Here is a 57,502-nt window from a genome sequence, read left to right on the forward strand (position 1 = left end):
ATCGGCTCGGATCCGCGCATCGGCTACCACTTCATCTATCCCGGCCTCGGCTATGGCGGCTCCTGCTTCCCGAAGGACGTGCGCGCGCTGATCAAGACCGCCGAGGGCGTCAAGTTCGACGCCAAGCTGCTGCGCGCCGTCGAAGAGCGCAACAATGCGCAAAAGTCGGTCCTGTTCGACAAGGTCAGCCACTATTTCAAGGGTGCGCTCAGGGGCAAGACCTTCGCCGTCTGGGGGCTGGCCTTCAAGCCCAATACCGACGACATGCGCGAGGCGCCGTCGCGCATGCTGATGGAAGCGCTGTGGGCGGCCGGCGCCAAGGTGCAGGCCTACGATCCCGAGGCGATGCAGGAGTGTCAGGCGATCTACGGCCTGCGCGAGGATCTGCTTTTGTGCGGCACCAAGGAGGCGGCGGTGCGCGGCGCCGACGCGCTGTTGATCTGCACCGAGTGGAAGAGCTTTCGCGCGCCCTCCTTCGACGCGCTCAAGGATGCGCTGACGACGCCGGTCATCTTCGACGGCCGCAATCTCTACGATCCCAAGGTGATCGCCCGCTACGGCATCGAGTATTTCTCCATCGGCAGGATGGCGGCATGACTGCTGATTGCCTCAAGGACAATGGCCGTCGCCATGGCTGTGGACTCATGCCGGCGAACGGGGCATCGGCAACAGTATGAGGTCATCGATGGCTACGCAGCGCAAACCGACGGTCACCGTCATCGTCCCCACCTTCAACCGGCAAAAATTCCTGCCCGAATCAATCGGAAGCCTGCTGCGGCAGACCGTGGTGCCGGATCAGATCCTGATCGTGGACGACGGCTCGACGGACGATACCGGCGCGCTGGCGGCCTCTTTCCCGGCGCCGGTGGAGTATTACCGCAAGGAGAATGGCGGGAAATCGACGGCGCTGAATTTTGCCCTGAAGCGCTGCACAGGAGATTTCGTCTGGATATTCGATGACGACGACGTCGCGCACCCGACGGCGCTTGAGCGGTTTCTCGCCGCCTTCGAGCGGGAGCCGGCCGCCGATTTCGCATTCGGCGAATATGCGCGTTTCCAGCGTTCGGCCCAGATCGAGGAGCAGGATTACGAGATCGTCGCCTTCGGCCATGTCAGCCAGGACAATTTCTTCCCGTCGCATCTCGAATATTGCCACGTCCACCAGCCGGGTCTCCTGGTGCGCCGCAAATGCTACGACGAGGTGGGTGGCTTCAACGAGACCCTGGTCCGGTCGCAGGATTATGAGATGATGCTAAGGCTTGCGCGCCGGTTCAAGGGCGTCAGGGTCGACGGCTTGATGTTCTTCCAGCGCCAGCACGACATGGTCCGCGGCAGCACCAAGGTGGTCATTTCCTACACCGACCGGATCAAGGCCTGGGGCGCGTACGACCGGGCGATCATGGAAGAGGTCTACAAGTCGGTCGATCTGCATGAGTATCTGGATCGCTCGGAGCAGGCCCTGCCGAGGACGGCCGATCTCGAGATGCAGGCGCTGCTGCAGCGATCGAGCATCATGGCCAGGAAGGGTTTGTGGCATCACGCGGCCGAGGACATCCGCCGCTACGCCCTGCTTGCCGAGCGAGCCGGAAAGACGTCGCTCAGCGACAAGGAACGCGCCATCGTGCGGCGCACCTTCGAAGCCTATGACACGGGCCTGGCGTCCGCCCCTGCCGACGCATTCATCTCGGCGGTGAAGGCATGGAAGTCGGGGCCTCTCAAGGCCGACATCGTCAGGGAATACATGCATTCCTTCCCGCACTACCTGGCGCGGGACTTGAAGGCAGGAAAAGTGATCCCCGCGTCGAAGCTGTTGCGGGAGTATTCGGCGCTGTCGCTTTCCGCTTCGCTCGGCCGGCTGTGTCGGGCGATGACCTCGAAGCTTCCCTTGGCGCGCGGCGCAAGCTGATGAGCCGTGGCTTGCGGATACTCGCCCGGGCCGAATTAGGAGCAGAATGATGAAAGTGCTTTTTGCAAGCGGCAACGGGTACATTCCCGAGTTCACCGGCGGCGTGCAATCCAACACGCATCACCTGGTCGAACAGCTGATCGAGCACGGCCATCAGGCGTCGGTCCTCGCCTCGCTGTTCGGCGACGGCATGTTCGGCCTCAAGGCACGCGCCAAGATGAAGCTGTTGCGGCAGCCCGCGGTTGTCGACAATTTCCCCGGCTACCCGGTGATGCGCGCCTGGTTCCCCTGGGAGGCGGCCGGCTTCGCCGTCGAGAAGACCACACCGGACGTCGCCGTCGTGCAGTGCCACAAGTCGGTTCTGCTCGGAAAGGCGCTTCTTGCCGAAGGCGTGCCGCTGGTCGTCTACCTGCACAATGTCGAATTTCACGAGCTTGCCGGCGATCCGCGCGAACTCAATTCGGCTTTGTACATCGCCAATTCGGAATTCACGGCACGCACCTACAAGGAAAAGTTCGGCATCGAGTCGATCGTGCTTCCGCCGACCATCAACGACGCGCTCTACTGCACACATACGACCGGCGAATTCGTCACCATGATCAATCCCTATGAGGAGAAGGGTTTCGATCTGGCGGTGAAGATTGCGGCCGCCTGCCCGGAGATTCCCTTCCTGTTCGTGGAGAGCTGGAAACTGGAGGACGAGCATCGTGCCCGCATCGAAAAGACCATCGCGCCGCTCTCGAATGTCACGCTGGAAAACCGCACCGACGATATGAAGACGGTCTATGGGCGCACCAGGATCTTGCTTGCCCCGAGCAAATGGGAGGAAGCCTGGGGCCGCGTCGCGTCCGAGGCGCATTGCAGCGGTATCCCCGTCGTCGGATCGAGGCGCGGCGGCCTGCCCGAAGCCATCGGTCCCGGCGGCGTGGTGCTCGACTACGACGCCCCGTTCGCCGACTGGGCCGCGGCGGTGAGGCGCCTGTGGAACGATCGCCAGGAATACGAACGTCTTTCGGCCGCGGCTCTCGCCTTCTCCAAACGCCCGGAGCTCGACCCCGCGCGGCAGTTGGTGGTGTTTCTCGATCTGCTCGAAAGAGCGGCCCGGCAGGGCGTTCGCCGCGCGGCGTAGACTGGTATCTGCACCCGCATAAGCCGGATGCAGAATGCGTCCGGCTTATGCGCTGCCTCACGAGTTGAGGTCGGTGCGCTTATAGCCGTGAATGGTCGTGACCAGTTTGTCATTGGGCGCCATCGGTTCCCATTGGCCAGCCCAGCGCGGGTCCATTACGGTTCCGGCTGCGACCCACAGGCAGCGGCATCGCCATTGAAACACCGCGCGACGCCAGGATTTCTCTGCGTGATGTCCGCAGCCGATCTCCGATTGCACCGTTTCGCGATCCCTTACGTATAGATCCTGCCGGCCAGGAAGCTGTCGAGATCGGTCATCGGGATGTTCGCCGTCAGGCTGACCATCGCGTCGGCGAGGATACAGCTCCTCGGCACGCCGACGACCAAGTCGATGTCGCCCGGCAACCGGTGCAGCTTGCGCACGGTCGTCTCGTTCATGGCTGAGAAATCGATCGGCATTTCATGTGTTTATCCCTGTCCTGAGATTAGCGTCGGGAGCCGGGCGGGTTCATTTCGCCTCGCTTGGGGCTGCGATGAACCCCCGTGCCGGGATCAACTGCAATGCCTCGCGAAGTGTCTGGCGGCCGGCACGGAAGGCGAGCGCGACGACAACGGTGGCGACATAGGAGAGCGCGGCGCCGCCGGCGAGCGCGACCACGGGCGGCGCATGCAGCAACGGTTTAGCGAGCCAGACCAGGCCGAACGCCAGATGCGCGCCTAGCACGAAAGGCATTGCCGCGTGAAGCACATGGCTGGCCCTGAGCGGTCCGCTCTTGCCGACATAGAGCCACAGGAATGGCGTACGCAGATATTCGCTGATCGCGTAGGCGACCGCGACGCCGAGCGCTCCGTAAGGAAGGCCTATTGCGAAGGCCAAGACCGAGGTCACGGCGGAGATGATGCCCCAGCGCATGAAGTCGCTGGAACGGCCCTGGCTGACGAACAGCCATCCCGAAGGGTTGTTGAGCGGCTGCAGCAGTCCGGCAAAGCCCAGCGCCAGGAAGATCGGCGCGCTTCCCCTCCACTGCTCGCCGAGCACGAAGGGAATTAGCGTGTCCGACATGGCGGTGGCGAAGGCGACACCCGGAAGCGCCACCAGAAGGATCAGCGGCATGACCCGCAGATAGGCGCTGCGGTAGCGGTCCGGCTCGTCCTTCAGCCGCGACAGCGCCGGCACCATCACCTTCGCCAGCGGGTTGGTGATCTGGCTGAGCGGGAAAAGCAGAAGCTTGTAGGCGCGGTCATAGAGGCCGAGCTGCGCTTCGCCCCAGTATTTGCCGATCAGCACATTGTCGAGGTTGCGGGCAAAGAAATTGGCGAAATTGAAGCCGGTGATGCCGGCGCCGAAATTGATCAGCGTGCCGATGCCGTCGACCTTGCGCGGCAGGCCCGGGCGCCAGCGCGAGGAGTACCAGTAGCACAGCGTCGGCAGCACGGCGCTTGCCAGCGTGCCGGCGAAAAGCGCCCAATAGGAGCGATCGATGAAGGTCCAGAGGATCGAGACCGCAACGCCGAGGACGGCGCTGGCGATGTCGATGATGGCCAGCCGCGTGAACTCCATGCGGCGCGTCAACAGCGCCACATGCTGCGCTCCCAGGCCATAGGCGATGATCTGCAGGCCGAAGGCGGCGACGAGGCCCGTCACGCGCGGCTCGCCATAGAAAGCGGCGACCAGCGGCGCCGAAGTCGCGAGCACGCAGGCGAGCAGGGTGCTTACGGCCACGTTGATCCAGAACAGGTAATTGACCTCTTCGTGGCGGATGCCGGTCTTCTGGATCGTCGCCTGGGTCAGGCCGAAATCCTGGAACAGTGCGATGAAGGCAAGCACCGGCGCGCACATGGCGACGACGCCGAAATCCTGCGGCGACAGGAGCCGCGACAGCACAATGACGGAGATGATCTGAGTCGCCACCCGCACGCCTTGCGCCATCGCGGTGACGACCGCGCCGCGTCTGACCGATTTGCGCAGGGAGCCTTCTGGCGGATCGAATGCACTGGCTTGCAAATTCAGGATTCCTGACTTTCGCCCGGCCTGGATCCATGACCCGACCGTCCGTTGAGTACCGAAACGCCCCGTCCACCATCAAGCTTGCAGCAACGATATGGCAATTTTTGCGACGCCGCATCAAAATTGTTGCAATGCAGCAAAATTTTACGACAGAAAGGCTTGCGGGAGCCCGTTCGAGTGTCTTGCGGCAAAGCAGAGGCCACTGCTCAAACGTATTGATTTGTTGAAGAAATGGCACCCGGAAGGGATTGAACCCTCGATTTTCGGCTTACAAAACTGATGCTGGCGCGTCGAGCCGTCGACGATTTGTAATAGATTCAACGAACGATAATACGGTCAGCGCCACGGCGCGGGCAGGAGCAATCGCCGGGGCGGCTAGTGCGCCATGAGCGAGCTGAGACCGTCGCGGCCGGTTAGGCCGGGAATATACGGGCTGAGAAGGAATTGAATGCACGGACCGGGCGGCTACCGACGCTCACCGTCTTGTGAGCTGCCCTGGGACAACAAAAGGCGGCTTTCACTGGGTGTGAGGATGCCCTTGGAAGCGATTTCCTTCGGAATGCTGACGATCATATCATCAGGGCTAAAGGTAACCGCTTCTTCTGGCGGCAGCCCTTTTGATGTGGGCGCGCCAAAGTGGCTTGTGATTTTCTTGATCTGGATGTCGTTCCGGCCGGCCCCGACATTGGTTAAGTACAGCCCCGACGCTTGTGACCCTTTCCACGGAAACTCCGTCCACCTAGTTGATGTTTTCACGTACTTGCTCCCAGCTCGTCGTCCCATCCAGAACAGCCAGATATCGTCACCTTGGGGACTGAGCTTAATGAACAGTTCCTCATCTACGGTTTCTGGCGACAACGATTTAGGGCCGTACAGCACTCCACCGACACCCGTTGGGAAAAGCATTCCCGTCGTTTCCGAAACGTCGAATAACCATTTGTCGTAAGGCTGCATTCGCCCCGCATCATCGAAGGTGACCTGGTGAGCCCGATGGCAAACGATGGTTTTTTCACCCGCCAGTTGAACAAGTTGCTCCAGCCAACGCGACGAATAATAAACATCGTCATCCGCCGTAACGATGTAGGCCTTTGGAAATGCCAAGAGGGCCGGCACGATCTTTTTGTACGAACGAATGTCTGCACAAAAACGGATTTCAAGACCTTGGGCCTTGAGGTTTGTGACCGAGGCAGGCAGTTGCGTCGCATCCTCAGCCGTGACCCAAAGGATAACCCGGTCGGGCACAACCGTCTGCGACAGGAGACAGCGCAGCGTCAAATGCAGGGTGGCGAACCGTTTCGGATAGGAAGTCAAGGATACGATCAAGTCATCAGGCAAACCATGCGGCCTTCCCTGGCCTCTAAGTGGCCATCGAAGAGCGATCATGAGTTGCGCAATGTATGGCTTAGCAAAATGAAGGATCGTTGCTCGATACTTCGCCACCCGCCAACCAATACCGTGGTTCAGCCAAGAAATTCCGCGACTTGGCGCGCCAACACCTGTTCCCAGGAACCACGGGGAGAGCGAATCCGATCGCTTCAGCCAAAGGTAGATCGCAAAAGGCCCCAAAACTGCGCCCACCAAGATGACCGCCTCATTGTCGACCCCGAAATCCCGGAGGGAAAAATGGAAGAATTGGTGCAGGAACATAATGACCAACGACGCTTCACCTAGCTTCGCTAAAGGCAACCCTATTCCCGCAACTGTGGCTGCTCGTCGTATCAGGATGAGAAACGTCAGGGACAGGGCCAGCGCAATGAGAAGCCCGAGGATGGGAGGTCCGAAAATGGAATATTTCATATTGAACTGAATGTCAGCGCCGCCAGCTGCTCCGGCTGAAGCAAGGGCACCCACGGTCAAAATGAAAATCCAAAGGGTCCTCGAACGAAATTGGATGGTCCGAATTAAATGCCCAAACCAATAGCAGCACAATGCAATTGGCACTGTGGCGACCGCCCAAGGCGAACGGTTCATTGGCCACTGGGATTGAATAGCATAGCCTAAGACCACACACAGAGCGACAAAACCCAGCATGCGAGGGCTGCTAGGGCTTTTCGTCCAATTCGCAATTTCGTTATAGATGATTTGGGTGAAGAAGAGGCAGGTTATAAACCAGAAGACGCCAAAATCACGCGAGAGGCGCATCCCACCCAGCATATCGTTAACGGCCATCTCGCGTATCTGCCAACGGGCCGGAAAATCGCCGAGCAGAACTCTCCTGGATATGACTGCCAGTGTCAAAACCAACAAAAAAGCTACATATGGCACCGCTAGGCCAGCCACCCTCTTCCAGAACAGTCGGTTGCGTTCCGTGGGCTTGTAAAGGTAGCCAGACATCACAAAGAAAAGCGGCATATGAAACAGCAATACCGCGTTAGCGAAAACCGAGTCCCAAGGTTGAGTCCCAGCGCCGGCAATATGGGCCGCCACAACAAGTAGAATGCCAACGCCTTTGGCGGCATCAAGCCAAATCTCGCGATTCGTCATCGATCGCTCCAGCCGCCCCCGCAGAAGAAAATTAGATTAGTCGCTTCGCGAGCGCAACACGAAATTGTGCATCGCACAATCAATCTCCACTAAGGAGGCAGGGGTGCAACGGTCCTAGCGGTCAGCAAACTGCGTCCCGCCTCGCTGGTGTCATAGAATGTTGACCTTTGCGGTTGCCGGCTCTCAAGCGGCCGAAGCGACTGGCCCGTGTGAGGGCTGCGTCGCGGCGCCGAGCGAGCCGGAGAAGGCCGGCGGGGAGGACGTGGCGAGCGCCGGATCGAGGCACGCGGGTCCTTGGCGCGTTCCGTTGCCACACGCTCGTAAAGCGAATCGAGAAATTCACCCGCCGGCCCCGATCCCAACATGGCCTCTGCGGTCCGGCGGGCCTCGCGCCGGAGTGGCGCCATCAGTCCCGGCTGCCTATATAAGGCTGCCTCATATAAGCAGCCAGCGGCTCGATCGCCTCGGTGGCGAGGCGCTCGACCTCATCGCGGAAATACTCGGCATAGTCGGTACCGCCACGGAAGTCGTATCCCGGACCCCACCAGTCGCCGACTTCATTCAGCCTCATCGGCAGTGAAATGCCGCTGACGCCGTCCTCCAGGAATTCCGGCAAGGTGCAGACCCTCGTTCCAAGGACCGGTGTGTGCTCGGACATCGAGATCGCCGGGCTTCGCTCGACCCCGCCGCCACGTCCAAGGCTCGGTCGCTCACGCGGGCCGTTGCGGCGGCGGTCCAATTGTGAGCCTGCCGAAAATTGTGCAGTGCGGTAAGAATTGCCGCTCTTTGCTTCGTTGCACCAAAATTGTTGCGATGCAGCAAAAGCTGTACTAGCATCCCGATGGGTGGGCCCAACAGCGGTCGAGTTACATGCTGCATGTCTTGTACCTTGTGCATGACGTATCCGACCCGGCGGTGCGCCGGAGGGTTCAGATGCTCAAGGCAGGCGGCGCCGGGGTCACCCTGGCGGGCTTCCGCCGTACCACCAGCCCGGTCGCCGAGATCGAAGGCATCGAACCTGTCGACCTCGGCGCGACGCGCGACGGCCGATTCGCGCAGCGCCTCGGCGCGGTCGCCAAGGCCGCCATGTCGATCGGCTCGAAGCTTGGCGCCATGCCCACACCCGATCTCATCATCGCGCGCAACCTCGAAATGTTGGCGCTGGCCCGCCGCGCCAATGGCGCGCTCGGGGCAAATGTGCCGATCGTCTATGAATGCCTCGACATCCATCGCCTGGTACTGCGCGACGATTTCGTCGGCAGAACGCTGCGTGGCGCCGAACGCCACCTCGCCCGCGACGTGAAGCTTCTGGTGACGAGCTCGCCGGCCTTCATCGCCAACTATTTCGAGCCTTTCGGGCAGATCGCCGCGCCCGTCGAGCTCATCGAGAACAAATATTTCGAGACCGCGCCGGTTGCGGTGGTGCATTCTTTCGAGGACGATAGCCCGGCATCTCCGCCCTGGCGCATCGGCTGGTTCGGCGCGCTGCGCTGCCGCCGCTCGCTGGAGCTGCTGGCCGATTTCACCCGGCGGCAGGCGGGACGCTTCGAGGTGGTGCTGAGGGGCCGTCCGGCGCTGTCTGAATTCCCGGACTTTCACGGTTTCGTCGAGGCCGAGCCGTGGCTTTCGTTCGGCGGCCCTTACCGCAATCCGGAGGACATGGCGGCAATCTACGGGCAGGTGCATTTCTCCTGGGCGATCGATTTCTTCGAAGCTGGCCAGAATTCCGAATGGCTGCTTCCCAACCGTCTCTATGAAGGCTGCCGATTTGGCGCCGTGCCGATCTCGATGGCGGGCACCGAAACCGGCCGGTTCCTGAAGCGCCACGATATCGGCGTGCTCCTGTCCGAGGCGACGGCCGAAGGCATCGAAGCGATGCTCGGACGGATGGATCAGGACCGATATCGCGGCCTGAAGTCGCGGGTGCTGGCGCGCAACCCTCGAACGTGGAGCTACGACCGTAGCGACTGCGCGGCTTTCGTCGAAAAGCTGAGCGGCCTCGCCGCCATGCCTTCAAATTTTGCGGCAACGGAGGCCGCGGCGTGATGGCAGGGGACGCGCAGCAATCAATGACGCGGGCTATACCGTCGATCCTGATCGTCATTCCCTGCCTCAACGAGGCTGCCCATATCGGCGGCCTGCTCGACCAGTTGCGGCCGGCGGCAGCGCGGCTCGGCGGCCGCATCGTCGTCGCCGACGGCGGCAGTGCCGACGGCACGCAAGCCATCGTCGAAAACATCGTGGCGAAGGACCCCCGCGTCATCCTGCTCGCCAATCCGAAGCGCCTCCAGAGCGCCGCCATCAATCTGGTGGTGGCGAGTCTCGGCGAAGGCGTCGACTACCTCATCCGCATCGACGCGCATGGCGGCTATCCGGACGATTACTGCGACCGGCTGGTCGGGGAAGCGCTTGCCACCGGCGCCGATTCGGTCGTCGTTTCGATGCTGACCGCCGGCACCGGCGCCGTGCAGAAGGCGGTCGCGGCGGCGCAGAACTCCAAGCTCGGCACCGGCGGCTCGAAGCACCGGCACATGTCCGAGGGCGAATGGGTCGACCACGGCCACCACGCGCTGATGCGCGTCGCCGCCTTCCGGCATGTCGGTGGCTATGACGAGAGCTTCAGCCACAACGAGGACGCCGAGCTCGACCATCGCCTCCGCCAGGCCGGCTATCGCATCTGGATGAGCGGCAGGACGCAGATGGTCTATTATCCGCGCTCGACGCTGAAGAGCCTCTATTTCCAGTATCTCGGCTATGGCCGCGGCCGCGCCAGGAACGTCCTGAAGCACCGTATGGTGCCGAAGGTCCGGCAGATGATTCCGCTGCTGGTTGCGCCCGTGGTGCTGCTCGCTCTGTTTTCCTTCGTCCACTGGCTGGCGGCGGTGCCTTTCCTTTTGTGGGCTGCGGTATGCCTCGGTTACGGCCTGGTGACGGCGCTACGCCAGCGCAACGCCGGCATGGCGCTCGCCGGCGTCTCGGCGATGGTTATGCATTTCGGCTGGTCCGTCGGCTTCTGGCAGCTGCTTTTGACGTCCCGCTTGCAGCGCAAGGTGGCATGATGGCCGGCCGCTCGATCGACATCTGCATCTGCACCTTCCGCCGGCCGGAGCTGGCCGACACGCTGCGTTCCGTCGCAGCGCTGGAGAAGCCGGCGGGACTGGAGATCGGCATCGTCATTGCCGACAATGACGACGAGCCCAGCGCGCAGAAGCTGGTCAAGGCGCTTGCCGAGGAGTTGAAGCTGCCGATCCGCTATCGCCACGCGCCGGCGCGCAACATCTCGGTCGCCCGCAACGCCTGCCTTGACGCCAGCGTGTCGGACTTCGTCGCCTTCATCGACGACGATGAGACGGCGTCCCCCTCCTGGCTGGTCGAGTTGATGGCGACGGCCGACGCCACAGGCGCCGCGGCGGTGCTCGGTCCAGTGCGGGCGCATTATCGCCAGGACGCGCCGGACTGGATGCAGAAGGGTGATTTCCATTCCACCTTGCCGGTCTGGGTGCGCGGCGAGATCCGCACCGGCTACACCTGCAACGTCCTGCTCAGAACAGCCGATGCGAGCCTGCGCGGCCGGCGCTTCAGCCTGGCTCGCGGCCAGACCGGCGGCGAGGACACCGAGTTCTTCGATGCCATGGTCAAGGCCGGCGGCCGCATTGCCTTTGCGCCTGACGCCTTCGTCGACGAGGTAGTGCCGCGCGCCAGGGCCGCGTTCGACTGGCTGCGCCGTCGCCGCTTCCGCTTCGGCCAGACGCATGGCCATTTGATCGGGCGCGGCGCTGGCGGCATACGCCGCGCCGGCCAAGTCGGGCTGGCTTCGGCCAAGGCCGCCTACTGCTTCGGCATGGCGATTTTGACCGCGATCAGCCCGGTGCGACGGAACCGCAGCGTGCTGCGCGGCATTATGCACGTTGGCGTCGTCAGCGGTTTGGTTGGCGTCCGCGAAATCCGCCAATACGGCCTCACGTCGCCAGAACAAGGGAACAAGCGTGCAGCCTGACGTCAGCTTCGTCATTGCCGCCTACAATGCGGAGGCCACTCTCGACCGCGCCATCGCCAGCGCGATCGCGCAACTTGGGGTGACCGTCGAGGTCATCGTCGTCGACGACCAGTCGCGCGACGGCACATTGGATGTGGCGCGCGCCTATCCGCAAGATATCGTCAAGGTGGTGGCGCTGCCCGCCAATCGCGGCCCGGGCGGTGCCCGCAATGCCGGCCTCGACCTGGCGCGCGGCCGCTGGGTGGCGGTGCTCGATTCCGACGATGCGGTTCTTCCCGACCGCCTGGCCATGATGATCTCCCGCGCCGAAGCAGCGGGTGCCCAGATTGCGGTCGACAATGTCCAGGTCGTGCGCGAGGACGGCACGCCCGACGACACCATGTTTCCGGCCGGCTACCTCGAAGGCCTGCGCGAAATCTCGCTGGCCGACTACATCGACGGCAATCTGGTCTTCGAATCGCGCTTCAATCTCGGCTATCTCAAGCCGATCTTCCAGCGCCGCTTCCTCGACGACAACAGGCTGCGCTACGACGAGAAGCTGCGCATCGGCGAGGACTACATTCTTCTGGCCAGCGCGCTGGCCAGCGGCGGCCGTTGCGTCGTCGAGCCGACCGTCGGCTATGTTTATCACATCCGCACCGGCTCGATCTCGCGGGTGCTCGAATTGCATCACGTCGAGGCGATGACGCATGCCGACGCCGCCTTTGCGGCGGCATATCCCATGGACAGCAGCGCAAAGGCGGCCTTTGCCAGGCGTGGCCGCAGCCTGCGTAAGGCCTCGTCGTTCCTGTCCCTGGTTCAGCACATCAAGGCGCGCGCGCCGCTCAAGGCGATCGGCGCGGCGCTCAGGGATCCGGCCGCGATCGGGCATTTGAGCATGCCTATCGCGGTCCGGCTCAAAAGGGTTGCGGCGCAGGTTCGCCGTGGGGGTGGGGAGATAAAGCATGCGGGCGATTTGATAGCCGGCGACAGGTAGAAAATCTTTTTCTCTCAGAAGGAAGACCAGATGCAGAAAGTCAGGAAGGCAGTCATCCCGGTGGCGGGGCTCGGAACGCGGTTCCTGCCGGCGACCAAGTCCATGCCGAAGGAAATGCTGCCCGTCGTCGACAAGCCCGTCGTACAATATGCCGTCGACGAGGCGTTCGAGGCCGGCATCGAGCACATCGTCTTCGTCACGGGCCGCAACAAGGCGGTCATCGAGGACTATTTCGACCTGCACCCTGAACTGATCGGCACGCTGGAGCAGACCGGCAAGAAGGCGCAGCTCGAATCGCTGGAAAGCCTGCTGCCCGTCGCCGGCGCCACCTCCTTCATCCGCCAGCAGTCGCCGCAGGGCCTGGGCCACGCCGTCTGGTGCGCGCGCGATGTGATCGGCAACGAGCCCTTCGCGCTGCTGCTTCCCGACATGGTGTCCTTCGGTGCGCGCGGCTGCCTTGCCGAGACAGTCGACCTTTACCAGCGCACCGGCGGCAATGTGATCGCCGTCGAGCGCTGCGACCCGGCCGAAACCAGCAAATACGGCATCGTCGGCCGCGGCGACGAGGTCGGTTCCGGCTTCAAGGTCACGGCGATGGTCGAAAAGCCGGCGCCCGCCAACGCGCCGTCGAATTTCTACATCAACGGCCGCTACGTCCTGCAGCCGGAGATTTTTGCGCTGCTCGGCAACCAGCAGCGCGGCGCCGGCAACGAGATCCAGCTCACGGACGCCATGGTGCGCCTGGCTCAGAGCCAGCCTTTCTACGCCCAACCTTTCGATGGCCGCATGTTCGACTGCGGCTCCAAGGAGGGCTTCATCGAGGCCACCATCGCCTTTGCCCTGGCGCGCGATGACATGAAGGGCACTGTTCTCGAGATGCTGCAGCAATTTGTCCGGTCGCATGAGCGCCGGGAAGTAGCCGCATAATGCCCATCTTTCGGGTGCATATGCGGTTTCGCGATGGCGCGACAGCCACTCCAGCGCCCGGGCTTTCCGGCCCGGCGCATCCTGGCAACAACGTTGCGCGGTCTTTTCTGGTCACGACGCCGATCTACCAAGGCCGATAGCGCCTGCAACCTGGAATTGGACCGACTATGAACTATGCCAACTTCCCCCTCGACAAGAGGATGCCATTGCCCAGTACCGATCCGGAAAAGGGTGAAGACTTCATCGATGTCGAGCGTCTGCTTGGCATGGCCGTCCGGCAGGCCAAGGTGGTGGCGGTCTGTGCCGTCATCGGCCTGTTCCTGGGCGTGTTCTATCTGCAGACCACCCCCAAGCAATATATGTCCGTGGCGAGCGTGCTCATCGACGAGGGCCTGAACAAGGTCGTCGACGACATCTCGGCAGCATCGCAGACCATGCAGACCGACGCCTCGCTGCTCAGCCAGATCGAGATTCTCACCTCGGCGCGCCTGGCGTCGGTCGTGGTCGACAAGCTGAAGCTCGACCAGAACGAGACGTTCATGAACCCGCCGCAATCGGCGCTCGCCAAGGGCGTGGGTTTTCTGCGCGGCGTAATCAGCTACTTCCGGAGCAGCTCGGCGAACGACATCCCAGGCATAGAGAATGTCGACGAGGCGACGCGCCAGGCCATGATCAAGACGGCGACGCATGACTACGCGGTGCTGAAGCTGCAGAGCGAGGTGCTTGCGCAGCGCAACGGCCGCAGCTACGTGATTTCGATCGGCTACCAGGCGCCGGATCCAGCTCTGGCCACGGCCATCACCAAAGCCTATGCCGATGCCTATCTGGCGGACCAGCTCAACGCCAGCTTCGACGCCACCGAGCGCGCCGCCTTATGGCTGCAGGGCCGGCTCACCGAGTTGCGCGAAAGCTCGCAGCAGGCAGCGATGGCGGTCGAGAAGTTCAGGGCCGAACATGGGCTCTCCGCCAACAGCGACGGCCAGTTGCTGAGCGACAAGCAGCTCGCCGATCTCAACGCGCAGCTCATCGTCGCCCAGGCGGATACCGCCAGGGCCAGCGCCCGCTACCAGCAATACAAGGCGATCGTCGACAGCGGCTCCGAAAGCGCCTTCAACGATTCGGCCATCGGTGCCGATCAGCCGAGCAGCTCGGTCATCATCGCGCTCAAGACCCGCTATCTCGCCATTGCCAAGCGCCTGCAGGACGTCGAGACCAATTTCGGTAAGGATCATCCGCAGGCGGTCGCGCTGGCCAAGGAAAAGGCCGACGTCTCGGCGCAGATATTCGGGCAGCTGAAGCAGCTCACCGAAAGCTACCGCAACGATTTCGAAGTGGCGCAGGCGCGCGAGAAGGCGCTGCGGGACAAGATCTCCACGGCCGCCGGCAAGAGCTCGATCGACAACCAGTCGCAGGTGAAGCTGAAGGAGCTCGATCAGCAAGCCCAGGCGCTGACCACGCTCTACCAGACCTTCCTCAGCCGTTACGAGGAAGCCTCGCAGCAGCAGTCCTTCCCGGTCGGCAAAGTCCGCGTCATATCCGACGCGACGATGCCGCTCGCGGCCTCCAGCCCCCGCACCTTGCGCGTGCTGGCGCTGTCGCTGGTGCTCGGCCTGATGCTTGGCGCTGGCTTTGGCGGCCTCAACGAGTTCAACGAGCGGTTCTTCAGGACGGGCGAGGACATCCGCGACCGGGTCGGTCTGAAGTTCCTCGGCTATCTGCCGACGATCGGCGGCGGCAAGGCCAAGGATCCCAAGGCCGACGACCTGCCGACCGACGGCAAGGTGGCTAGCCTTTCGGCGGCGGAGAAACGGGCGCGCATGCGTGTCAGCATCGATGCCCCGGCATCGATGTTCGCCGAGACGCTGCGCAACGCCAAGATCGCCTTCGACGTCGTGATGGAAGACCGCGGCAGCCGGGTCATCGGTGTCATTTCCGTGCTGCCCGGGGAGGGCAAGTCGACGGTGGCGGCGAATCTCGCCGGCCTGCTCGCCGCCAACGGCGCCAAGACCCTGCTCATCGACGGCGACCTGCGCAATCCGGGCTTGAGCCGCAGCCTCGGCATGGAGGCCGAGCAGGGCCTGATGGAGGCAGTGGTCAACGGCCAGACCTGGCAGTCGGTCGGCAAAGTCGACCGCCAGACCAAGCTTGCGATCATTCCCGCCGTGCTGCGCGGCCAGTTCTCGCACACCAGCGAGCTTCTGGGCTCGGCCGGCATGCGGCGCTTCATCGAGAATGCCAAGGAGACGTTCGAATACATCATCGTCGACCTGCCGCCGCTCGGCCCCGTCGTCGACGCCAAGGCCTTCGCGCCGCTGGTCGACGGCCTCGTGCTGGTCACCGAATGGGGCCGCACGCCCCGCAACATGGTGCGCTCGATGCTGGAATCCGAACCCTATATCGCCAACAAGATAATCGGCGCGGTACTCAATAAGGTCGATCTGAAGAAGCTGGCCAAGTACGGCTCGCTCGGCGGTTCGGAAAAGTTCTTCGACCGCTATTCGAGCTACTATCTGGAAAAATCCGAGCAGCGCCCCAAGCAGGCAGCCTGAGGCGGTTTTCCGTTCGGAAAAACAAAGACATAGGGCGGCTCAGCCTGGGACGGCGTGCCGCCCTAATCTTGTGACGACAGCAGCCGGCCGTATTTGCCGACGATCCTGAGCGCAGTCAGCCGGCCCGTTTGGAAGGCGCCGGTGTCGATATCGAGCCGGCGTCCGTCGAGCGCCGGAGCATCGACGATCGTGTGCCCGTGCACCACCCAGCGGTCGAGGCGATGCGCAGCCTGGAAGAACTCCTCGCGGATGTTGAGGAGGTCGCCCTCTTCCTGCGCCTCGAGCGCGATGCCGGGCCGGATGCCGGCATGCACGAAGACGAATTGGTCGGAGCAGACCATCGCCGGCAGCGTGCGCAGGAAGTCGACATGGCTGGCTGGAATGGCCTCGCGTATGCGCGCGTCCGCCCGCTCGCTCGAACCGTAGAGGCTTATCAGCCGGTCCGGATCGACGCCGTAGGAGAACAGGGTCTCGCGGCCGCCATAGCCGAGCCAGGTTTCACGCGAGAGATGACCGTCCAGATAGAGAAGCAGCGCGACCTCATGGTTGCCCACGAGGCAAATGCGCTGGAAGCCCTTCGGCGGCGGCGCCATCAGATGGTCGACCACGCGCCGCGAATGCGGCCCGCGGTCGATATAGTCGCCCAGCATGATGATGATCTTGCGGCCGCGGAAGCGCTGCGCGTCGAGTTGGATCTTGCCTTCCAGAGCGCGCAACTCGTCGAGGCAGCCATGCACGTCGCCGATCGCGTAGACGACCGCGTCGCGCATGTCCATGACAAGGCGCTCGCGTGGCGCGGGTCGAGGGCGTCTCGATCGTTGGAAAAGGTTCACGGATTGAGGCTCGGCTGCTTGCACTGATCTGCGCCTCGATATCATGCCGAATGCAAACAATTCCACACTGGCGCGCGATCGGCAGTCGCGTCGTCAGACGGCGGCCTTCAACCGATAGCGGAACACCCTGTGGTCGAAGAGCAGCCGGATGCGCGGCTCGGCCTCGGTCGCAATCAGCCAGCTCGCCGCGATCATGGCGGCGCCGACGACGGGAATAGCGGCCAGATAGGGCACGCCGGCGCGCGTCAGGGCGCCGAGCATGGCCGCGCCGACGACATCGTGGATCAGATAGAGCGGGTAGGTCATCAGCCCGATCCGCCGCCAGCCGCGCCAGGAAAGGTCGAGGCGCAGCGACCACGCCATCAGCGCGACCGCTGCGAGGAAGATGAGGATCGGCGCCGCGTAAGGCATGGCGGCTCCGACCTTGAGGCTGTGCACATCGACCGAGCTCGCGATCTGCAGCGCGCCCGCGAACAGGAACAGGGCCGTGAAGGCGAGGCGCGGCTGGGTCGTCGCCTTGACCGCAGGCACCAGCCGCCTGAAGCGCGCCGCGAAGAATTTCAGCGGCGTCGCGTTCTCGGCGCTGAAGGCGATGACGAAGCCGCTGATGACGAAGAACACCTGCACGCCGACCCAGCCGGAGCCGGCGAAGGCCATTTCGGGATGCGGCGGGATGCCACCGGTGGCGCGCGCCGAAATGCCATCCGGAAAACCCCAGACCCAGAAGCCATAGTGATGGAACATCACCATGACGGCAGCCAGAAACGCAGGATGTCGACACCGCCGAATGTCGTCTTGTGCTGAGCCATGCCGTGCCTTCGGTATGGCCCCCCATGCAAACTTTAAAGTCTAGTGCTGCGTTGCACAACAAGCGATTGCAGTGCGGGATAAGTTCGTGAATTCTTCCTTAACGCGGCGGTCCGCCGGGTGACTACACGCCGATACCGCGTCCCTTGAGCGCCGCCGTGATCTCGTCGAGGATCGCGGGATCGTCGATGGTCGCCGGCATCGTCCATTCCTCCTTGTCGGCGATCTTCTGCATCGTGCCGCGCAGGATCTTGCCGGAGCGGGTCTTCGGCAGCCGCTTGATCGTCACCGCGGTCCTGAAGGCCGCGACGGGGCCGATCCGCTCGCGCACCAGCTCCACCACCTCGCTTTCGATCGCGCCGGTGTCGCGCGACACGCCGGCATTGAGGACGACGAAGCCGAGCGGCACCTGGCCCTTCATGGCGTCCGCAATGCCGATGACCGCGCATTCGGCGACGTCGGGGTGCGCCGCCAGCACCTCTTCCATGGCTCCGGTCGAGAGCCGGTGGCCGGCGACATTGATGATGTCGTCGGTGCGGGCCATGACATAGAGATAGCCGTCCTCATCCATCATGCCGGCATCGGCGGTCTTGTAGTAGCCTGGGAACTCTTCGAGATAGGCCTGGCGGAAGCGGGCGTCGGCATTCCACAGCGTCGGCAGGCAGCCGGCGGGCAGCGGCAGCTTGACCACGACATTGCCGAGCGTGCCGCGCGCCACCTCATGGCCGGCATCGTCCAGCACCCGGATGTCGTAGCCAGGCATCGGCACGCCGGGCGAGCCGTATTTCACCGGCAATAGTCCCAGCCCCGCCGGATTGGTCGTCATCGGCGAACCGGTCTCGGTCTGCCACCAATGGTCGACGACCGGACGGTCGAGCTTCTGCTCCGCCCATTTGATGGTTTCGGGATCGGCGCGCTCGCCGGCGAGGAACAAAGTGCGGAACTTCGACAGGTCGTATTTCGGCACGAACTCGCCCTTGGGATCCTGCCCCTTGATGGCGCGGAAGGCGGTCGGCGCGGTGAACAGCGCCACGACGCCATGCTGCGCGATCACCCGCCAATAGGTGCCGGCGTCCGGTGTGCCGATCGGCTTGCCTTCGAAGAGCACGCTTGTGCAGCCATGCAGGAGCGGTCCGTAGACGATGTAGGAATGGCCGACCACCCAGCCGACGTCGGAGGCCGCCCAGAACACTTCGCCGGGCTTGACGCCGAACTCGTTGTCCATGGTCCATTTCAGCGCGACCATGTGGCCGCCATTGTCGCGCACGATGCCCTTCGGTTGGCCGGTCGTGCCGGAGGTGTAGATGATGTAGAGCGGGTCGGTGGCCAGCACCGGCACGCAGTCGACATTGGCGCCGGCGGCCCGTTCGCGGGCAACTGCGTCGGCATAGTCGAAATCGTAATTGTCCTTCATGTCGCAGCGCAACTGCTCGCGCTGCAGGATGAGGCAGGCGTCGGGCTTGTGCTTCGACATCTCGATCGCCTTGTCGAGCAATGGCTTGTAGGCGACGACACGTCCGGGCTCCAGCCCGCAGGACGCGGAGATGATCAGCTTCGGCTTGGCGTCGTCGACGCGGGTGGCGAGCTCATGCGAGGCGAAGCCGCCGAACACCACCGAATGCACGGCGCCCAGCCTGGCTGAGGCGAGCATGGCGATGGCCGCTTCCGCCACCATCGGCATGTAAATGATGACGCGGTCGCCCTTGCCGATGCCGCGATGCCGCAGCACCGAGGCCAGCGCGACGACCTCGCGCTTCAATTCGGCATAGGTGAATTTCCGGATCGTGCCGGTGATCGCGCTGTCATGGATCAGGGCCAGCTGGTCGGCGCGGTCGCCGGCGACATGGCGGTCGATTGCGTTGTAGCAGGTGTTGCAGGAAGCGCCCACGAACCAGCGGCCATAGACGCCTTGCGTCGGGTCGAAGACCTTGTCGGCCGGCCTGTACCAGTCGATCGCCTTCGCTGCTTCGGCCCAGAACCCTACGGGATCGCGTTTCCAGCCCTCATAGACTTCGTGATAGCGTGAGGCCATCCGCCTTCCTCTCAAGAAACGTTCTGCCGCCTGCCATAGACTAAGCCGCGCGTGGCGGCCATGTCTTCCTGCATTTTGGTCGACATCGCCGGGAAACGTTTCTGTTCGGCGCCTCCGGTGGAGACGTCGCTGTCAGTGTCCGTGATCCAGAAGCCTGCTTAAAGCGGCAGCGCCGCCAGCATCAGCCCGACGCCGCCGGCGATCAGGATGGCCGCCGCAAGCGCCTTCCGATGGCGTTCGAACGCCGTCGGAGCCCGTTCCCAATTGTAACGCATACAGATCACTCCCCAAAGCCCGGCGGACTCATAGCTTACCTAACGGCAGGAAGGCAAGACCTCGCTAATATTCGCCCCGCGACGGTCAGGCCTGCAGGGCCAAACATCCCGCATTCGCCATCCACGCCGATGGACAGCCTCGCGGCGCCGCGCTAATTGCTCTTTAGCGAAGGGAGCGGGCGGATGGCTGAAATCGGCTCTGAAACGGTGCTTCGGATGGCGGACGATGCGTCCGTGCAGCATGTCGGCGATGGCGCCGTCGTGCTTTTGGCACGCAGCGGCCAGCTTTACACCTGCAACGACACGACCGAGGCTTTTCTCGACAAGGTCGACGGCGCGCGCAACCTCAACCAGATCGTCGACCTGCTGTCGGACGAGTTCGAGGTCGACAAGGCAACGCTCGACCAGGACATGGCCGAATTGGCCGCCGAACTGGTGGCTGAAGGCATCCTGTCCGACCCGGAGGCGTGATGGCCGACGGACCGGTCCTGCGTGTCCTGTTCCGCGTCCATTTGTGGCTCACCGCGCGGCTGATGCCGGTGCTGGTCGGCCGGCGCGATTTCGAAAGCGTGTTGAAACTGGCGCCACTGCGCTCGCCCGAGCCCTATCGTGATTTGCCCTGGACCTATATCGTCCATCGCATCAAGCGAACGGTGCGGCGTCCCTGGCTGATGCGCGACCGCAGGTGCCTTCGGGAAGGTCTGCTCGGTTTTCGCTTCCTGCGCATGGCCGGTCTCGACCCGGAGCTGCGTTTCGGGGTCGATGCCAACTCGATGCACGAGCCGCGCCTGTCGGCGCATTGCTGGGTCTGCCTCGACGGCAAGCCGGTGGTCAGCGACAGCCAGCCCGGCATGGTGGAGATCTACCGCCACCCGGCCAGGATGAAGGCGCCAGCCGCTTGAGCGACCAGACTTTCCGCTACGACCTCAATGGCCAGGTCATAGGCATCACCGCCGCGCGCGCCGATCTTTGGCCGAGCTTCGACCTGGTGCTTGGCGCCCTGCGTGTGGAAGAGCCTGTTCCGCCCGGTTTTCGTGTCGACATCGTCGAGACGCCTGAGTTGCAGGAGAACCCCGAAGGAAAGCTGGCCTTCGACGGCGACGTGCCGCTGGACGGCCATTGCCGCATGATAGACGCCGGCAGCGTCTTCCATCTCGTCTTCCCGGGCCAGCAGACGCTGTCGATCCGCGACGGCGAGGGCCGGGCCGAAATCCGTCTTCATCCAGGCAGCAAGATCAAGTGGACTTTGCTGATGATGGTGCTGGATGCGGCGCTCGATTCGGACGGCCAGTATATGCTGCACGCCGCGGGTCTCACCTTGCCTGGAAAGGAGGGCCTGGTTCTCATTCATGCGCCAAGCGGCACGGGCAAGTCGACGACGTCGCTGGCGCTTGCGTCGCGGGGCTTCGGCCTTTGCTCGGACGACGTGATGATCCTCAACGCAAGGGCGCAGGGCATCACGGCCTGGGGCATGCCGCGCAAGGTGAAGGTCCACCGCAACACTGCGGCGATGCTGCCCTTCGTTGCGCCTTGCCTGGGTGAAAAGTGGGACGCCGAGGGCGAGCAGTCCGTTTCGCTGGACTGCCTCGGCGGGATCATCCGCGTTGAGGATGTGCGCGCCAGGCCTGTCGCCGCGCTCCTGCATCTCGCGCGCTCGGCCGACACCGAGACCCGGCTGATGCCGATGGCCAGGACCGAGGCCATGGTGACTTTGGCCACCGACAATGTGCGGACCGGCATGACCGGCCTGCTGTCGCTGCAGAAAAGGCGCTTGGCGATGATCGCGGCGCTGGTGAAGGCAGTGCCGACCTTCACGCTGGAAGTCGGGGCAAGTCCCGCGGATGCGGCCGCGCTGATCCAGGCCGCGCTGCCAAGTTGACGCTCACTCAGTCCTTCTCGCCGAAACGCCGGATGTCGAAGGATCGCTGCTCCCGCCTGCCTTGGCGGGGTTTCGACTGCCATCGCAGCAACAGCCGGGACAGCTTGTTGTACGCCAGATGGACGACGCGCGCGTCGGCGCAGTCGAACTCCACCAGTCCCCATCGGCATTTCGCCGCTTCGCCGCTCGGGGATCCCAGGCGACGGATCGGCTGAGCCAGCCGGACCGGCCTTCCGTTGATCAGCACACTGACCGGAACACTCGACCCGACGACCCGGCACAGCCGCGCGACATGGTCGCTTGACGATTGCGTGCCGACGATCAACGGACCGGGCTCGACGCGTGCCCAGACATATGCCCCATCCGGCTGAGGCATTCCGGCAAGCCTGCCCCGGCAAAACTCGGGCGCGATATTCGCCGCGAGCACGGCCATCGCGTCTGCCAGGGCCCGGTTCACCGTTACGGCCGAACGCCAATCCTCTGCTGCAAAACCGACCTGCGCCAGGATATCGCCCTCATCGAAGCCGGATGTCATCTTGTGCAAGGTCACACCGCCATGGGCTTCTTGCATCTGGTCGATGATTAGCCGGTGCATTGGATGCGGACCGCGATAGTGAGGCAGAAGCGCGGGATGCAGGTTGAGGCCACCCTTGGGGAACAGCTCCAGCGCCGTTCGCGGGATCAGCTTGCCGTATCCGAAACAGATCAAAAGATCGGCGCCGAGCACGCTGAGCTCCTGCCCGAGCGCATCCCAGTCATGGGGCGGGCTGAATTCGATCAGCGGTGGCATGGCGTGTCTGGGATGAGATATCAACGCAAACCGTCGCCGAAGGCGGCGGCGCAGGGTACTGAAGCTGAAGCGCTTGCCGGCACGTGGGCCCGGCACGACCACGGCAGCGATTTGGTGGCCGTCATTTGCCCAGCGCGCTAGCATGGGCGCGGTGACGGACGAAACCTCGGTGATGAATACGGCCGAGAGCGGTTTCTCCATGCCGAGCTCAGGCTGGATATGGTCGCGGCCGTGCCAGCCTCTGGACCCAGCGGAAGGCATCGCGGCTGAGGCGCGAGCGCAGCTTCTCGCGAGAATTGACCCGAAGCAGCATGTTGCCGGTGATCAGCCATTTGGCCAGTCGGATCGAGAGGTCCGGCTTGATGCGGTCGGCGAGCTCGATCGCGCGCGGCGCGGCGAACAGGCGTCCGGTGACGTTGAGGACTGTGGCCAGCTCGAGCTCGATGCCGGTCATCCGGGCGGCATCGAGCAGCCGCGCTTCCGCTTGGGGCGATTTCAGCGCCCGCACGCCTTGCAGCACGTCGACGCAGAGCTGCAGGCGGTGGAACTTGTGGCCGCCGGCGGCATGAACGACGGCGATGGTGAGCAGCGCAGCCGGCGTGTCGGTTTCGCTGCCGTCGATTGCCTGCAACTCGCGGAAGCCAAGCGATAGGCGTCTGCGCATGCCGGTGTCGTGCACCAGATTGCCATGCAATTCGACCAGCAGGCTGGAGTTCTCTTTCTCCAGCCATTTGAATTCCAGCAGTTCATGCGATCGGGCCTCGTCGCTGCCGAGTTCGAAGCCGCATTCGCCGATGGTCTTGTTGGCCGCCTCGATGCTGGCGGGATCGACGAGGATGTCGATGTCGGTGAAGGGACGGTCGGCAAGCTGGCGATAGAGCTTGCGCGCGAACACCGGCCCCTTGACGATCCGGGCCGGCACGCCCTTTGCCGCCAGCGCTTTCATGATGCGGTCGCCATGATATTGCAGCAGCATCGATTGGCCGGTCGCCATCGTCGCCGCGTCGCGCAACTCCAATAGCCTCCGCTGCAGGGTTGCGTCCTGCGGCAGTCGAGCGTCACCGATCTCCCGGAGTTTGCGCAGCATGATCGGCAGCACGCCATGAAACTCCGCATTGGCGAGCAGCGCCAGCAGGGTTTTGGCCGCAAGGCCATTGCCAATGGCGGCCGATGCCTCGGGGTCGGCAAAGGTCAGCAGCAGTTTTTCATCGGCAAATGCAAGAGATGGCAGCATCAAATCTGCTCAGGATTCCGTCATCGAAGGCAAATATGGCGAATATGGTTGCAGAAAAGCACCAGAGACGCCAGCAACGCGAGGACGAATCCCGCGCATGAATTGACAGTGTGAATAGCTTTGCCGCATTCTCACAACCAGGAGTCGGAGGCATGAAAATGACCAAGAAGCAATATCAAGCGCCAGTTCTGCGCAAGGCGGGTAAGCTGTCCACCGTGGTAGCTGCTACCTCGAAGCCGGTCTAAGCCAGGTTCGCAGCTTTCGCTTGCGCCACTAGATGCCCCAGCGCAGCGCCGCCGTGTGTACCGGCGCGTCCCAAAATGCTGACGCGTCGTCATCCAGCACGGTCAGCGTGATCGAGCATCCCGCCATGTCGAGCGAGGTCACATAGGACCCCGACGAGCGAGCGGATTACCGTCACGCCCTGTTTCTCGAACATCCTGCGCGCGCTGTTGTACATCAGATAGAGCTCCATCGACGGCGTGCCGCCGAAGGACGTCAGCTGGCCGTGCTAGCGGGTCCCGGACTCACCGTCACCGGCCGGATCGCCGGCGCCGGCGGCAGGAGCGCGCGTATGTCGGCGAAGGGGAAAGTCGGCTCGAAGCGGAAGGCTTCCGCCAGCGCGCCGGAGGCGCCGTTGCACTGTCCGGCGCGAAACTCGTTCTGGAGGCGCGCCCTGTGCACATAATGCTCGGGACCTTGCGATCGGTGCGCCCGAATCGCTTTCGCCTTGATGTCCCAATGCTGCGAGATCTCGACATAGTGCGTCGGCGAAAAACCGGTGCCGCCGAGCGTGTCGGCATGCAGCACCGGCACCGCGAAGGATGCGGCGAGCCGCACGCCGTCAGACAGGGCGCGGTGGTCGCAATGATAATCGTAAGGCGCATGGGTGACGGCGAGGTCGGGCTTCACCTCGCCCATCAGTGTCTTCAGCGCCGAAATGAACGCGGCATCGGCGACGAGCTCCCCGTCGGGAAAGTCGAGGAAGCGTGGTTCGACGCCGAGGAGGCCTGCCGCCGTGGTCGCTTCCTTGCGCCGCAAGCGGGCAAGCGCCTTGGGGTCTCCCATGCCGCCTCTGGCACCATCGGTGGCTATGGCGAAAGTCAGTTCTGCGCCTTGCGCGACATAGGCGGCCAGCGTACCGAACATGAATATCTCGATATCGTCGGGATGTGCCCCCAGCGCCAGTATCTTCACGTCTTTCTCCCGGAAAATGGTATCGTGCCGAACGGAATCCTGCTCGCCCTTCTCGCTTACGCAAACTATTCGTTCAGCGACGCCGTCATCAAGGGTCTGGGTGGGCAGTTCACCGTCTTCGAGATCGGCTTCTTCATGACCTTGTTTGCCGGTTGTTTCCTCTTCTTTGCCCGGCCAAAGGAGGAGCGCTGGCGCGATTTCTGGCGCACCAGACGGCCCTGGGCCGTACAGGCACGCGCTTGGGCCGGCATCGCGTCGGGCGTGCTCAGCGTCTATGCCTTCACCACCATTCCGCTGGCGGAGGTTTACGCGCTGCTCTTCCTCGCCCCGTTGCTCGTCACCGTGCTTTCGACCATCATCCTGAAGGAGGAGGTCGGTCCCTGGCGGTGGCTTGCCGTGATCGCCGGCTTTGCCGGTGTCATGCTGGTGGTGCGGCCGGGCTTCCGCGAATTGCATCTTGGCCATCTCGCCGCCTTCGCCAACGCCTTCGTCGCGGCAACCATCGTCATCCTGATGCGCTCGCTTGCCCAGCAGGAAAAGCGCACGACCATGTTGGGCTCGCTGATCGGCTATGGCTTGCTCTTCAACGGGGCCGGCGCGGTCGCGACGTCATTTACGCTTCCCAATCTGTGGCAACTGGGCTGGCTGGTCCTGGGCGGCCTGTTCACCGCCGGCGGCCAATTGCTGCATCTCCTGGCGGCCAAATACGCGCCGGCCAATCGCATCGCCCCGACGCACTATTCGCAGATCGTCTGGGCGGTCATCCTCGGTGCGATGTTCTTCAGCGAATATCCCGACGCGATGACACTGGTCGGCCTTGCTGTCGTCGGCGCCTCTGGCCTCCTCACCATGGTGCGCGAGGAAGTGCGGCTTGGCACCGTGCGCTGGAACCCGTTTACGCGTGCCCGGCTTTGACCGGCATGGGCCCGACACGTTGCACGGCGACCGCGACCGTTGGTATGCGGGCAAAATGACGACGAAACCCTTGCCGGAGCTTCCGGTCACGGCCGTGCTGCCGGCACTCGGCGAAGCGCTCTCGCGGCGCAACAGCGCCGTGCTGGTGGCGCCGCCGGGCGCCGGCAAGACGACGCTTGTGCCGCTGGCGCTGCTCGACGCGCCTTGGCTCGGTGAAGGCCGGATCGTGCTGCTCGAGCCGCGCCGGCTCGCCGCCCGCGCCGCCGCCCGCCGCATGGCCGAATTGCTGGGCGAGGAGCCGGGTGGCACGGTGGGCTACGCCATGCGCATGGAGAACCGGACCTCGGCGCGAACAAAGATCCTGGTCGTTACCGAAGGCGTGCTCTCGCGCATGATCCTCGACGACCCGGAATTGCCCGGCGTCTCGGCGGTGATCTTCGACGAATTCCACGAGCGTTCCCTGGACGGCGATTTCGGCCTGGCGCTGGCGCTCGACGTGCAGGGGGCGCTGCGTCCGGACCTGCGTCTGCTGGTCATGTCGGCGACGCTCGACGGCGCGCGCGTGGCGAACCTTTTACTGGAGGCGCCGGTGATTGAAAGCGAGGGCCGCGCCTATCCGGTCGAGATCCGCTACGACGAGCGACCGGCAGGCACGGCGATCGAGGACGCCATGGCCAAAGCCGTGCGCGCGGCCCTGGCCGGCGAGCAGGGCAGCGTCCTTGCCTTCCTGCCCGGCCAGCGCGAGATCGAGCGCACCGCCGAGCGGCTTCAGGGCAATGTCGCCGCTGACACCGACATCGTTCCGCTCTACGGCCAGCTCGACAATAAGGCGCAGGACCAGGCGATCAGGCCGGCGCCGGCCGGCCGCCGCAAGGTGGTGCTGGCGACCTCGATCGCCGAGACTTCAATCACCATCGACGGCGTGCGCGTCGTCATCGATTCCGGCCTGTCGCGGCTGCCGCGCTACGAGCCGGCGAGCGGCCTGACCAGGCTCGAGACGGTGCGCGTCAGCAAGGCTTCGGCCGATCAGCGCGCCGGCCGCGCCGGCCGCACGCAGGCAGGCGTGGGGGTGCGCCTGTGGCGTGCCGAGCAGACCGCGTCGCTTCCCGCCTTCACGCCGCCGGAAATCCTCGAGGCCGATCTGTCCGGCCTGCTGCTCGACTGTGCCGCCTTCGGCGTCGCCGATCCGTCGAGCCTCTCTTTCCTCGATCCGCCGCCGGCCCCAGCGCTCAATGAGGCGAGGATGCTGCTCAAGGCGCTGCACGCTATCGACGATGCCGGTCGACTGACCGAGGCTGGCGCCGCCATGCGCAAGCTGGCGCTGCCGGTGCGGCTCGCGCATATGGTGGCCGAAGCGGCGAAGACCGGCCGCGCCCTCGAAGCGGCGACGCTCGCCGTGCTTTTGACCGAGCGCGGGCTGGGCGGCGACAGCGCCGACCTGGAGCGGCGGCTGATCCGGTTTGGCGGCGAGAAATCCCCTCGCGCCAACGCCGCCAGGCAGCTCGCCGAGCGTTTGGCCAGGCAGGCCGGTGGCGGGCAGGGCGGCGAGGCGGCCTCCGCCGGCTCGCTCCTCATCCATGCCTGGCCCGATCGCGTGGCAAGGGCGCGCGGCGGACGCGGTCGTTTCGTGCTCGCCAATGGCTCCGGCGCCATGGTCGATGCCGCCGACCCGCTCGCTAATGAAACCTGGCTCGTGGTCGCCGACCTGCAAGGCAAGGCGCAGAACGCCCGCATCACCGCCGCCGCGCCGGTCGGCGAAGCCGACATCCGCGCCGCCCTTGCCGACCGCATCGAGACGAAGCGCGAGACGAGCTTCGACCGCGAGCGCCGCGCCGTGCGCATGCGCGAGACCGCGAGGCTCGGCGCCATCACGCTTTCCGAGCGCATGTTGCCCGCGCCGTCCGGCGCCGACGCCGATCAGGCCATCCTCGATGCCTTGCGCCAGCACGGCCTGTCGCTGCTCGATTGGGGGAAGGAGGCGGAGGCGCTCCGCCAACGGCTCGGCTGGCTGCATCGCGGCCTCGGCGCGCCCTGGCCGGACGTCTCCGATGCCGCGCTTCTGGATCGGCTCGACGATTGGCTTTTGCCGTTTCTCGCGGGTGACGCCTCCTTCGCGGCCATCAAGCCGGCGACCTTGTCCTCGGCGCTCATGGCGCTGGTTCCGCATGACCTGCAGCACAAGGTCGACGCGCTGGCGCCGACCCATTTCGACGCGCCGTCGGGCAGCCACGTGCCGATCCGCTATGACGGCGAATGGCCGGTATTGGCGATCCGCGTGCAGGAGCTGTTCGGCCTCGACCGTCATCCGGCGATCGCGGGCGGCACCGTGCCGCTGACGCTGGAATTGCTGTCGCCGGCGCACCGCCCGATCCAGACGACGCGTGACCTCCCCGGCTTCTGGCTCGGCTCCTGGGCGGATGTGCGCGCCGAGATGCGCGGCCGCTATCCAAGACATGTCTGGCCGGAAAACCCGCTGCTGGCCGCTGCCACCAGCCGCGCCAAGCCGCGTGGGACGTAAATGCATGTCGCCCAAAAGTGCGCAGAGGTTTTGGGACAACGACATGCATCAGGCAAAGACGGTGCTCTATCGTTTCGCCGCGGCCAGTTGTAATTCTTGGCGATGATCAACATCCTGCGCGCGCCCGATTCCCAGCAAAGCCAGCGGCTGCGGCTCAACACGCTGATCCGGCTGCGCTGGCTGGCGATCGTCGGCCAGAGCCTGACGGTGCTGGTCGTCGCCTACGGCCTGAAATTCCCGCTTCCGGTGTCGATGTGCTTTGCGCTCATCGCCTTGTCGGCCTGGATGAATCTATGGCTCACCTTCCGCTATCCGGCCGCGCATCGGCTCACCCCGCTCGCAGCCTTCGCGATCCTCACCTTCGACGGCATCCAGCTCACCGGCCTGCTCTACATGACCGGCGGCCTGACCAACCCGTTTTGCGTGCTGCTCTCCGTCCCGGTCGTCATCTCGGCCGCCTCGCTGCCGCTGCGGTTCACCGCGATCCTCGGCGCGCTGGTCATGGTGGCAGCCACGTTGCTGGTGTTCTTTCACCTGCCGCTGCCCTGGTATGAGGGATCGCCGCTGCCGATGCCCTTCATCTATGTCGCCGGCATGTGGATGGCGGTCTTCGCCTCGATCGCTTTCACCGCCATCTATGCCTTCCGTGTCGCCGCGGAAGCGCGACTGCTCGCCAACGCGCTTGCCGCCACCGAGTTGGTGCTGCAGCGCGAGCAGCATCTGTCGGCACTGGACGGGCTGGCCGCCGCTGCCGCGCACGAGCTCGGCACGCCGCTGGCCACCATCACCGTCGTCGCCAAGGAGATGGAGAGGGCGCTCGGCAAGGACCCGAAATATGGCGAGGACGTCAAGCTCCTGCGCTCGCAGAGCGAGCGTTGCCGCGAGATCCTGAAGCGGCTGACCAGCCTTTCCTCGGAAGGCGAGGCGCATCTGTCGCGCATGCCGCTCACCTCGCTGATCGAGGAGGTGACGGCGCCGCATCGCGATTTCGGCATCTCGATCCGGCTGCAGCCCGGCGAGCGCGTCGGCCCGGAGCCGGTCGGGCGGCGCAACCCGGGCGTCATCTACGGGCTTGGCAATCTGGTTGAGAATGCCGTCGATTTCGCCCGCAAGTCCGTCACCGTCAGCTGGAGCTGGGACAATGAGGCGGTCACCTTCTCCATCACCGATGACGGACCGGGGTTCCCGGCCGAGATCATCGATCGTATCGGCGAGCCCTATATGTCGACGCGCCAGGGCACCGAGGCCGGCGGCGGCCTGGGGCTCGGGCTGTTCATCGCCAAGACCTTGCTGGAGCGTTCCGGCGCCACCATCGATTTCCGTAATTCAAGCGGGCTCGGCGAAGGCGCGGTGGTGCAGATATCCTGGCCACGCGGCCTCTTCCTCAACCAGGAACAAGCCTCGGCCACCATGTTCGACAACGCCTGAACCCTGCAGTTGTCGCATGGCAGCTCTGTTGCCGGCTCTAAAAATTGGACATTGCCCTTGCGGGACTGTATCTGCGTAAAAGTGAAGCATGTCGCCCAAAATTGTGTCTGGAAAAGCGGCGTGCCCGAAAACATGGGCTTCAAGCGCCTTCGCTGGAATTCGTTTCGATGGGTGCGCTTTTGGTCGATAGGACGATAAGATGAGCGGAGACGAAACGACTGGCGCCATGGTCGAGGGCGAGGACACCTCGCTGCTCATCGTCGAGGACGATAAGCCGTTCCTCACCCGGCTTGCCCGAGCCATGGAAATAAGGGGCTTCGTGGTCGAGACGGCGGAGAGCGTGGAAGAGGCGGTCGCCAAGGCGCGCGCTCATCCGCCGGCCTATGCGGTGGTCGACATGCGGCTCGGCGACGGCAACGGCCTCGATGTCGTTGCCGCCATCCGCGAGAAGCGCGAGGACGCCCGCGCCATCATCCTGACCGGCTACGGCAACATCGCCACCGCGGTGACGGCGGTGAAGCTCGGCGCCGTCGACTATCTTTCCAAGCCCGCCGATGCCGACGACGTCTTCGCCGCGCTCACCCGCACCTCCGGCGAGCGCGCGGCGCCGCCGGAAAACCCGATGTCGGCCGATCGCGTGCGTTGGGAGCACATCCAGCGCGTCTACGAAATGTGCGACCGCAACGTTTCCGAGACGGCGCGCCGGCTGAACATGCACCGCCGGACCCTGCAGCGGATACTGGCAAAACGGGCGCCGCGTTGAGGGCCGCTGGACGTACTGCATAACGCGCTTCGGCCGACCTGGGGCCCGGTTGGCAGCGAAGACCTAAACCATCGAAGTCAGCGCTGCCCCTCATCGCCCTGCCGGGCACTTCTCCCGTATAGTGACGGGGAGAAGGGGCTGCCCGCAACGCTGGCTCCCTTACGCCGCCGGAGATTAGCGAAGTCCTGCGCGAGAGCAGTCTTCTCCCCGTTTCGCGGGGAGAAGATGCCGGCAGGCAGATGAGGGGCGGCGCCGGCGTTCGCAAAATTGTGACGCTTGCCCGCCCGTTGAAGTTTGCGCATCATCGCGCCGCCGAAAGGGAAGTGAGGAGTCGAAATGCAGGCTTTGGATCAACGGCCGAAATCGATCCTGCGCGAGTTCCTCGACGGCGAGGCCGCCGGCGGCATTATCCTGATGGTGGCCGCGGCCCTTGCGCTGATCGTCGCCAATTCGCCTTTGGCCGAGACCTATTTCGCCGTCCTGCACGCCTACCTCGGGCCGCTCAGCGTCTCGCACTGGATCAATGACGGGCTGATGGCGGTGTTCTTCCTGCTGGTCGGGCTGGAGATCAAGCGCGAGACGCTGGACGGACAGCTTTCGACCTGGCCGCGTCGCGTGCTGCCGGGCATTGCCGCCGCCGGCGGCATGGCGGTGCCGGCGCTGGTCTATATCCTGATCAACCGCGACAATCAGGCGGCGCTCTCCGGCTGGGCGATCCCCACCGCCACCGACATCGCCTTCGCGCTCGGCGTGCTTTCGCTGCTCGGCAGCCGCGTGCCCGCCTCGCTGAAGGTCTTCCTCACCGCGCTTGCCATCATCGACGATCTCGGCGCCGTCGTCATCATCGCGCTGTTCTACACCAGCGGCCTGTCGCTCGCTTATCTGGCCGCCGCCTTCGTCGTCATCGCCTTGCTCGTCCTGCTCAACCGCATGCGGGCCATGAAACTCTGGCCGTATCTCCTGCTTGGCGTCCTCTTGTGGGTGCTGGTGCTGAAATCGGGCGTGCATGCCACGCTTGCCGGCGTCGCGCTGGCGCTCACCATCCCGCTGGAGCGCTTTCCCGGCTCCAGCCGCGATACCGAACATTCGCCGCTGCACCGGCTGGAACACGGCCTGCACAAGCTCGTGCCTTTCCTCGTCATCCCGATCTTCGGCTTCGCCAATGCCGGCGTCTCGCTCGGAGGCTTAAGCCTTGCCTCCCTTGTCGAGCCGCTGACGCTGGGCGTCGCCGCCGGCCTGGTTCTCGGCAAGCTGGTCGGCGTTTTCGGCTCCTCGGCGCTGGCCATCCGCTTCGGCCTCGCCGACCTGCCGGCCAATGCCGGCTGGCTGCATATGCTGGGCATTTCGCTGCTTTGCGGCATCGGCTTCACCATGAGCCTGTTCATCGGCCTGCTCGCCTTCGCCAGCGATCCGGCGCTCCAGGACGCGGTGAAGGTCGGCATCCTCGCCGGCTCGCTGGCTGCCGCGCTGCTGGGCGCGGCGGTCCTGCTCACCGCGCCGGCCAAGGGTGGAGTTGAGGAAGAAGTGGAGTAGGCTAAGCCGCGACGCCATTTCCTCGCCCCCGCGAAAGCAGGGGAGAGGTGGCCCGGCGGAGCCGGGACGGAGCGGGGGGCGCCCTCTGTCAAGCCAAAGCCGATGCAGAACAAGGCACAAGGCAATCGCAATCCGAACAACCGCCGAGCGTCGCGCTGGCCCTCTCCGTCCCGGCTGCGCCGGGACACCTCTCCCCACTTCGTGGGGCGAGGAAACAGCCCTACTCGCTCTCGCCGTCCAGCGCCGGCACGGCGACGCCGGCAAGCTCGGCTGCCAAGAGCCGCGCGGCGCCCGCGCGGGCGATCCGCAGCATCAGCGCCTTGCGCGTCGCGGCCGCCATGCGATGCTCAGGCGCATCGCGCAGGATCTCGGCGCCATAGCCGTCGGAGAGGATGAAGCCGCATTCCTCGGGAAAGATGTCAGGCGGCACGCCGGGATGAGTGGCGAAGAAGAAGCGGTCCGAATGCAGCCGATAGTCCGGCCATTTGCGGTCGACTCTGAAATCCTCGACCGAGGATTTGATCTCGATGATCCAGATGTCGCCCTGCCTGGTCAGCGCGACGAGATCGGCGCGCCGGCCGGTGGCGAGCGACAGCTCCGGCAGCACATGCGCGCCCATTTCGGCAAGCAGCCGCTGCACGCCGCGCCGCACCAGCATGGCGCGCTCGGACTGACGACCGTCGATCAAACGGTTGAGGGGAATCGGGGAAACGAGTGGCATGGAAGGCACCATGCCAGATTTTGTTCACGGTTTGAACCCTTGCAAGTGGGGCGATTATCTGGCCGGTCCTTCCACGGTAGGTGGCAGATGTCTACGACTACGCCCGCTACTGCGAATCCCCCGCCCGAAACTCGTCCGCCAGGAGTCTGGCCAGGTGGTCGCGGCTCAGGCTCAACGCTTCTCTCAGAAACCACAGGAAGTTGCTCGGGCCGTCTGTCGGCAGGCCGTTTTCTTCCGCCTGGGCGATGACCGCGCGCTGGCGCTCGATCCGCTGTTCGATCTCTCGGATGTGCTGCTCGACCCGTTCGATGTCTTCCTGGAGACCCATGGCAATCTCGGCGTGCGCGATCGCCAAGATAGCACCAAACCGGAAATGCGTGGAGCGTAAAGCCAAGCGGGATGCCTGGCCGTGGTGCGGAGAAGACCAGGTCTTGCCAATCATATCCCTCGGCAGCAATCTCGCCGTAAGAGGATTTCCCCAATGACCCGCGACCAGATACTCGCCCATCTCAGGTCCGCCGATGCCGTCGCGCGCGAGGCGGCGGCGCATGGGCATCATCCGTTCGGCTGCGTGCTGGTCGGGCCGGACGATCGCGTTTTGATGCGGCAGGGCAATCTCGACACGGTGCGCCATGCCGAGACCGAGCTCGCCCGCCGCGCCGCGGCGGCCTACGAGCCGGAGTTCCTGTGGCAATGCACGCTGGTCTCGACCTTCGAGCCGTGCGCGATGTGCGCCGGCACGATGTATTGGGCGAATATCGGGTGCCTGGTCTATGGGGTCGAGGAGACGGATCTCCTGGCGCTCACCGGCGATCATGAGGAGAATCCGACGATGAACCTCGCCTCGCGCACCGTCCTCGCCTCCGGCCAGAAGAAGATCGAGGTGTTCGGCCCTTTTCCCGAAATCGCGGACGAGATGCTCGCCCCGCACCGCGATTTCTGGAAGCGCTGACAGAACTCCGCCCTCAGGCCGCACCCGCCATGTCGTCCAGGATGGGGCAGTCCGGACGGTCGTCGCCGTGGCAGGCGTGGATCAGCTTTTGCAGCGTCGAGCGCATCGACTGCAATTCGCGCACCTTGTCCTCGATCGCCCTGACATGGGCGGCGGCGATCTCGCGCACGTCGTGGCTGGCGCGGTCGCGGTCTTGATAGAGCGCCATAAGCTGCCTGCAATCGTCGATTGAGAAGCCGAGATTGCGGGCGCGGCGCAGGAAGGCCAGCCGGTGGATGTCCTCGCCGGAATAATCGCGATAGCCGTTCTCGGCCCGCGCCGGACGAATCAGGCCGATCTCCTCATAGTAGCGGATCGTCTTGGCCGGCAGGCCGGAACGCTCGGCGGCATCACCGACATTCATGGCGCTCTCCTTGGCTCCAGGCGGCTCCATGAGCCGCCTCATTGATTTTGCTTCACAATCCTGTGAGGCCTGTTGCGAAAATGCCGCAGTTCGGCACTTACCGGCGTGTAAGCTCCTGCATATAGGCAGTGCGCGCTTGGCAAGCAAAAGAAATGCCAGCATGAATGATGACAACAAAGCGGCGGACTCGTGCCGCTGGCATCCAGGCGGGGCATCGGACCTTTTCATGCGCTTGAAGTCATTTGCAATCCTCGCCGCTCTTGCGCTGTCGACCGCGATCAGCGGGTGCAGCACCATCGGCGGGCAGATGTTCACCAACAACTATGGCGCGATGACCGATGCCGGCTATCAGCTGCCGCGCATTCCGATCGAGAAGGTGCCCGCCAAATATCATCGGCAGGAAGTGCGCTACGACTCTTCGGAGAAGCCGGGCACGATCATCGTCGATACGCAGAACAAGTTCCTCTATTTCATCGAGGGCGACGGCATGGCGATGCGCTACGGCATCGGCGTCGGCCGCGAGGGTTTTGAATGGCACGGCACCGCCCATATCGCGCTCAAGCGCGAATGGCCGACCTGGACGCCGCCGGCGCCGATGATCAAGCGCCAGCCCGAGCTTGCCAAGTTCGCCGGCGGGATGGAACCGGGCCTGAAGAACCCGCTTGGCGCGCGTGCCATGTATCTCTTCAACAAGGGTGGCGACATGGGCTACCGCCTGCATGGCAGCCCGGAATGGTTCTCGATCGGCAAAGCGATGTCGTCGGGCTGCATCCGCCTGATGAACCAGGATATTATCGACCTCTATGACCGCACGTCGGTCGGCGCCAAAGTCATTGTGATGTAAGGACCACGATCCCGAAAGTGGAAGCCGGTTTTCGGAAAAGGTCATGGTCAACTAAAAAGTTTCGCAGGCGGACCGTCTAGGCAACAACAAGACGTCCTGAAAACAGAAAACCGGGCTGTTGGGGCCCGGTTTTTTGTTTTTTGAGTTTGGATCAGAACTCGATCCGCCGCCATGCGGCCGGCGGACTGGATTCTCAGGCGACTTGCTCGACCTGCTGCACCTCCGGCACGAAGTGGCGAAGCAGGTTCTGGATGCCGTGCTTCAGCGTCGCCGTCGACGACGGGCAGCCGGCGCAGGCGCCCTTCATATGCAGGAAAACAGTGCCGTTCTCGAAACCGCGGAAGGTGATGTCGCCGCCGTCCTGCGCGACCGCCGGGCGCACGCGCGTGTCGAGCAGTTCCTTGATGGTCAGCACCAGCTCTTCGTCAGCCTTGTCGTAGAACTCGTCGGTCCCGCCGGCTTCGCTCGCCGGAGCGGCCGAGGCCATGACCGGCGCGCCGGACATGAAATGCTCCATGATGGCGCCGAGGATCGCCGGCTTCAGATGCTGCCAGTCCGGGCCGTCCTTGGTCACGGTGATGAAGTCATAGCCGAAGAAAACGCCGGTGACGCCCGGGATCTCGAACAGTCGGCCGGCCAGCGGCGAAGCTTCGGCGGCTGTGCCGGCGTCACGGAAATCGGCGGTGCCTTCGCGCAGCACTTCCTTGCCCGGCAGGAATTTCAGCGTCGCCGGGTTCGGCGTCGATTCGGTCTGAATGAACATGGGTATCTCCAGGCCCTCAGGGCCGATAGTTTGGAATAATTCTAAATAGGCTCTATCGGCTGGACATTCAAGCGAAACGCGTCGCTGGGAACGGCTGGCTGGCGGAATGTTTTTGCCATGGCGGGATGTCCGAACCGTGGCAGTCCTCATCCTCCGACTTCAACAGTCAATTGTCCACTCGTCTGCAGGACATCGACCTCGGCGCCGTCGTCCGTTCGCCTGAATTCGAGATCGGCGCTGCCCTTGCCGACACGCAATCCGCGAAGAGCGATGCGGTTGACGAAACCGGGCATGCGCGGCCGCGTGATCCGCAGCTTGTTCGCGAAACCGTCGGGTTCCAGGCCAAGGCACACCGTCAGCAGAAAGGGTATTGCCCCGGCCGCCCAGGCCTGCGGGTGGCAGGCCACCGGATAGTGCACCGGCACCTGGAAATCCGCGCGCGGAAAGCCCGCCATCGCTTCGGGCAATCTGTGATGGCGAAAGTGCATCGCGGCCTCGGCGATGCCCGTGAAAATGCGCAATGCCGCGTCGTCCGCGCCATAAGTTCGGCAACCGGCCGCCACCAGCGCATTGTCGTGCGGCCAGACGGTGCCGAGATGGTAGCCGACGGGATTGTAGCGCCTTTCCGAGATGGCAAGTGTGCGCACGCCCCAGCCGTTGAACATGTCGTCCCGCATCAGCCGCGCCACAGACCGGCGGCCCTTGTCATGGTCCGCGATACCGCACCACAGAGCATGTCCGGGGTTCGACGAAACGACCGTGACCGGGCGGCTTCTTGCTTCCAGCGCGAGGGCGAAGATCCCTTGGTCCTCGCACCAGAAGTCGCGGTTGAAGCGTATTCGAAGCCTGTCGGCCTCTTGGCGAAGCTGTCTTGCGCGACCAGCTTCGCCGCTGCGCTCATAAAGGTCGGCGATGGCCTGTTTGGCGGCAAAGACATAGCCCTGCACCTCGACGAGGGCGATCGGCGGCCTGGCAAGGCTGCCGTCGGCCCTCACGATCGCGTCGCCCGAGTCCTTCCATCCCTGGTTGACGAGACCTTCGGCGGACCTGCTTCGGTATTTCAGATAGCCCTCGCCGTGATCGTCTCCGGCCTTGGCGATCCAATCCAACGCCTTTTCCACCGGCGCCTGCAATTCGCGAAACAGGTCGAGATCTCCGGTCCAGGCGTGATGATGGCCGAGAAGCAAGAGGAAGAGCGGGGTAGCGTCCACCGTGCCGTAGAATCTGGCATGAGGAATATCGCCGGCGCGCGCGAGCTCGCCGACGCGCAGTTCGTGCAGGATCTTGCCGGGCTGCTCCTCCCGCCATCGATCCGTCCGGCTTCCCTGATAGCTGGCGAGAAGGCGGAGCGTCTGGGCGGCGATCTCCGGCTGGAAGGCCAGCATTTCCAGGGCGACGATCAGGCTGTCGCGCCCGAACAGGGCAACGAACCAGGGCACGCCGGCGGCAAAGTATTCACGGCTCCCCAATTCGGAACGCAGCATCGCGACATCGCGCAGGGATCTCTCCATGATGCTGTCGAGCAGAGGGCTGTCGCTGTCGAGCTTCGTATGCTGCTCCAGCCATTCTTCGGCGTTCGTCCGGAGTTTGCCGGCAACGACGCTGTCGAGCGTGGCCGCCGGGCGCTGAGTGAGTTGCCCGGCCTCGGCGTCTTCCGGCTGTTCCTCCAACGCGATGGTCACCGCGATGGTTCGCGTGGCCCCGGCAGGCACGTCGATCCGGAATTCGGCCGCCGTCTTGTGCGTAGCGTCAGGCCGGGGCAAGAAGGCGATCGTCGCCATCCTGCGGAGCCGGTCGGCGCCGTGATAGGCGAAATGCAGCCTGCCATCCCGCCAGACAGGCCGTTCGGTCCTGCCGAGATTCTGCTCCACCAGCCCGCGGACGTTGAAGATGTCCTCGAAGCCGGCGCCGAACTGCAGGGTCAGCGGAAAGTCGTGCGCCTCGTGTCCGAGGTTCTGGATGGTCAAGACTTCCCTGACGCATGTCTGTCCGGCGTCGAGAATGCGCTCCCAGCGAATGCCGAGTTCGTCCTTGGGGATCAATCGATCCTTGTTGGAGTGCAGGTCCGGATTGGTCAGCTCGAACAGCGCCGCGTACCCTTTCTGGGCGGTCGAAGCCAGGACGACCGGCGTCAGGCCGGCCAAGGTCATCTGATAGCCTCCGATGAACCGGCAGTCATGAAAATAGAGCCCGAAGCCGTGCCCGTCGCTCACGGGTATCTGCGCATCGGCGGCGATGACGTAATACAGATCGAGGCTTTTGACAGTGATCGCGCCGGCAATGCTGTCGACCATGGCCGGATGGCCCTTGGTAAGCACCCGATGCTTGCGCTCTTGCTGCGCATGCGGCGTCTGCCGGGCTTTTTTCTGGGCCCGTACCGACTGCGGGCGCGGCCGCGCCGGCGGTCCGGCGCCCGTGGCTTTCGCCCTCGATTGCTCGCGTCGGCCTGCCCCTTGTTCCGTTTCGGTCATCGGCCTTCCATTGGAATGCGCATATGATTCCAAATGGTGCGCCGCAAACGCCGGCCAAGGGTAGCGTTATTTTGTATTGGCTTGGCAAATGCGCCGCGGGCGAGGAGCCCGGCGCCGGCCGGAAGGTCTCCGGAAGTCAGGCCAGGCTGTCGATCTCTTCGTCGGACAGGTTCTGCGGCACCACCGTCACCGGAATCGGAAAGGCCGCGCCGCGGCCGGCAACCGCGCTGACCAGCGGTCCGGGACCTTCCTTGCCGGCGCCGGCCGCCAGCACCAGGATGGCGATGTCCTGGTCTTCCTCGATCAGCTTGTGGATCTCTTCGGTCGGCTTGCCCTCGCGCACCACCAGCTCCGGCTCGATGCCGACGCTCTGACGCACCTTGCTGGCGTAGCCGTCGAGTGCTCCGCGCGCCGTCGCGTTGGCTTCCTCGCGCATGATCTTTTCCACGCCCAGCCAGTGCTGGAAATCATCCGGCTCGATGACATAGAGCAGCACCAGCACGCCGCCGGTGTGCTGCGCCCGCTTCGAGGCGTAGGCGACGGCGCGCTCGCATTCCGGCGTGTCGTCGATGATCGCCAGGAACTTGCGGCGATGGCCGGCTTCGCGGCTGAGGCGTTTGGAGACCATGTCTATCTGCTCGGTATGGTTCAGCCGCAATCTGCCACCGCCACGGACCGGCGGCAAGCCGCCGGCCGGCATGGCGATGATTCAGCAAGACGGCTCGATCAGTCCTGCAGCAGGCCGATGATATCGCGAACCGTCTTCATCGTGCCCTCGGCGATCGCGCGGGCCCGGCCGCCGCCATCCTTGAGCACGGCGTCGACATAGGCGCGGTCGCCCTGGATGCGGCGCATCTCCGAAGCGATCGGCGCCAGCTTCTCCACGGCAAGGTCGGCAAGCGCCGGCTTGAACACGGAGAACTGCTGGCCGCCATATTGCTTCAGCACGTCTTCCTTCGATATCTCCGCCAGGCCGGCATAGATGCCGACGAGGTTTTCCGCCTCGGGCCGGCTTTCCAGCCCGTCGATCTCGCTCGGCAAGGCCTCCGGATCGGTCTTGGCCTTGCGGATCTTCTTCGAGATGGTGTCCGCATCGTCCGTCAGGTTGATGCGCGACAGGTCCGACGGGTCCGACTTCGACATTTTCTTGGAGCCGTCGCGCAGGCTCATGATGCGCGCCGCAGGGCCGCCGATCACCGGTTCGGTAATGGGGAAATAGCCGTTCACCGTCTCTTCGCCGACCTGCATTTCGATGCCGACGCCAAGTGCCGCAATCTTCTCGGAGAAGTCGTTGTTGAACTTTTGCGCGATGTCGCGGGTCAGCTCCAGATGCTGCTTCTGGTCCTCGCCCACCGGCACATGGGTGGCCCGGTAGAGCAGGATGTCGGCGGCCATCAGACTCGGATAGGCGAGCAGGCCGAGCGAGGCGTTCTCGCGGTCCTTGCCGGCTTTGTCCTTGAACTGCGTCATGCGGTACATCCAGCCGATACGCGCCACGCAGTTGAATATCCAGGCAAGCTCGGCGTGCTGGATGACCCGCGACTGGTTGAAGACGATGTGCTTCTTCGGGTCGATGCCCGAGGCGAGGAACGCCGCGGTGATCGAGCGCGTCTGGTCGCCCAGATCCTGATGGACGAGCTGCGCCGTCAGCGAATGTAGGTCGACGACGCAATAGATGCAGTCGGACTGTTCCTGGAGGGCGACGAATTTCTTGATGGCGCCGAGATAATTGCCGAGATGCAGATTGCCGGTCGGCTGGACGCCCGAAAAGACGAGTGGCTTGAAGGCGGACATGAGTTCCTCATGGCTTGTGGAGGGCCGTTTCGCGCGCGGCGAAAGTCTTTCGACGGCGGGCTTATGGACCAACGCAACGGCGGGGGCAAGTGGAGACGATAGCTGGATGTCGGGCTGACTATTCGTCGAGATTGGGTTTCGGCGCGGCCGTGTTCTTGCCCGTGCCCCGTTTCACGTTCCGGCGGACCATGCCGAAATCGGCGCCGCCCGTGCCGAAGGCGGCGATGAAGTAGAGCGCCGCACCGCCGGCGACCAATGCAAGCACGGTCGTCGCCTTCACCACCAGCGGTGAACCCGGTCCGATCTGCGTGGCAAAGTGGCGCTCCGCGAAATAAAGCGCCGTGGCCATGATCACCGCCGACAGCACCAGCCTTGGGATGCGCTTCAGCAAGGGGACATCGCGGCCCCAATGGCCGCGCCTGATCAGCATGCCGAGCAGCATCAGCGCGTTGACCCAGCCGGCGACGGCCGAGGCGACCGCGATGCCCGGCGCGCCCATCGACGGGAACAGGGTCAGCGCCGTGGCGATGTTCACGCCGACCGAAATGGCCGCGAAGATCATCGGCGTGCGCGTGTCCTCGCGCGCGAAATAGCCTGGCGTGAAGGCCTTGATCAGCACGAAGGCCGGCAGGCCGAGGCCGAAGATCGCCAGAATCGAGGCGACGATTGGCGTCGAGTGGTTGGCGGCAAACGCGCCGCGCTCATAGACCAGCCGCACGATCGGCTCCGACATCACCCAGAGCGCCGCCGCCGCCGGCAGCGTCATGAACAGGGTGAACTCGACCGAGCGGTTCTGCAGATTGGCGGCCTCGACCAGATTGCCCGATTTCAACGCCCGCGACAGTTCCGGCAACAGCACGATGGCGACGGCCACGCCGACGACGCCGAGCGGCAATTGGTAGATGCGGTCGGCATAGGCGAGCGACGATACGGCGCTGTTCTGCGCCGAAGCGATGGCGGTGCCGATCAACTGGTTGATCTGGGTGATGCCGCCGGTGATCGCCGCCGGCAGCGCCAGGATCAGCAGCCGCTTGACGTTCGGCGTCATCTTCGGCCGGCGAAAGCCGATCGAGATGCCGGCATGGCGCACTGCCACCCAGACGATGGCGAGCTGCACGATGCCCGCCGCCAGCACGCCCCAGGAGAGCCCGAAGCCGACATCATGCGCGTCGAGCCCATGGTACCAGGCATAGGCGAGCACGCTGATCAGGATGATGTTGAGGAAAGCGGGCGCGATCGCCGCCGCGAAATAGCGGCGCAGCGAGTTCAGCATGCCCGCCATCATGGCTCCGAGCGACATGCAGATCAGGTAGGGGAACATGATCGTCGCAAGCGTGACAGTCGTCTCGAACTTGCCCGGAATGTCGGCGAAGCCCGGCGCCACGAGGTAGCGCACGATGAGCGGCATCGCGAGTTCCATCGCGATGGTCAGCGCCAAAAGCGCCGAAAACAGCACGCCGAACACTTCCTCCGAGAAGCGCTTGGCGCCTTCATTGCCGTGCTGCTCGATCTCCTTGGCGAAGAGCGGCACGAAAGCGGCGTTGAAGGCGCCTTCGGCGAACAGCCGGCGGAAGGTGTTGGGGAACTGGAAGGCGGCGTTGAAGGCGTCGGCGACCGGCCCGGTGCCGAGGGCCGCCGCCATCAGCATCTCGCGGCCGAAACCCAGTGCGCGGCTCATCAGCGTGCCGGAAGCGACGGTGGCGAATTTCTTGACGAGGCTCATGCTGGGAACGACTGCCAGAAAAATTGCGTCAATTGGATGGTCACTCGGCCGCCGCCTTGGCCTTGCCGTTGCGTTCCGACGAATTGCCTTCCAGCGTATCGATCAGCCGCTTGTGGATGGCGGCGGTGCGCGTCGGGCTGTCGATCTTCTGGCCGGTCAGGTCGGTGACATAGAATGTGTCGATGACCTTCTCGCCGAAGGTGGTGATATGCGCTGAGGCGATGTCGAGCGACAGGTCCGAGAGCGTGCCGGTGATCTCGGAGAGCAGGCCCGGCCGGTCCAGCCCCTCGACCTCGATCACCGAGAAGCGGTTGGACAGCGTGTTGCGGATCTCGGCGCGCGGCGGGATGCGGAACGCCTTGGCGCCGCGCTTCGGCCTGGTGCGCTTCTCGATCATCTCTGGCAGCCAGCTCTTGCCCGAAAGCACGTCCTCGATCAACCGGCCGACCCGCTCGGCGCGCCTCCGCTCGTCCTCGTCGAGGTCGAACTCCCGGGATATCAGGATGGTGTCCAGCGCGCGTCCGTCGGACGTGGTGAATATCTGCGCGTCGACGATGTTGCCGCCGGCCGCGGCACAGGCTCCGGCGATGATCGACAGCAGGCGCGGATGGTCCGGCGCCAGCACGGTGATCTCCGTCACCGCCTCGAACTCATGCGTCTTGACCATGGTGGCGAGTTTCTTGCCCGCCGCATCCGCCTCACGGATGAATTCGGCATGGCGGAGCTGGTCCGGCAGGTCGACGGTCAGCAGATAGTTCTCGTAGTGCTGCGCGATGTAGCGCTTGCGCTCCTTGGCCGGCCAGGCGGCCAGCGCCTCCGCCAGACGCTCGCGCGCTGCGGCCGTACGCTCGGCACGCGTGACTTCCGAAAACCCGCCGGTAAGCAGCAGTTCGGTCTCGAAATAGAGCGTGCGCAGCAATTGCCCCTTCCAGCCGTTCCACACACCCGGCCCGACGCCGCGGATGTCGCAGACGGTGAGGATCAAAAGCAGCTTCAGCCGCTCGACCGACTGCACGATCGAGGCGAAATCCTCGATCGTCTTGCGGTCGTTGAGGTCGCGCGTCTGCGCGGTCATCGACATGACGAGGTGGTTCTCGACCAGCCAGGCGACGGTCTCGGTATCGGCCGCCGACAGCCCCATATGCGGACAGATACGCCGGGCAATGCGGGCGCCGGCCTCGGAATGATCCTCAGGCCTGCCCTTGGCGATATCGTGCAGGAGCACGGCGACATAGAGCGCCTCGCGGCTCTTCTTCAACCCCGGCATCAGCGAATGCGACAGCGGATGCACCTTGGCGCCGTCGCCGCGCTCGATCTCGGCCAAAACGCCGATGCAGCGGATCAGGTGCTCGTCCACCGTATAGTGGTGGTACATCGAGAACTGCATCATGGCGACGATCTTGCCGAAGTCGGGGATCAGCCTGCCGAGCAGTCCCGCCTCGTTCATGCGCCTTAGATTGAGCTCGGCGTTGCGGTCCGAGGTCAGAATGTCGAGGAACAGCCGGTTGGCTTCCTCGTCGCGCCGGAGCGACTTGTTGACCAGACCGAGTGAGCGGGTGAGCAGTTTCAGCGCATCGGGATGGAACTCCAATCCGTGCTTGTCAGCGAACCAGAACAGCCTGAGCAGGTTGACCGGATCGCGCTCGAAGACGCTGTCGTCGGCGACGTTGATGCGGTGATTATCGACGATGAAGTCGGACGTGCCGGCAAGTTTGCGCTTGCGCCGCTGGAAGGTGAGGAAGATGCGGTTGAAGCCGGGCACATGCTTGGCCTGCTCTTCCTCGAGCGCGGCGCAGAAGATGCGGGTTAGGTCGCCGACATCCTTGGCGACGAGGAAATAGTGCTTCATGAAGCGCTCGACGGCCGACAGGCCGGGATGCGTCGTGTAGCCAAGCCGTTCGGCGATCTCGCGCTGGATGTCGAAATGCAGCCGCTCCTCCGCCTTGCCGGTGAGGAAATGCATGTGGCAGCGCACAGCCCACAAAAAGTCCTCGGCCTTCTGGAACTCGCGGTATTCGGCGTCGGTGAAGACGCCCTTCTCGACGAGCTCCTCGCCGGTGCGCACGCGATAAAAGTATTTGCCGATCCAGAACAGCGTCTGCAGGTCGCGCAACCCGCCCTTGCCGTCCTTGACGTTGGGCTCGACCAGATAGCGGCTTTCGCCGGCCTTGGCATGGCGCTCGTCGCGCTCGGCAAGCTTTGCCTGCACATATTCCGGCCCGGTCGTGCGCACCACCTCATGGTCGAAGCGGGTCAGCAGCTCGTCATAGAGCTTGCGTTCGCCCCACAGGAAACGCGCCTCGAGAATCGAGGTGCGGATGGTGATGTCGCTGCGCGAGAGCCGCAGGCACTCCTCGATGTTGCGGGTGGCATGGCCGACCTTCAGCCCCATGTCCCACAGCATGTAGAGCATGTATTCGACGATCTGCTCGCCCCACGGCGTCTGCTTGTAGGGCAAGAGGAAAAGCAGGTCGATGTCGGAGCCCGGCGCCAGCGTGCCGCGGCCGTAGCCGCCGACGGCCACGACCGCCATGCGCTCGGCTACGGACCGGTTCTTGACCCGGTAGACATGGGTGGCGGCGAAATCATAGAGCGCCCGGATCAGCTCATCCATCACATGCGAGAGCCGTTCGGCGCAGGCATTGCCGCCGCCATCCTGCTTGAGCATGGCCTCGGCGATCTTGCGTCCTTCCGCCAGCCTGCCTTTGAGCAATTGGAGGACGGCGGTGCGAACCGCCGGTCCCGAACCGTCGCCGGCGCTTGCCGCCGTCAGCGCGGTCAGGTCGCGGCGCAGCGCGTCGCCATCGATGATTTCTTCGAGTTTCAGGGAGATCTTTGCCATTCGGCGGCGTCTATAGCCTGTTTTCGCGGCGCTGTGTATGGGGCTGGCGGTCGCGATTGCCGTAGCGCGGAGGCGCAATCCGCAATCGCCCCGGCCGATTTTCGCAAAAGTCGAAAACCAGCCCTTGACCTTCCAGTAACTGGAAGGACTACCTCCGCCTCAGTTCGAGAATTCCGAGGTATTGCCGATGACCCATTCCGACCATCACCATCATCATGCGCATGGTGGCGCCTGCTGCTCCACAAACAGCACCGCGCGCGCCGGCGAGCCGGTGATTCGCGACCCTGTCTGCGGCATGATGGTCGATCCGGCGGCCGGCAAGCCGACGGCCGAACATGGCGGCCGGACGTTCCATTTCTGCAGCGAGCGCTGCCGCGCGAAATTCCAGGCCGAGCCTGAGAGCTACCTGACGGCCGCCGATCCCGTCTGCGGCATGAGCGTCGATCGGGCGAGCGCGAAGCACTTCCTGCGCCATGAAGGGCAGGGTTTCTATTTCTGCTCCGCCGGTTGCAAAGGCAAGTTCGAGGGGGAGCCGGCAAAATACCTTGCCGGCCGGCCTGAGCCGCAGCCGATGCCGAAGGGCACGCAATACACCTGCCCCATGCATCCCGAGATCATCCGCGACAAGCCCGGTTCCTGCCCGATCTGCGGCATGGCGCTGGAGCCGATGGGCGTGCCGACCGGCGACGAAGGTCCTAACCCGGAACTCGTCGATTTCACACGCCGGTTCTGGGTCAGCGCGGTGCTCTCCGTGCCGCTTCTGATCGTCGCCATGGCGCCGATGCTGGGCCTCAGCTTCGAAAGCCTCATCGACGGCCGCACGAAGACTTGGGCGGAACTGGCGCTGGCAAGCCCTGTGGTGTTGTGGGCGGCGTTTCCGTTCTTCCACCGCGGTTGGGACTCGATTCTCAATCGCAGCCCCAACATGTGGACGCTGATCTCGCTAGGCGTCGGCGCTGCCTATCTCTTCAGCCTCGTCGCGGCGCTGTTCCCGGACGTCTTCCCACATCAGTTCCGCGGCCATGACGGTGCGGTCCCGGTCTATTTCGAGGCCGCTGCCGTCATCGTCGCGCTGGTCTTCCTCGGCCAGGTGCTGGAATTGCGCGCCCGCGAGCGCACCGGCTCGGCCATCCGCGCCCTGCTGGACCTTGCGCCGAAGACGGCGCGGCTGATCGGTGCCGACGGCTCCGAGAAGGACGTGCCGCTCGATCATGTCAAGACCGGAGATCGGCTTCGCATCCGCCCCGGCGACGCGGTGCCGGTCGACGGCATCGTGCTGGACGGCCGCTCGGCGATCGATGAATCGATGATCACGGGCGAGCCGTTGCCGGTCGAAAAGACCCAGGGCGACGCGCTCACCGGTGGCACGCTGAACAAGAACGGCTCGCTGGTCATGCGTGCTGAGAAGGTCGGCGCCGAAACCACGCTGTCGCGCATCGTCGAGCTGGTCGCCAAGGCGCAGCGTTCGCGCGCGCCGATCCAGGGGCTGGCCGACCGCGTGTCCTTCTATTTCGTTCCGGCCGTCGTGCTGGTCGCCGTCGTCGCCTTCATCGCCTGGGCGGTTCTCGGTCCTTCGCCGAGCCTGATCTTCGCCATCGTCTCGGCGGTGTCGGTGCTGATCATCGCCTGTCCCTGCGCGCTTGGCCTTGCCACGCCGATGTCGATCATGACGGCGACCGGGCGTGGCGCGCATGCCGGCGTGCTGATCAAGGAAGCAGCGGCGCTCGAACGCTTCGCCGCCGTCGACACGCTGATCGTCGACAAGACCGGGACGCTGACCGAGGGCAAGCCGCGGCTGACCGATGTCGTCGCGGCCGGAGACATCGATGAGAACGAGCTGCTGGGCCTTGCCGCCGCGCTCGAAAAGGGCTCGGAGCATCCGCTGGCCGAAGCGATCGTCGAGGGTGCCGCCGCGCGCGGCCTGAAGCTGGCCGATGCCGTCGATTTCGAAGCCGTCACCGGCAAGGGCGTTTCGGGCACGGTGTCGGGCCGGAAAGTCGCGCTCGGCAATGCGGCCATGATGGCGGGTCTCGGCGTCGGAACGTCGGCAGCCAATGCCGAGGCGCTGCAGGCCAACGGCAAGACGGCCATGTTCGTGGCTGTCGACGGCGGCTTCGCCGGTATCGTCGCCGTCGCCGATCCCGTGAAGGCAACGACGACCGAGGCGATCAGGGCACTGCATGACAGGGGCCTGAAGATCATCATGGCGACCGGCGACAATGAGCGCACGGCAAAAGCCATCGCCGGCAGGCTCGGCATCGACGATATCCGCGCCGGCCTGCTGCCGGACGGCAAGAGCGCGCTGGTGGACGAGCTGCGCGGCAGAGGCGCTGTCGTCGCCATGGCCGGCGACGGCGTCAACGACGCGCCGGCGCTGGCCGCCGCCGATGTCGGCATCGCCATGGGCACCGGCGCCGATGTCGCCGTCGAAAGCGCCGGCATCACGCTGGTCAAGGGCGACTTGAACGGCATCGTCAGGGCGCGCACGCTCGCCCAGGCGACGATCCGCAATATCCGCCAGAACCTGTTCTTCGCCTTTCTCTACAACTTGCTCGGCGTACCGGTCGCGGCCGGCGTCCTTTACCCGCTCACCGGCACGTTGCTGTCGCCGATGATCGCCGCGGCGGCGATGAGCCTGTCATCGGTCTCGGTGATCGGCAACGCGTTGCGGCTGAGGACGTTGAAACTCTGAGCAAAACCCCCAGATACGACATCCAACAAAGGAGACCTGAATGACCCTGGCCAAGAAAATCGTGCTGCTTTTGATGGCGGCGGGGATGCTGCTTGCCGTCTTCCTCGAAAGCGTGCCGGCCTCGTCGGAGGAGATGAAGCACGACATGTCCAAGATGGCGATGGGCGCCCAGAGCCCGGCCACCGTCGGCTACGAGAAGGCGATGAAGAAGATGCACAAGGACATGGCGATCAAATACACCGGCAATGCCGATGTAGATTTCGTCCGCGGCATGATCCCGCATCATCAGGGCGCCATCGATATGGCCAAGGTGGTGATCGCCAACGGTAAGGACCCGGAGATCCGCAAGCTCGCCGAAGGCGTGGTCAAGGCCCAGGAGGCCGAGATCAAGGAAATGAGGGACTGGCTCGCCAAGCACCCGGCGAAGTAGAGCAATTCCAGGACAATTGTGTAGCGGTTTCCGTCCGGAAATTGCATAAAATACTTAGAGCGGCTCGGCGATTCCGCGAAACGCTGAACCGCTCTAACCACTCCGGGAAATCCAGGCGGCCAGGCGGCTTTGGTCTGGATTTCCTGTTTTCGCTGTGCTGCGATCCGGCCCCACGCGGAGAAAGCCATGCCGTCAACAGTCAGAACCCTGAAGCTGCCGTCAGGCGAAGCCGTTCCGGTGCTGGGCCAAGGCACCTGGAAGATGGGCGAGGACCGCCGCCGCCGCGCCGATGAGGTGGCGGCGCTGAAGCTCGGGCTCGACCTTGGCATCACGCTGATCGACACGGCCGAGATGTATGCCAGCGGTGGCGCCGAGGAGGTGGTGGCGGAGGCGATCGCCGGGCGCCGCGACGAGACCTTCCTGGTCTCCAAAGTGCTGCCCTCCAACGCTTCGCGCACCAGTGTGAAACGCGCCTGCGAGAGCAGCCTGAAGCGGCTTTCCACCGATCGCATCGATCTCTATCTCTTGCATTGGCCGGGCAGCGTGCCGCTGTCCGAAACCGTTGAAGCTTTCGAGGCCCTGAGGGCTGAAGGCAATATCCGCTACTGGGGCGTCAGCAATTTCGATACCGACGAGATGGAGGACCTTGTCGGTCTGTCGTCCGGCGGCAATGTCCAGACCAATCAGGTTCTCTACAACCTGTCGCGGCGCGGCCCCGAATTCGACCTCGCCCCGTGGTGCGCGGAGCGCGGCATCCCGCTGATGGCCTATTCGCCGGTGGAGCAGGGCGCGCTCGCCCGCAATGCCAGGCTCGAGGCCGTAGCCTCGCGCCACAACGCCACCGCCGCGCAGATCGCGCTCGCCTGGATGATGGCGCAGCCGGGCGTCATCGCCATCCCCAAGGCCGGCCGCCAGGAGCATGTCCGCCAGAACGCGGCCGCGCTTGACATAGAGCTGACGCCTGAGGATTTCGCCGAACTCGACCGCGCCTTCCCGCCGCCTACGCGCAAGCGCGGCCTGGAGATGATCTAGCCGAAAAATTCCGATCCGTATTTGCGACTGAACCGGGAGCAGGCATTGGAACGAATTTCAGCCGGACCCCATCACACGGCCTATAAAATCGGCGACTTGACCGTCACGTCGCTGCGCGACGGCTATGTCGACATGCCGGTCCGGCGACTGCGCCGGCCGGGAGACAAGCCCTTCGGTGACGATCTCCCGTCGCAGGTGCCGCTCTTCGACAGCGCGCTCAGATTGTCGGTCAATGCCTTTGCGATCGACGACGGCCGCGAAATAACGCTGATCGATACCGGCTCCTCGAACGCCTGGCACCCGACGATGGGCTTTCTGCCGCAGGCGCTGAGCGAGGCGAGGATCGCCGTCGATCGAATACGCACGGTCGCTTTCACCCACACGCATCTCGACCATATCCATGGTCTTGTCCTTGCCGATGGTCGCGACGGCTTCCCGCGGCTCTCGCGCTTGATTGTCCCTCGAGCCGAGCTCGACATGTTCCGGTCGGTAGCGAGGTTGAGCCGCTTCCATGATCTGGCAGAACCCTCGGATCCCGGGCAGCGCCTGAGCGCACACATCAAGGCGGTCGCCGCTGTCGGCCACGAAATCGGTCACACCGGCTTTCGTGTCACCAGCGGCGGCGAGACTTTACTGGTCTGGGGCGACCTCGTGCATGTGCCGTCGCTTCAGTTCGATCGGCCGGACATCGCATGGGAGTTCGACGCCGACCAGGACCAGGCGCGGGCAACCCGGTTGCGCATTTTGGCGCTTGTCGCCGACAGCGACTGGTACGTTGCCGGCGCGCATCTCGATTCCCCCGGCGTCGGCCGGGTTTCCCGAACCGAAACAGGCTTCCGGTTCGAAGGTTTGTAGGATCCGCCCTAGAGCATGATCCCGAAAAGTGGAAACCGGTTTTCGGAGAAAGATCATGCTCCAACAAAGAGTTAGATCGTGAGGGCGATTCAACGAAACACCATCACGATCTAGACCTTGGCCCGCAGCCCAAGCCGCATCCGCAGTCGGCGCAAGGCCCTTGAAAACACATCGAGGTCATTGGCCGCGCGGGCCAACGTGAGCGCGCCCTGGATGGCCGCGACGGCTTCCTCGGCCAACTCGCCGGCTTCGCCCGCTCGGTGACCGGATCGCTCCAGCGCACCGGCAAGGTGCACCACCCAGCGGCCGAAATAGCTTCCGATCTGGTCGGCAAAGAGATCGCGCGATTCATCGAGCGCGAAGGCGCCGATCAGGCAAACCCGGCGCCCCGAGCGGAAATAGCTGTCCGTCGCATCGAGCATCTGTTCGATCCCGGTCAACGGATCCGCGCGGTCGCGCAATGGCGCGAACACATTGTCCTCGAACCAGCCGTCGATATGGGCAATGACGGCTCCGGCCATCTCTTCCTTGCCGCCGGGAAAGAAGTGGTAGAGACTTCCCTTGCCGAGCCCCGTCGCCGCGCCGATCAGCGCGAGGCTGGCGCCTTCATAGCCATGCTCGCGGAAAATTTCGCCGATCATGGCCAGCAGCCCGTCGCGATCGGGCGCGATCCTGCGCATTCGAGGGTTTTACAGTCCGAGTTCGGAAAGACCGGGATGGTCGTCCGGCCGGCGGCCGAGCGGCCAATGATATTTCCGCTCGCGCTCGGCGATCGGCAGGTCGTTGATGCTCGCCACGCGGCGGCGCATCAGCCCGGCTTCGTCGAATTCCCAGTTCTCGTTGCCGTAGGAGCGGAACCAGTGGCCGCTGTCGTCGCGCCATTCATAGGCGAAGCGCACCGCGATGCGGTTGTCGTTCCAGGTCCACACCTCCTTGATGAGGCGATAATCCAGTTCGCGCGCCCATTTGCGCTTGAGGAAGCCGACGATCTCGCCGCGGCCTGAGATGAATTCGGCCCGGTTCCGCCAGATGCTGTCCTCGGTATAGGCAAGCGAAACCCGTTCCGGGTCGCGGCTGTTCCAGGCATCCTCCGCAAGGCGCGCCTTTTGCGCTGCCGTTTCGGCCGTGAAGGGCGGCAATGGCGGGCGGCTCATGGAAATCTCCTGTCGGTTTCGATCGTCGATACCGAAATTGTACCGATTGGTACAATGAGTCAACGGCCACGCCTGATTCTACTGCTTCGTTGCCAGCTCCTTCAGCCGGTACAGCGCCTCCAGCGCCTCGCGCGGCGTCATCTCGTCCGGATTGATCGCCCCGAGCGCGTCGCCCAGCGCGTCGCTCTTGACCGGCTTCGGCGCTTCGCGCTTCATCGCCACCGAAAACAGCGGCAAATCGTCGACCAGCCGGTTGGTCTTGCCTGAGACCTCGCCTTCCTCGAGCTGATGCAGCACCTCCTTGGCGCGGGCGACCACCGCCTCGGGCAGGCCGGCGAGCCGCGCCACCTGCACGCCGTAGGACCGGTCGGCCGCACCCTTGCCGACCTCGTGCAGGAAGACGACGTCGCCTTCCCATTCCTTGACTCGCATGGTGACGTTGTGGAGCCGGGGGAGCTTGCCGGCCAGCCCCGTCATTTCGTGAAAATGCGTGGCGAATATCGCCCGGCAGCGATTCTTCTCATGCAGATATTCGACCGCCGCCCAGGCGATCGACAACCCGTCGAAAGTTGCGGTACCGCGGCCGATCTCGTCGAGGATCACCAGCGCCCGCTCGCCGGCCTGGTTGAGGATCGCCGCCGTCTCGACCATCTCGACCATGAAGGTCGAGCGGCCGCGCGCCAGGTCGTCCGAGGCGCCGACGCGCGAGAACAGCCGGTCGACCACGCCGATATGGGCGCTTTGCGCCGGAACGAAGGAGCCGGTCTGGGCGAGGATGGCGATCAGGGCGTTCTGCCTGAGGAAGGTCGATTTACCGCCCATATTCGGCCCGGTGAGCAGCCAGATGGCGCCGGCCTTGGCGCCGCCTTCGGGCGACAGGTCGCAATCATTGGCGACGAACGGCCCTTCGCCGGAGCGCCTGAGCGCCTGCTCGACCACCGGGTGGCGTCCGCCGGCAATCTCGAAAGCGAGGCTCGAATCCACCAACGGCCGGCACCAGCCCTCGCTTTCGGAAAGCAGTGCCAGGGCTGACGAAACATCCAGAGCCGCAAGCGCGTCTGCGCCGGCGCGGATCCGTTCAGCCTCGCCCACCACCTCCACCGTCAGCCGGTCGAAAGCAGCGAGCTCGATGCTCAGCGCCCGGTCGGCGGCGTTGGCGATCTTCGATTCCAGCTCCGCCAGTTCGGTCGTGGTGAAGCGCATGGCGTTGGCCATGGTCTGGCGATGGATGAAGCGCGCCTTGGCGGCGTCGCTGCCGGTCATGATCGAATGATGGTTGGCCGTCACTTCGATGTAATAGCCGAGCACATTGTTGTGCCGGATCTTCAGCGAGCGGATGCCGGTTTCCTCGATCAGCGAGCGCTCCAGCCCGGCGATCACTTTTCGCGATTCGTCGCGCAGCGCCCGCATCTCGTCGAGCTCGGCATTGTAGCCAGACCGCACGAAGCCGCCGTCGCGCTTGACCAGCGGCAGCTCGTCGTCGAGCGCTTCGCTGAGATGGCGGGCGAGCGCCTCGGGCAAGGCCTTGATCGCGGCCAGTGCCGCGGCAAGCTCGGCAGGCAGGTCAGCCGCCCCGAACAATTCGGCGATCGCGCCGGCTGCCTCGAAGCCGGCGCGCAGCGCGCCAAGGTCGCGCGGACCACCGCGGTTGAGCGCCAGCCTGGACAGTGCCCGCGGCATGTCGGCGACACTTTTGAGGCTCGCCCGCAGGCTTTGGCAGAGCCGCGTTTCGGAGCGGAAGAAGGAGACCGAATCCAATCGCGCTCCGATCGCCGCCGGGTCGGTCAGCGGCGCCATCAGCCGGTCGGCGAGCAAGCGCGCGCCGCCGCCCGTGACGGTGCGGTCGATCGCCTTGAACAGCGAGCCGTCGCGGCTGCCGGAGAGCGTGCGCAGCAGTTCCAGATTGGCGCGCGTCGCCGGATCGATGAACAGCGTCGAGCCCTGCTCCTCGCGTTCGGGGCGGGACAAAGGCGGGCGTTCGGCCTTCTGCGTCTTTTCGACATAGGCGATAGCTCCCGCGATCGCCGACAGCTCGGCGCGCGAGAAGGTGCCGAAACTGTCCGGCGTCGCGACCTCGAAGAAGCGCGCGATGCGGCCCGTGGCCGAGGCCGAATCGAACAGGGACGACGGCTGCGGATTGGCGACCCGGCCGAGAACGTCGAAGACCGGCCGCAAGTCCGGATCGTGGAAAACCGGTTCGGCGACGATCAATTCACGCGGATCGACGCGGAAGATGTCGGCAAGCAGCCGCTCGGCGCTCGTCTCGGCGACGCGGAACGCGCCGGTGGAAATGTCGATCCAAGCCAGGGCGAAGCTCGCTTGGCTGGCAGCGCCACCGGCCTTCACGCGGCCAAGCGCCATCAGGAAGCTCGATTCCGAGGGTGCGAGCAGCTTGTCTTCGGTGATGGTACCGGGCGTGACCAGCCGCACCACGTCGCGGCGCACCACCGATTTGGAGCCGCGTTTCCTGGCTTCCGCCGGGTCCTCGATCTGCTCGCAGACGGCAACGCGAAAGCCTTGCGCGATCAGCTTCTGCAGATAGTCGTCCGCCGCATGCACCGGCACGCCGCACATCGGTATGTCGTGGCCCTGATGCTTGCCACGCCTTGTCAGCACGATGCCGAGCGCCTGACTCGCCTTCTCCGCATCGTCGAAGAACAGCTCGTAGAAATCGCCCATACGATAGAAGAGCAGCGAATCCGGGTTCGCCGCCTTGATCTCGATATATTGCTCCATCATCGGCGTGATGCCGCCGGTGGCGGGCGCAGGCGTCGTCGCCTCCTGGACGTCGTTGTCTGTCGGCATGTGCATGTTCATGCCCGGACGCTAGCAGAAGTGGCAGCCCGGTTTAATGCCGGCGGCGCGAAAAGCAGGGGAAGACTGGGCGGTTGCCGCCGCCAGCAGGATAGGTGCGGAAGGCAATGTTGCCTCATGCCGTCGGCCGACATATGGATCGCCGGCAGGAGCAGGGCGGGGCGGTGAAGAAGGACGGGCACGAGACGTTCGAGGAAATGGTCGGCCTCGCCGGCTCGCCGCTCGGCCGTATTCGGCTTCTTGCCGCTAACCGGGCCAACCGGACCAGAACCAAAATCAAGGCGTGGACGCGGGCACGGCTGCCCTTCATCCTTCCGGCGCGCGGGCTGCTCTCAGGCCTCGACGGCGGCATCGACATGCCTTCACGTCTTCAGTCGCGATCCGCTGATCCTCTATGTACCTGTCGGCGGCCGGCGTCCGCTCTACGCGCTCGCCGCCTTTGCCGACGTCTTGTGCCACGGCGCGCTACCTTCCTTCTGATGCCGAACTGGACGCTGGAACGACCTGCCGTCGTCGAGCAGATACGCAAGGATCTCGTCTGGTTCGCCAAGGTCTGCCCCAATCATGAGCTCATCTTCCTCTGCAACACGGAGGAAGAGCGACGCCTGATCGCAGGCGTTGGCGGCACAGCGATCTTCTCCAACCACAATTTGGTGATTTCGGAAGACGTCTTCCGGCCGCTGCCCGACGTGCCGGTCGAGTTCGATGCCGTCTACAATGGCCGCATCTCGCATACCAAGCGGCACTACCTGGCTTTCGAGATCGAAAGACTGGTCCACGTGACATCCTCGATCGGCGAATTGCCGCCAGCCGGCGACCGCGCCTTCCTCCGCCGCCTGCAGGCCCAATCGCCGCTTCACAGCATCGCCAATCCGCTTGTCGACGGCCTGCCCGGCAGGTTGACCTCCGTCGAGGTCAACCATGTCTACAACCGGGCCGCGGTCGGCCTGTGCTTGTCCGCCGTCGAAGGGGCGATGTATTCCAGCATGGAGTATCTGCTGGCCGGCCTGCCGATCGTCTCGATGCCGAGCATCGGCGGCCGAGACGTCTATTTCGATCCGGACTACTGCATTATCGGCGAACCGGAGCCGGTCGCGATCCGCGGCGCGGTCGAGCGGCTTCGCGACCGCGCCATACCACGGGAGGAGATTCGCGGCCGCACGCTTGAAAGGGTAAAGGCGGAACGGCTGGAATTGATGGCCTATCTGTCGGCGCTTAAGCAAGGGATGGGAAGCGATGATCCGCCCTTCTCCGAATGGCCGTTCGCCGGCACCTCCGGGCTGACGCGCTGGGCCTCGGTGCGCGCGCACCTGCGCGAGATTGCCGCGATCTCATCGAGCAAGATTTGACTGCCGCCGGTACCGCGGAGGAACACCGTCACTGCCCCGCTTGGCGGTTTACAGCGCTGCCGTGTAGCCTTAATCCGAAGACATAAACACGCGCCTGCCTCAAGGGTGCGCGAAGGTGAGGAAACCAAAGCATCATGGCCAGGAAAACCGAAAGCAGCGGCCCCTCCGTCAGTCCCGAGGAGGCGTTGGAGTTCCACGCCATGGGGCGGCCCGGCAAGCTCGAGATCGTCGCCACCAAGCCGATGGCGACGCAACGCGACCTGAGCCTTGCCTATTCGCCCGGCGTCGCCGTTCCCGTGCGCGCCATCGCCGAGGATCCGAGCCGCGCCTTCGACTATACGACGCGCGGCAACATGGTCGCCGTCATCTCCAACGGCACTGCCATCCTCGGCCTCGGCAATCTCGGTGCGCTGGCCTCCAAGCCGGTCATGGAAGGCAAGGCGGTGCTGTTCAAGCGCTTCGCCGATGTCGATTCCATCGACCTCGAAGTGGCGACCGAGGACGCCGACGAGTTCATCAATTGCGTGCGCTTCCTTGGGCCGTCCTTCGGCGGCATCAATCTCGAGGACATCAAGGCGCCGGAGTGCTTCATCATCGAGCAGCGGCTGCGCGAGCTGATGGACATCCCGGTCTTCCATGACGACCAGCACGGCACGGCAATCATCTCGGCCGCCGGGCTGATCAACGCGCTGGAGATCACCGGCCGCGACATGAAGACCACGAAGATGGTCTGCAACGGCGCGGGCGCCGCCGGCATCGCCTGTATCGAACTGATGAAGGCGATGGGTTTCGCGCCGGAAAACATCATCCTGTGCGACACCAAGGGCGTGGTCTTCCAAGGCCGCACCGAAGGCATGAACCAGTGGAAGTCTGCGCATGCCGTCAAGACCGAGGCGCGCAGCCTCGCCGAGGCGCTGGACGGGGCCGACGTCTTCCTCGGCCTTTCCGCAAAAGGCACGTTGACCCCCGCCATGGTGCCGTCGATGGCCAAAAACCCGATCATCTTCGCCATGGCCAATCCCGATCCGGAGATCACGCCCGAAGAAGTCGGCGAGATCCGCACTGACGCCATCATGGCGACCGGCCGCTCGGACTACCCCAACCAGGTCAACAACGTTCTGGGCTTCCCCTATATCTTCCGGGGCGCGCTGGATGTGCGCGCCACAACCATCAACGACGAGATGAAGATCGCCGCGGCACGCGCGCTCGCCGAGCTGGCGCGCCAGGACGTGCCGGACGACGTCGCCGCCGCCTATCAGGGCAACCGGCCGAAATTCGGCCCCAACTACATTATCCCGGTGCCGTTCGATCCTCGCCTGATCTCGGCGATCCCGCTGGCGGTGGCGAAGGCTGCGATGGAATCCGGCGTCGCCCGCAAGCCGATCCTCGATCTTGACCGCTACGCGCAGGAGCTGTCCGCCCGCCGCGACCCGATCGCCTCCACCTTGCAGCGCATCTACGACCGCGTGCGCCGCCAGCCCAAGCGCATCGTCTTCGCCGAGGGCGAGGAGGAGCAGGTGATGCGCGCCGCCGTCTCCTACGTGAACCAGAAGCTCGGCACGGCAATCCTGCTCGGCCGCGACGACGTCATCAAGGACAATGCCAGGAATGCCGGCATCGATCTCAACAAGCCGGGCCTCGAGATCATTAATGCCAGGCTGTCGCGCCGCAACGGCATCTACACCGACTATCTCTACGAGCGCATGCAGCGGAAGGGTTTCCTGTTCCGCGACTGCCAGCGGCTGATCAACAACGACCGCAACCATTTCGCGGCCTGCATGGTGGCGCTGGGCGACGCTGACGGCATCGTCACCGGCGTCACCCGCAACTATTCCACCGCGCTCGACGACGTGCGCCGCATCATCGACGCCAAGCCCGGCCACCGCGTCATCGGCGTCTCGATCGTGCTCGCGCGGGGCCGCACCGTGCTGGTTGCCGACACCGCCGTGCACGACATGCCGAACGCCGAGCAGATCGCCGACATCGCCGAGGAGGCGGCCGGCTTCGCCCGCCGCATGGGCTATGAGCCGCGGCTCGCCATGCTTGCCTATTCCACCTTCGGCCATCCGCAGGGCGAGCGTTCCGAGCGCGTGCAGGAAGCGGTGAGGATCCTCGACAAGCGCCGCGTCGACTTCGAGTATGACGGGGAGATGGCGGCCGACGTGGCGCTGAACCCGCGCGCCATGGCGCAATATCCGTTCATCAGGCTCACCGGCCCGGCCAATGTACTGGTGATGCCGGCCTTCCACTCGGCTTCGATCTCGACCAAGATGCTGCAGGAGCTCGGCGGCTCGACCGTCATCGGCCCGCTGCTGGTCGGCTTGAACAAGCCGGTCCAGATCGTCTCGCTCAACGCCAAGGACTCCGACATCGTCAACATGGCGGCGATTGCGGCCTACACAGCGGGGAATTGACGAGCAGCCGGCACGTCGAAGGCACTTCCCAAGCTTTGGCCGTTCCGGACGGGGCAGTTCACGCTTTCTG

General features: G+C 64.5%; 47 protein-coding genes and 1 pseudogene. 25 read left to right on the forward strand and 23 right to left on the reverse strand.

All coding sequences use genetic code 11. From position 1 onward, the window contains the following. From FJW06_RS08850 to FJW06_RS08860, 3 genes are all read left to right on the forward strand, one after another. Positions 1-597: UDP binding domain-containing protein (locus FJW06_RS08850; RefSeq protein WP_140750671.1), on the forward strand; the 597-nt coding region annotated here is incomplete at its 5' end. 88 nt (positions 598-685) lie between these two features. Next, a complete protein-coding gene (locus tag FJW06_RS08855; protein WP_181178190.1) occupies positions 686-1,906 on the forward strand; it encodes a glycosyltransferase family A protein in 1,221 nt (406 codons plus the stop codon). A gap of 49 nt (positions 1,907-1,955) precedes the next feature. Continuing rightward, positions 1,956-3,035, forward strand: coding sequence for a glycosyltransferase (locus FJW06_RS08860; RefSeq protein WP_140751146.1), 1,080 nt, complete (start codon positions 1,956-1,958; stop codon positions 3,033-3,035). Between the two features lie 272 nt (positions 3,036-3,307). Here the strand turns inward: FJW06_RS08860 and FJW06_RS08865 are convergent, their stop codons facing one another. The 4 genes from FJW06_RS08865 to FJW06_RS08880 form a co-directional block, all read right to left on the reverse strand. Then, positions 3,308-3,493, reverse strand: a complete 186-nt coding sequence (locus tag FJW06_RS08865; protein ID WP_246674565.1) for a hypothetical protein — start codon at positions 3,491-3,493, stop codon at positions 3,308-3,310. A 49-nt stretch (positions 3,494-3,542) separates the two neighbouring features. Beyond that, on the reverse strand, positions 3,543-5,039 hold the full coding sequence (locus tag FJW06_RS08870) for a lipopolysaccharide biosynthesis protein (protein ID WP_140750675.1): 1,497 nt from the start codon (positions 5,037-5,039) through the stop codon (positions 3,543-3,545). Between the two features lie 468 nt (positions 5,040-5,507). Continuing rightward, on the reverse strand, positions 5,508-7,526 hold the full coding sequence (locus tag FJW06_RS08875) for an acyltransferase family protein (protein ID WP_140750677.1): 2,019 nt from the start codon (positions 7,524-7,526) through the stop codon (positions 5,508-5,510). Between the two features lie 406 nt (positions 7,527-7,932). After that, positions 7,933-8,184: a hypothetical protein gene (locus FJW06_RS08880; protein WP_140750679.1), complete on the reverse strand. Its 252-nt coding sequence runs from the start codon at positions 8,182-8,184 to the stop codon at positions 7,933-7,935. Between the two features lie 212 nt (positions 8,185-8,396). Here FJW06_RS08880 and FJW06_RS08885 point away from each other — a divergent pair, with 212 nt between their 5' ends. From FJW06_RS08885 to FJW06_RS08910, 6 genes are all read left to right on the forward strand, one after another. Next, entirely contained in the window at positions 8,397-9,572 is a 1,176-nt protein-coding gene (locus FJW06_RS08885) for a glycosyltransferase family 4 protein (protein ID WP_140750681.1), read from the forward strand. A gap of 23 nt (positions 9,573-9,595) precedes the next feature. Next, positions 9,596-10,585: a glycosyltransferase family 2 protein gene (locus tag FJW06_RS08890; protein ID WP_140750683.1), complete on the forward strand. Its 990-nt coding sequence runs from the start codon at positions 9,596-9,598 to the stop codon at positions 10,583-10,585. Continuing rightward, complete coding sequence (locus FJW06_RS08895) at positions 10,582-11,523, forward strand: glycosyltransferase (protein WP_140750685.1); 942 nt, start codon at positions 10,582-10,584, stop codon at positions 11,521-11,523. Before FJW06_RS08890 ends, FJW06_RS08895 begins: the two co-directional genes overlap by 4 nt. Beyond that, complete coding sequence (locus tag FJW06_RS08900; RefSeq protein WP_140750687.1) at positions 11,513-12,499, forward strand: glycosyltransferase family 2 protein; 987 nt, start codon at positions 11,513-11,515, stop codon at positions 12,497-12,499. Before FJW06_RS08895 ends, FJW06_RS08900 begins: the two co-directional genes overlap by 11 nt. A gap of 30 nt (positions 12,500-12,529) precedes the next feature. Beyond that, on the forward strand, positions 12,530-13,426 hold the full coding sequence (gene galU / locus FJW06_RS08905) for a UTP--glucose-1-phosphate uridylyltransferase GalU (RefSeq protein ID WP_140750689.1): 897 nt from the start codon (positions 12,530-12,532) through the stop codon (positions 13,424-13,426). Positions 13,427-13,593: 167 nt separating this feature from the next. Then, positions 13,594-15,975, forward strand: a complete 2,382-nt coding sequence (locus FJW06_RS08910) for a polysaccharide biosynthesis tyrosine autokinase (RefSeq protein ID WP_140750691.1) — start codon at positions 13,594-13,596, stop codon at positions 15,973-15,975. A 62-nt stretch (positions 15,976-16,037) separates the two neighbouring features. Here the strand turns inward: FJW06_RS08910 and FJW06_RS08915 are convergent, their stop codons facing one another. The 3 genes from FJW06_RS08915 to FJW06_RS08925 all read right to left on the reverse strand — a co-directional run bounded on the left by FJW06_RS08915 (position 16,038) and on the right by FJW06_RS08925 (position 19,647). Next, entirely contained in the window at positions 16,038-16,751 is a 714-nt protein-coding gene (locus FJW06_RS08915) for a metallophosphoesterase (protein WP_246674566.1), read from the reverse strand. Between the two features lie 150 nt (positions 16,752-16,901). After that, positions 16,902-17,558 (reverse strand): hypothetical protein, encoded by a 657-nt coding sequence (locus FJW06_RS08920; RefSeq protein ID WP_246674567.1) that lies wholly within the window; start codon positions 17,556-17,558, stop codon positions 16,902-16,904. 181 nt (positions 17,559-17,739) lie between these two features. Continuing rightward, the gene (locus tag FJW06_RS08925; protein ID WP_140750697.1) at positions 17,740-19,647 is read right to left on the reverse strand and encodes a propionyl-CoA synthetase; all 1,908 of its coding nucleotides are present in this window, start codon (positions 19,645-19,647) and stop codon (positions 17,740-17,742) included. A gap of 458 nt (positions 19,648-20,105) precedes the next feature. Between FJW06_RS08925 and FJW06_RS08930 the strand changes: the two genes are divergently transcribed. The 3 genes from FJW06_RS08930 to FJW06_RS08940 are packed head-to-tail and all read left to right on the forward strand — an operon-like array spanning position 20,106 to position 21,801. Beyond that, positions 20,106-20,393, forward strand: a complete 288-nt coding sequence (locus tag FJW06_RS08930) for a PqqD family protein (protein ID WP_140750699.1) — start codon at positions 20,106-20,108, stop codon at positions 20,391-20,393. After that, complete coding sequence (locus FJW06_RS08935; protein WP_140750701.1) at positions 20,393-20,824, forward strand: lasso peptide biosynthesis B2 protein; 432 nt, start codon at positions 20,393-20,395, stop codon at positions 20,822-20,824. The genes FJW06_RS08930 and FJW06_RS08935 overlap by 1 nt, the downstream gene beginning before the upstream one ends. After that, positions 20,821-21,801, forward strand: coding sequence for a serine kinase (locus FJW06_RS08940; RefSeq protein ID WP_140750703.1), 981 nt, complete (start codon positions 20,821-20,823; stop codon positions 21,799-21,801). Before FJW06_RS08935 ends, FJW06_RS08940 begins: the two co-directional genes overlap by 4 nt. A 7-nt stretch (positions 21,802-21,808) precedes the next feature. Here FJW06_RS08940 and FJW06_RS08945 read toward each other — a convergent pair whose 3' ends face one another. The 4 genes and pseudogenes from FJW06_RS08945 to FJW06_RS08960 all read right to left on the reverse strand — a co-directional run bounded on the left by FJW06_RS08945 (position 21,809) and on the right by FJW06_RS08960 (position 25,022). After that, the gene (locus tag FJW06_RS08945; protein ID WP_181178191.1) at positions 21,809-22,792 is read right to left on the reverse strand and encodes a formyltransferase family protein; all 984 of its coding nucleotides are present in this window, start codon (positions 22,790-22,792) and stop codon (positions 21,809-21,811) included. Between the two features lie 7 nt (positions 22,793-22,799). Continuing rightward, positions 22,800-23,825: a nucleotidyltransferase family protein gene (locus FJW06_RS08950; protein ID WP_140750707.1), complete on the reverse strand. Its 1,026-nt coding sequence runs from the start codon at positions 23,823-23,825 to the stop codon at positions 22,800-22,802. A 273-nt stretch (positions 23,826-24,098) separates the two neighbouring features. Beyond that, positions 24,099-24,318 (reverse strand): annotated as a pseudogene (locus tag FJW06_RS08955) (dihydroxyacetone kinase subunit DhaK); the annotation flags it as partial. A 5-nt stretch (positions 24,319-24,323) separates the two neighbouring features. Next, a complete protein-coding gene (locus FJW06_RS08960; protein WP_140750709.1) occupies positions 24,324-25,022 on the reverse strand; it encodes a PIG-L deacetylase family protein in 699 nt (232 codons plus the stop codon). Between the two features lie 24 nt (positions 25,023-25,046). Between FJW06_RS08960 and FJW06_RS08965 the strand changes: the two genes are divergently transcribed. From FJW06_RS08965 to nhaA, 5 genes are all read left to right on the forward strand, one after another. Continuing rightward, positions 25,047-25,937, forward strand: a complete 891-nt coding sequence (locus FJW06_RS08965; protein WP_140750711.1) for a DMT family transporter — start codon at positions 25,047-25,049, stop codon at positions 25,935-25,937. 55 nt (positions 25,938-25,992) lie between these two features. Continuing rightward, positions 25,993-28,455 carry an ATP-dependent helicase HrpB gene (gene hrpB, locus FJW06_RS08970; RefSeq protein WP_140750713.1) on the forward strand — a complete coding sequence of 821 codons (2,463 nt, stop codon included), beginning with the start codon at positions 25,993-25,995 and terminating at the stop codon, positions 28,453-28,455. 102 nt (positions 28,456-28,557) lie between these two features. Then, positions 28,558-29,883, forward strand: coding sequence for an ActS/PrrB/RegB family redox-sensitive histidine kinase (locus tag FJW06_RS08975; protein ID WP_181178199.1), 1,326 nt, complete (start codon positions 28,558-28,560; stop codon positions 29,881-29,883). Positions 29,884-30,082: 199 nt separating this feature from the next. After that, a complete protein-coding gene (locus tag FJW06_RS08980; protein WP_140750717.1) occupies positions 30,083-30,646 on the forward strand; it encodes an ActR/PrrA/RegA family redox response regulator transcription factor in 564 nt (187 codons plus the stop codon). A gap of 336 nt (positions 30,647-30,982) precedes the next feature. Next, positions 30,983-32,179, forward strand: a complete 1,197-nt coding sequence (nhaA, locus tag FJW06_RS08990) for a Na+/H+ antiporter NhaA (RefSeq protein WP_140750719.1) — start codon at positions 30,983-30,985, stop codon at positions 32,177-32,179. Positions 32,180-32,399: 220 nt separating this feature from the next. Here the strand turns inward: nhaA and FJW06_RS08995 are convergent, their stop codons facing one another. Together FJW06_RS08995 and FJW06_RS09000 are read right to left on the reverse strand one after the other, a co-directional pair. After that, complete coding sequence (locus FJW06_RS08995; RefSeq protein WP_181178192.1) at positions 32,400-32,900, reverse strand: MmcB family DNA repair protein; 501 nt, start codon at positions 32,898-32,900, stop codon at positions 32,400-32,402. A 106-nt stretch (positions 32,901-33,006) separates the two neighbouring features. Then, positions 33,007-33,342, reverse strand: a complete 336-nt coding sequence (locus tag FJW06_RS09000) for a hypothetical protein (RefSeq protein WP_140750723.1) — start codon at positions 33,340-33,342, stop codon at positions 33,007-33,009. A gap of 39 nt (positions 33,343-33,381) precedes the next feature. Between FJW06_RS09000 and FJW06_RS09005 the strand changes: the two genes are divergently transcribed. Beyond that, on the forward strand, positions 33,382-33,852 hold the full coding sequence (locus FJW06_RS09005) for a nucleoside deaminase (RefSeq protein WP_140750725.1): 471 nt from the start codon (positions 33,382-33,384) through the stop codon (positions 33,850-33,852). A gap of 13 nt (positions 33,853-33,865) precedes the next feature. Here the strand turns inward: FJW06_RS09005 and cueR are convergent, their stop codons facing one another. Continuing rightward, positions 33,866-34,255, reverse strand: a complete 390-nt coding sequence (gene cueR, locus FJW06_RS09010; protein ID WP_140750727.1) for a Cu(I)-responsive transcriptional regulator — start codon at positions 34,253-34,255, stop codon at positions 33,866-33,868. Between the two features lie 226 nt (positions 34,256-34,481). Between cueR and FJW06_RS09015 the strand changes: the two genes are divergently transcribed. Beyond that, a complete protein-coding gene (locus tag FJW06_RS09015; RefSeq protein ID WP_140750729.1) occupies positions 34,482-35,099 on the forward strand; it encodes a L,D-transpeptidase in 618 nt (205 codons plus the stop codon). A gap of 193 nt (positions 35,100-35,292) precedes the next feature. Here FJW06_RS09015 and FJW06_RS09020 read toward each other — a convergent pair whose 3' ends face one another. The 6 genes from FJW06_RS09020 to FJW06_RS09045 form a co-directional block, all read right to left on the reverse strand. Further along, complete coding sequence (locus FJW06_RS09020) at positions 35,293-35,862, reverse strand: NifU family protein (protein ID WP_140750731.1); 570 nt, start codon at positions 35,860-35,862, stop codon at positions 35,293-35,295. Between the two features lie 146 nt (positions 35,863-36,008). Next, on the reverse strand, positions 36,009-38,333 hold the full coding sequence (locus FJW06_RS09025; RefSeq protein ID WP_140750733.1) for a glycogen debranching N-terminal domain-containing protein: 2,325 nt from the start codon (positions 38,331-38,333) through the stop codon (positions 36,009-36,011). Between the two features lie 136 nt (positions 38,334-38,469). Further along, positions 38,470-38,961: a universal stress protein gene (locus FJW06_RS09030; protein WP_140750735.1), complete on the reverse strand. Its 492-nt coding sequence runs from the start codon at positions 38,959-38,961 to the stop codon at positions 38,470-38,472. A gap of 98 nt (positions 38,962-39,059) precedes the next feature. Beyond that, complete coding sequence (gene trpS, locus FJW06_RS09035; protein WP_140750737.1) at positions 39,060-40,127, reverse strand: tryptophan--tRNA ligase; 1,068 nt, start codon at positions 40,125-40,127, stop codon at positions 39,060-39,062. A 118-nt stretch (positions 40,128-40,245) separates the two neighbouring features. Beyond that, entirely contained in the window at positions 40,246-41,850 is a 1,605-nt protein-coding gene (gene murJ, locus FJW06_RS09040) for a murein biosynthesis integral membrane protein MurJ (RefSeq protein WP_140750739.1), read from the reverse strand. A gap of 40 nt (positions 41,851-41,890) precedes the next feature. Beyond that, entirely contained in the window at positions 41,891-44,692 is a 2,802-nt protein-coding gene (locus tag FJW06_RS09045) for a [protein-PII] uridylyltransferase (RefSeq protein WP_140750741.1), read from the reverse strand. Between the two features lie 187 nt (positions 44,693-44,879). On the opposite strand from FJW06_RS09045, the gene FJW06_RS09050 reads away from it, so the two are divergent. The 4 genes from FJW06_RS09050 (at position 44,880) to FJW06_RS09065 (ending at position 49,701) form a co-directional block, all read left to right on the forward strand. Beyond that, positions 44,880-47,384 (forward strand): heavy metal translocating P-type ATPase, encoded by a 2,505-nt coding sequence (locus FJW06_RS09050; RefSeq protein ID WP_140750743.1) that lies wholly within the window; start codon positions 44,880-44,882, stop codon positions 47,382-47,384. A 40-nt stretch (positions 47,385-47,424) separates the two neighbouring features. Continuing rightward, on the forward strand, positions 47,425-47,814 hold the full coding sequence (locus tag FJW06_RS09055) for a DUF305 domain-containing protein (protein WP_140750745.1): 390 nt from the start codon (positions 47,425-47,427) through the stop codon (positions 47,812-47,814). A gap of 186 nt (positions 47,815-48,000) precedes the next feature. After that, on the forward strand, positions 48,001-48,846 hold the full coding sequence (locus FJW06_RS09060) for an aldo/keto reductase (RefSeq protein ID WP_140750747.1): 846 nt from the start codon (positions 48,001-48,003) through the stop codon (positions 48,844-48,846). A gap of 45 nt (positions 48,847-48,891) precedes the next feature. Then, positions 48,892-49,701, forward strand: a complete 810-nt coding sequence (locus FJW06_RS09065; protein WP_140750749.1) for an MBL fold metallo-hydrolase — start codon at positions 48,892-48,894, stop codon at positions 49,699-49,701. 110 nt (positions 49,702-49,811) lie between these two features. On the opposite strand, the gene FJW06_RS09070 is transcribed toward FJW06_RS09065, so the two are convergent. From FJW06_RS09070 to mutS, 3 genes are all read right to left on the reverse strand, one after another. Then, on the reverse strand, positions 49,812-50,381 hold the full coding sequence (locus FJW06_RS09070; RefSeq protein ID WP_140750751.1) for a TetR/AcrR family transcriptional regulator: 570 nt from the start codon (positions 50,379-50,381) through the stop codon (positions 49,812-49,814). A gap of 9 nt (positions 50,382-50,390) precedes the next feature. Then, a complete protein-coding gene (locus FJW06_RS09075; protein ID WP_181178193.1) occupies positions 50,391-50,855 on the reverse strand; it encodes a nuclear transport factor 2 family protein in 465 nt (154 codons plus the stop codon). Positions 50,856-50,933: 78 nt separating this feature from the next. Beyond that, the gene (gene mutS / locus FJW06_RS09080; protein WP_140750753.1) at positions 50,934-53,672 is read right to left on the reverse strand and encodes a DNA mismatch repair protein MutS; all 2,739 of its coding nucleotides are present in this window, start codon (positions 53,670-53,672) and stop codon (positions 50,934-50,936) included. Between the two features lie 104 nt (positions 53,673-53,776). On the opposite strand from mutS, the gene FJW06_RS09085 reads away from it, so the two are divergent. Beyond that, on the forward strand, positions 53,777-55,018 hold the full coding sequence (locus FJW06_RS09085; protein ID WP_246674568.1) for a glycosyltransferase: 1,242 nt from the start codon (positions 53,777-53,779) through the stop codon (positions 55,016-55,018). A 134-nt stretch (positions 55,019-55,152) separates the two neighbouring features. After that, the gene (locus tag FJW06_RS09090; RefSeq protein ID WP_140750755.1) at positions 55,153-57,432 is read left to right on the forward strand and encodes an NADP-dependent malic enzyme; all 2,280 of its coding nucleotides are present in this window, start codon (positions 55,153-55,155) and stop codon (positions 57,430-57,432) included. The last annotated feature ends 70 nt before the right edge of the window (positions 57,433-57,502 follow it).

The sequence above is a fragment of the Mesorhizobium sp. B4-1-3 genome, from assembly GCF_006439355.1.
Lineage (GTDB): Bacteria > Pseudomonadota > Alphaproteobacteria > Rhizobiales > Rhizobiaceae > Mesorhizobium.

What these genes read in the sequence shown, in the direction of transcription:
- FJW06_RS08890 (WP_140750683.1), top strand. Translation starts at nt 9,596, where the DNA reads ATGACGCGGGCTATACCGTCGATCCTGATCGTCATTCCCTGCCTCAAC.
- FJW06_RS08930 (WP_140750699.1), top strand. Translation starts at nt 20,106, where the DNA reads ATGGCTGAAATCGGCTCTGAAACGGTGCTTCGGATGGCGGACGATGCG.
- FJW06_RS08880 (WP_140750679.1), bottom strand. Translation starts at nt 8,184, where the DNA reads ATGTCCGAGCACACACCGGTCCTTGGAACGAGGGTCTGCACCTTGCCG.
- FJW06_RS08910 (WP_140750691.1), top strand. Translation starts at nt 13,594, where the DNA reads ATGAACTATGCCAACTTCCCCCTCGACAAGAGGATGCCATTGCCCAGT.
- FJW06_RS08935 (WP_140750701.1), top strand. Translation starts at nt 20,393, where the DNA reads ATGGCCGACGGACCGGTCCTGCGTGTCCTGTTCCGCGTCCATTTGTGG.
- FJW06_RS09000 (WP_140750723.1), bottom strand. Translation starts at nt 33,342, where the DNA reads ATGATTGGCAAGACCTGGTCTTCTCCGCACCACGGCCAGGCATCCCGC.
- FJW06_RS09005 (WP_140750725.1), top strand. Translation starts at nt 33,382, where the DNA reads ATGACCCGCGACCAGATACTCGCCCATCTCAGGTCCGCCGATGCCGTC.
- FJW06_RS08915 (WP_246674566.1), bottom strand. Translation starts at nt 16,751, where the DNA reads ATGGACATGCGCGACGCGGTCGTCTACGCGATCGGCGACGTGCATGGC.
- FJW06_RS09090 (WP_140750755.1), top strand. Translation starts at nt 55,153, where the DNA reads ATGGCCAGGAAAACCGAAAGCAGCGGCCCCTCCGTCAGTCCCGAGGAG.
- FJW06_RS08885 (WP_140750681.1), top strand. Translation starts at nt 8,397, where the DNA reads ATGCTGCATGTCTTGTACCTTGTGCATGACGTATCCGACCCGGCGGTG.
- FJW06_RS08860 (WP_140751146.1), top strand. Translation starts at nt 1,956, where the DNA reads ATGAAAGTGCTTTTTGCAAGCGGCAACGGGTACATTCCCGAGTTCACC.
- mutS (WP_140750753.1), bottom strand. Translation starts at nt 53,672, where the DNA reads ATGAACATGCACATGCCGACAGACAACGACGTCCAGGAGGCGACGACG.
- FJW06_RS08855 (WP_181178190.1), top strand. Translation starts at nt 686, where the DNA reads ATGGCTACGCAGCGCAAACCGACGGTCACCGTCATCGTCCCCACCTTC.
- FJW06_RS08980 (WP_140750717.1), top strand. Translation starts at nt 30,083, where the DNA reads ATGAGCGGAGACGAAACGACTGGCGCCATGGTCGAGGGCGAGGACACC.
- FJW06_RS09075 (WP_181178193.1), bottom strand. Translation starts at nt 50,855, where the DNA reads ATGAGCCGCCCGCCATTGCCGCCCTTCACGGCCGAAACGGCAGCGCAA.
- hrpB (WP_140750713.1), top strand. Translation starts at nt 25,993, where the DNA reads ATGACGACGAAACCCTTGCCGGAGCTTCCGGTCACGGCCGTGCTGCCG.
- FJW06_RS09045 (WP_140750741.1), bottom strand. Translation starts at nt 44,692, where the DNA reads ATGGCAAAGATCTCCCTGAAACTCGAAGAAATCATCGATGGCGACGCG.
- FJW06_RS09055 (WP_140750745.1), top strand. Translation starts at nt 47,425, where the DNA reads ATGACCCTGGCCAAGAAAATCGTGCTGCTTTTGATGGCGGCGGGGATG.
- murJ (WP_140750739.1), bottom strand. Translation starts at nt 41,850, where the DNA reads ATGAGCCTCGTCAAGAAATTCGCCACCGTCGCTTCCGGCACGCTGATG.
- nhaA (WP_140750719.1), top strand. Translation starts at nt 30,983, where the DNA reads ATGCAGGCTTTGGATCAACGGCCGAAATCGATCCTGCGCGAGTTCCTC.
- FJW06_RS09070 (WP_140750751.1), bottom strand. Translation starts at nt 50,381, where the DNA reads ATGCGCAGGATCGCGCCCGATCGCGACGGGCTGCTGGCCATGATCGGC.
- FJW06_RS08950 (WP_140750707.1), bottom strand. Translation starts at nt 23,825, where the DNA reads ATGCTGCCATCTCTTGCATTTGCCGATGAAAAACTGCTGCTGACCTTT.
- FJW06_RS09025 (WP_140750733.1), bottom strand. Translation starts at nt 38,333, where the DNA reads ATGACCGAAACGGAACAAGGGGCAGGCCGACGCGAGCAATCGAGGGCG.
- FJW06_RS08895 (WP_140750685.1), top strand. Translation starts at nt 10,582, where the DNA reads ATGATGGCCGGCCGCTCGATCGACATCTGCATCTGCACCTTCCGCCGG.
- galU (WP_140750689.1), top strand. Translation starts at nt 12,530, where the DNA reads ATGCAGAAAGTCAGGAAGGCAGTCATCCCGGTGGCGGGGCTCGGAACG.
- FJW06_RS08865 (WP_246674565.1), bottom strand. Translation starts at nt 3,493, where the DNA reads ATGCCGATCGATTTCTCAGCCATGAACGAGACGACCGTGCGCAAGCTG.
- FJW06_RS09085 (WP_246674568.1), top strand. Translation starts at nt 53,777, where the DNA reads ATGTTGCCTCATGCCGTCGGCCGACATATGGATCGCCGGCAGGAGCAG.
- FJW06_RS08995 (WP_181178192.1), bottom strand. Translation starts at nt 32,900, where the DNA reads ATGCCACTCGTTTCCCCGATTCCCCTCAACCGTTTGATCGACGGTCGT.
- FJW06_RS09050 (WP_140750743.1), top strand. Translation starts at nt 44,880, where the DNA reads ATGACCCATTCCGACCATCACCATCATCATGCGCATGGTGGCGCCTGC.
- FJW06_RS08920 (WP_246674567.1), bottom strand. Translation starts at nt 17,558, where the DNA reads ATGGTGATGTTCCATCACTATGGCTTCTGGGTCTGGGGTTTTCCGGAT.
- FJW06_RS09020 (WP_140750731.1), bottom strand. Translation starts at nt 35,862, where the DNA reads ATGTTCATTCAGACCGAATCGACGCCGAACCCGGCGACGCTGAAATTC.
- cueR (WP_140750727.1), bottom strand. Translation starts at nt 34,255, where the DNA reads ATGAATGTCGGTGATGCCGCCGAGCGTTCCGGCCTGCCGGCCAAGACG.
- FJW06_RS09015 (WP_140750729.1), top strand. Translation starts at nt 34,482, where the DNA reads ATGCGCTTGAAGTCATTTGCAATCCTCGCCGCTCTTGCGCTGTCGACC.
- FJW06_RS08925 (WP_140750697.1), bottom strand. Translation starts at nt 19,647, where the DNA reads ATGGCCTCACGCTATCACGAAGTCTATGAGGGCTGGAAACGCGATCCC.
- FJW06_RS09030 (WP_140750735.1), bottom strand. Translation starts at nt 38,961, where the DNA reads ATGGTCTCCAAACGCCTCAGCCGCGAAGCCGGCCATCGCCGCAAGTTC.
- FJW06_RS09060 (WP_140750747.1), top strand. Translation starts at nt 48,001, where the DNA reads ATGCCGTCAACAGTCAGAACCCTGAAGCTGCCGTCAGGCGAAGCCGTT.
- FJW06_RS08875 (WP_140750677.1), bottom strand. Translation starts at nt 7,526, where the DNA reads ATGACGAATCGCGAGATTTGGCTTGATGCCGCCAAAGGCGTTGGCATT.
- FJW06_RS08975 (WP_181178199.1), top strand. Translation starts at nt 28,558, where the DNA reads ATGATCAACATCCTGCGCGCGCCCGATTCCCAGCAAAGCCAGCGGCTG.
- trpS (WP_140750737.1), bottom strand. Translation starts at nt 40,127, where the DNA reads ATGTCCGCCTTCAAGCCACTCGTCTTTTCGGGCGTCCAGCCGACCGGC.
- FJW06_RS08945 (WP_181178191.1), bottom strand. Translation starts at nt 22,792, where the DNA reads ATGGAGAAACCGCTCTCGGCCGTATTCATCACCGAGGTTTCGTCCGTC.